Source organism: Bradyrhizobium sp. BRP56 (assembly GCF_020194035.1).
GTDB classification, from domain to species: Bacteria; Pseudomonadota; Alphaproteobacteria; order Rhizobiales; family Xanthobacteraceae; genus Bradyrhizobium; species Bradyrhizobium australafricanum.
The window spans coordinates 55,716-113,386 of the sequence record NZ_JADYVV010000020.1 but is presented as its reverse complement, the minus strand read 5'-3'; the positions used below and the strand labels follow the sequence as shown (position 1 = coordinate 113,386).

Sequence of the window (57,671 nt, the reverse complement as noted above, 5' to 3'; positions counted from 1 at the left end):
TGCTCAGGGGTCTCGAGGTGCTGCCGCGGAAGCGGCTGACCTATCGCGACCAGACGCTCGAGGAAATGGACCTCGATGCATTGATCGCGCGGCGGCCGCAGCTCGCGCTGGTCGACGAGCTCGCTCATACCAATGCACCAGGCAGCCGGCATCCGAAGCGCTATCTCGACGTCGAGGAACTGCTGTCGAACGGCATCGACGTCTACACCGCGATCAACATCCAGCACATCGAGAGCCTCAACGACGTCGTCGCGCAGATCACCCATGTGCGGGTGCGCGAGACGGTGCCGGACTCGGTGGTCGATCGTGCCGATGCAATCGAGCTGATCGACCTGACGCCCGACGATCTGATCCAGCGGCTGAAGGAGGGCAAGGTCTACGTGCCCAAGCAGGCTGAGCGGGCGCTGGAACACTATTTCTCGCCCGGCAATCTGACCGCGCTGCGCGAGCTGGCGCTGCGCCGGACCGCCGAGCGGGTCGACGAGCAGCTGCTCAACCACATGCAGGCCAATGCGATTGCCGGACCCTGGGCCGCCGGCGAGCGCATCCTGGTGTGCCTGAGCGAGGATCCGCGCGCGGCCGGGCTCGTGCGCTACACCAAGCGCCTCGCCGACCGGCTGCATGCGCAATGGACCGCGGTCAGCATCGAGACGCGGCGCAGCCTGCAACTTTCCGACGAGCAGCGCGATCGGCTGGCCGACACCATGCGGCTCGCGGAAGCGCTCGGCGGCGAGGCGCTGACGCTGCCAGGCGTCGGCCGCCGCATCGCCGACGACGTCATCAATTTCGCCCAGGCCAACAACGTCACCCAGATCATCATCGGCAAGTCGACGCGCTCGCGCTGGTTCGAGCTGACGCATGGATCCGTGGTGCACGACCTGGTGCGCCGCGCCGGCAATATCAGCGTCAACGTGATCGCCGGCGACGAGCTGCCGGTCGGCAAGGCGGCGGTGCAGACCGCGCAGCGGCAGGAACCGTTCAATCCGCGGCCCTATCTGATGGCGCTTCTGCTGGCGGCGCTCGGGCTCGGCGCGGCCAAGCTGATCCAGCCGTTCTTCGGCATCGAGAATGTCGACCTCGTCTTTCTCACCGCCGTGGTCGGCGCCGCGGCGCGCTACGGCCTCGGGCCGTCGCTGCTGGCGAGCGTCGCGGCCTCGCTGTGCTACAATTTCTTCTTCCTGCCGCCGGTCTATACCTTCACCATCACTGACCCGACCAATGTCGCGGCGTTCTTCTTCTTCATGCTGATCGCGCTGCTGGTCTCCAACGTCGCGGCGCGGGTGCGCACCCAGGCTGACACCGCGATCAGCCGCGTCCGCACCACCGAATCGCTCTACGCCTTCAGCCGCAAGCTTGCCGGCACCGCGACACTGGACGACGTGCTGTGGGCGACCGCCTACCAGATCGCGCTGATGCTCAAGGTGCGCGTGGTGCTGCTGCTGCCGGAGGACGGGATGCTGACCGTCAAGAGCGGCTATCCGCCGGAGGATCAGCTCGACCAGGCCGATCTTGCCGCCGCCAACTGGGCCTGGGGCAACGACCGCCCGGCCGGCCGCGGCTCCGACACGCTGCCGGGGGGCAAACGGCTGTTCCTGCCGATGCGCACCGGCCGCGGCCCGATCGGGGTGATCGGCATCGACGACGACCGCACCGGGCCCTTGCTGACGCCGGACCAGCGCCGGCTGCTCGACGCGCTGGTCGACCAGGGCGCGCTCGCGATCGAGCGCGTGCTGCTGGTCGAGGACATGGATCGCGTCAAGCGCACGGTGGAATCCGACCGGCTGCGCGGCGCGCTCCTGACCTCGATCTCGCACGATCTCAAGACGCCGCTGGCCTCGGTGCTCGGCTCGGCCTCGGCGCTGCGCGACCTCGGCGCCAACCTGAGCGATGCGCAGAAGCACGATCTGCTCGCCACCGTGATCGACGAGTCCGAGCGGCTGAATCGGTTCATCGCCAATCTGCTCGACATGACCAAGCTGGAATCCGGCGCGATCGTGCCGAACACGGCGCGCCATGATGTCGGCGAGATCGTCGGCAGCGCGCTGCGGCGGGCGAGCAAGATCCTGGTGCATCACCGGGTATCGCTGGAGCTCGCGGCCGACCTGCCGATGCTGGAGCTCGACGCCGTGCTGTTCGAGCAGGTGTTGTTCAATCTGCTCGACAACGCTGCCAAATACGCCCCGTCGGACACCACGATCTCGATCCGCGGCGCCCGCGATCGCGACACCATCGCGCTGCAGATCCTCGATGAAGGCAACGGGATTCCCGCGGCCGAGCTCGAAAGCGTGTTCGACAAATTCTATCGCGCCGAGAAGGGCGACCATGTCCGTCCCGGCACCGGCCTCGGGCTTGCGATCTCGCGCGGCTTCGTCGAGGCGATGCGCGGCACGATCGCGGCGGCCAACCGCGCCGACCGCAGCGGCGCCATCATCACCATCCGCCTGCCGATCCCCGCCGACACCAACGCGCTGGACACTGCTGCATGAACGCCACGCCGATCAAGGTCCTGGTCATCGACGACGAGCCGCCGATCCGCAAGTTGCTGCGGATGGGGCTGAGCACGCAGGGCTATGACATCCTCGAGGCATCCAACGGCAAGCTGGCGCTGGAGATGCTGGGTGAGGGACCGGCGCTGATCATCCTCGACCTCGGATTGCCCGACATTCAGGGCCATGACCTCTTGCGCATGATCCGCGGCCGCAACGAGAGCGTGCCGATCGTGGTGCTGTCGAGCCGCGGCGACGAGGCCGGCAAGGTGCAGGCGCTCGATCTCGGCGCCGACGACTACCTGACCAAGCCGTTCGGCATGGACGAATTGCTGGCGCGGCTGCGCGCGGCGCTGCGGCACCAGTTGCAGGTGCAGGGCGAGCGGCCGGTGTTCCGCTCCGGCGATCTTTCGGTCGACCTGGTGCGCCGGATCGTCAAGGTCGGCGACAGGGAGATCAAGCTGTCGCCGAAGGAATATGACCTGTTGCGCGTGCTGGTGCAGCATGCCGGCAAGGTGCTGACCCACCGCTTCCTCTTGAAGGAATTATGGGACGAACTGACCGACGCGCAATATCTGCGGGTCTATGTGCGCCAGCTTCGCCAGAAGATCGAGGCCGACCCGGAGCGTCCGCAATTCGTGCTGACCGAGACCGGCATCGGCTATCGGCTGCGCGCGGCGGACTAACATGTAGCCCGGATGAGCGAAGCGATATCCGGGGCATCTCCCGCATGTCGCTGCGCTCATGCGGGCTACGTTGGTGCCGTCGCCCGACGACACCAAACGGAACTTTCGCTGCCATCGAGGCTTGTTTTCCGTTAGCGGGAGACAAGCCATGGCAAGGAAATATTCGCGGAAGGCATCGGGCGATGTCGAGCGCGCGATGAAGAAACGCAAGGCCGGCACGCTGCGCAGCGGCCGCTCCAAGAAGAAGGTGAAGAGCCGCAAGCAGGCGATCGCGATCGGGCTATCCGAGGCGCGTGCCAAGGGCAGGAAGGTGCCGAAGAAGTCGTCAAAGAAGAAGACGGCGAAGAAGCGCAAGACAGCCAAGAAGCGGAAGAGCTCGAAGAAGAAGTAGGGCCAGGCCGTCTGCTTCGTCATGGCCGGGCTTGACCCGGCCATCCACGTTGTTCTGACCAAGTCGATGGATGCCCGGGTCAAGCCCGGGCATGACGAGTGGAATTTGCCTCACCCCGCCTTGCGTCGCCGCGCGCTTGACCGGTGCGCCTTCTTGGCGGCGCGGCGATGCGGGGTCGGGCGGCGCGCGGTGGAGCGCGAGCGCCTTGCGCCGCTCTTGCCGCCTTTCAGGCTCTGCTGCAGCGCGTCCATCAGGCTCACGACGTTGCTTGGCTTCTCCTCGCGCTCGGCGGCCTTGATCGGCTTGCCGGCCGCCTTGCGGCGGACCAGGGCCTTCAGCGCGGTCTCGTACTCGTCCTTGAATTTCGACGGATCGAAATGCGCGGCCTTGCTGTCGAGGATATGGCCGGCGAGCTCGATCATGTCCTTCGTGACCTTCGGGCTCCTGATGTCGTCGAAATAATCGTCGGCGTCGCGCAGCTCGTAGGGGTAACGCAAGGTGGTGCCGAGCATGCCCTTGTCGAGCGGCTCGATCGCGATCACATGCTCGCGGTTGGTCAGCACGATCCGCGCCAGCGCGACGCGGTCCTGATCCTTCATGGCGTCGCGGATCACCGCGAACGCGTCGACGCCGGCCTTGCCGTCGGGCCTGATGTAATAGGGGTGGTCGAGATAGCGCTTGTCGATCTCGCCCTCGGGCACGAAGCTGTCGATGTCGATGGTATGGTTGCTCTCGATCTGCACCGCTTCGAGCTCGTCCTTCTCGATCTCGACATATTTGCCCTTGCTGACCTCGTAGCCGCGGCCCTTCTGATCGCCCTCGACAACGTCGCCGGTCTCGGTATCGACCATCTGCTGCTTCAGCCGGTTGCCGGTCTCCCGGTTGATCATGTGGAAGCGGGTCTTCTCGACCGCGGTCGAGGCCGGGTAGAGCGCCACCGGGCATGACACCAGCGAGAGCTTGAGCGTGCCTTTCCAGTAGGCGCGGGGAGCGGCCATGATCGCCTCCAAACAGCTTGAGTTTGGAACTTGAACGGATACCGTGGGTTTTGGTTCCTGATGGCCGCACGGAGGCGGCGGCCGTCGTTTGCGCCGAGGGTTTGCCGAGGTTTGTTGTGTCGCTGAGAAACCTGTCCACCTATCGCAAGAAGCGCGACTTCGAGAAGACCAGCGAGCCGTCAGGCGACGTCAAGGTCGCACCCAGCAAGCAGCGGCGCTTCGTCATCCAGAAGCACGACGCGACGCGGTTGCATTACGATTTGCGGCTCGAATTCGACGGCGTCTTCAAGTCCTGGGCGGTGACGCGCGGACCGTCGCTCGATCCGCACGACAAGCGGCTGGCGGTCGAGGTCGAGGATCATCCGCTCGACTATGGCGATTTCGAAGGCACCATTCCCGAAGGCCAATACGGCGGCGGCACCGTGCAACTGTGGGATCGCGGCACCTGGGAATCGGACGATCCCGAGCGTGGCTTCAAGAAGGGCGACCTGAAGTTCACGCTTGAGGGCGACAAGCTGCACGGCAGCTGGGTGCTGGTGCGGATGAAAAGCGACCGCTTTGGCGGCAAGCGCACCAACTGGCTCCTGATCAAGCACCGCGACGAATATGCCGTTGACGGCAACGGCGAGGAGATCCTCGACGAGGACCGTTCGGTCGCCTCCGGACGCTCGATGGCGCAGATCGCGGCCGGCAAGGGCCGGGCGCCGAAGCCGTTCATGCTGGCCAAGGGCAACGGGAAGGCCAAAGCGGACGCGGTCTGGCAGTCCAACCACGGCATGGCTGCGGACGCGCGCGCCAGGACCAAGGCGCCGGCGCCCAAGGAGCGGCTGAAAGTGACGCGGCAGGCGAAACCGAAGCAGGTATCGGAGATGCCCGATTTCGTCGCGCCGCAGCTCTGCGCCGCGGTCGAGTCTCCACCCAATGGCACGGGCTGGTGCCACGAGATCAAGTTCGACGGCTACCGCGTACAGTTGCGTGTCGAAGACGGCGAGGCCGTGCTGAAGACGCGCAAGGGGCTCGACTGGACCGCCAAGTTCGGCGCGATCGTGAAGGAGGCGGAGAAGTTGCCGGACGCGCTGATCGATGGCGAGATCGTAGCGCTCGACAAGAACGGCACGCCGCATTTTTCGACGCTGCAGGCCGCGCTTTCCGACGGCAAGACGGATCGGCTGATCTTCTACGCGTTCGACCTGCTGTTCGCCGGCACCGAGGACCTGCGCCCGCTGCCGCTCGCCGAGCGCAAGACGCGGCTGAAGCAATTGCTCGCGGCGCGCAAGGGCAAGAACCACCTGATCCGCTATGTCGAACATTTCGAGCAGCGCGGCGAGGCGGTGCTGGAATCCGCGCGCAAGCTCGGCCTCGAAGGCATCGTCTCCAAGCGGCTCGACGGTGCCTACCGTTCCAGCCGCTCCGACGACTGGACCAAGGCAAAAATCCGCGCCGGCCATGAAGTGGTGCTCGGCGGCTGGAAGACCACCAATGGCAAATTTCGCTCGCTGATGGCGGGCGTCTATCGCGGCGATCATCTGGCGTTTGTCGGCATCGTCGGCACCGGCTTCGGCCAGGACACGGTCCGCCGCATCATGCCGGCGCTGAAGGCGGCGGAGGCGGACAAGAGCCCGTTCGGCGGCAAGGATGCGCCGAAGAAGACCCGCGACGTGCACTGGCTGAAGCCTGAGCTGGTCGCGGAGATCGAGTTCGCCGGCTGGACCGACGCCGGCAATATCCGCCAGGCCGCCTTCAAGGGCCTGCGCCAGGACAAGCCGGCGCACGAGGTCGAGGCCGAGCGGCCGGTAGTAACCAAAGTGGTGAAGCCGATGGCCAAGGGCGTGGCGAAGAAGGGCGCCGGGAAAGCGTCCAGCGAGGTGATGGGTGTCGTCATCTCGCACCCGGACAAGGCGCTGTGGCCCGATGCGGGCGATGGCGAGCCGGTGACCAAGCTCGACCTCGCGAACTATTTCGCGGCGGTCGGCGAATGGATGATCTCCTATCTCAAGGGCCGGCCGTGCTCGATCGTGCGTGCGCCCGACGGCATCAAGGGCGAGACCTTCTTCCAGCGTCATGCGATGGCCGGCACATCGAAGCTGCTCAAGCTTGCGAAGGTCTCGGGCGACCGTAAACCCTATTTGCAGATCGACCGGATCGAGGGCCTGGCGGCGGTCGCGCAGGCCGGCGGCCTCGAGCTGCATCCCTGGAATTGCGCGCCCGATGCCTATGACACGCCGGGCCGGCTGGTGTTCGATCTCGATCCCGCGCCCGATGTTGCATTCACCGACGTGATCGACGCCGCCAAGGACATGCGGCAACGGCTGACCGCGGTCGGCCTCGAAAGCTTCTGCAAGACCACCGGCGGCAAGGGTCTCCACGTCGTCACACCGCTGCTCGCGGGCAGCAGGGACAAGGTGACGTGGAAGGAGGCCAAGGCGTTCGCGCAGGCGGTCTGCCAGTGGATGGCGCTGGACGATCCCGAGCGCTATCTGATCAACATGTCCAAGGCCAAGCGTACGGGAAAGATCTTCCTCGACTATTTGCGCAACGACAGGATGTCGACGGCGGTCGCGGTGTTGTCGCCGCGGGCGCGGCCGGGGGCGACGGTGTCGATGCCGCTGACCTGGCCGCAACTGCGCGGTGATCTCGATCCGAAGAAATTCACGCTGCGCACCGTGCCGGCCTTGCTCGCGAAGACGAAGGCTTGGGATGGCTACGAGGACGCGGCCTCGTCGATCAAGTCGGCGATGAAGAAGCTCGCGGCCAAGTAAGCGCCGTCCAACGAAGCACCACCCGCTTTCGCGGGTGATGCTGGTCGTCGATATCGGCAGGACGCAACGCTACCAAGGGCTACAGTCGTCCCATCAGGAGCAGGATCAGCAGAATCACGACGACCAGGCCGAGCCCGCCGCCGCCGTAATAGCCGGTGCCGTAAAACGGTCCGCCGCCGATGCCGCTGAAGCCGCCAAGCAGCGCAATGACCAGAATGATGAGAATGATCGTTCCAATTGACATGTAGCGTCTCCTCAGCCCCGCGGGCTCGTCTCGTTTCTGCCCTTCGGGAAGGAAAACAACCCGTAACTGTGAAGGTTCCGGAGTTGGCGCTGTGATAAACCTGTGTGGTTCTTCCGTTTGCCTTGGAACAGAACTACATCAACCAAACCCACGGAGGAGTGCATCGCAATGTCGGCGCCGCTGATCGTTTCGATACCCCATAGCCTCGGCCGCGACGAGGCGATGCGCCGCTTGAAAACGGGCCTGTCGCGCGCGACGGCGAACCTGCCGGTCATAAGCGTCGACGAGGAGCGCTGGGACGACAACCGGATGAGCTTTCGTGTCCGAGCGCTGGGGCAGGTCGCGGCCGGGCATGTCGATGTCGAGGATGCCCATGTGCGCGTCGAGGTGACGCTGCCGTGGCTGCTGCAACGGTTCGCCGAGGTCGCGCAGGTGGCGATCCGCAAGCGCGGGCAATTGCTGCTGACCAAGCGCTGACGCAGGACGTCAGGCGTGCGAGCGCGCCTGCCTTGCGGTGCGTTTCGTCCCCGCGACCCTTGTCTTGAGCACGGCAACCGGCAGATTGCCGAACAGTTCCGGGAGCTGAATCCGGGTTGCGCCATCCCTGAGCGCATACCCCGTCACGTCGATTTCACCTTCAAAAGCCTCGGGGCGCGGCCAGCTGCGGCCGCCCTGCGTGAACGGGGCGAATGACCTTGCCACCGCAACGATGGCCGCCTCGCGGCCATGGCGCCGCGCGAAGGCAATGACGTGATCGCGGTGCGGGCCGCTGACCGCGAGCGGCACGTAGTCGCCGCTGGTGAACACATCGGCCAGCTCGTTGCGGAGCCGTAGCAGATGCCGCGTCCATGCGAATTTGAGACGGCCGTCGCGCCAGTTTTGCGCCAGCGCATCCCAATCCGGCATCTCCAGCGTGGCGAGCATTCCTGCCCGTTCGGTAAAGTCGACCGGGCGGCGGTTGTCCGGATCGACCAGCGAAAGATCCCAGCTTTCGGTGCCCTGGTAGAAATCCGGCACGCCCGGCATGGTTGCCTTCAGCGTGATCTGGCCGAGCGAATTCAGCGCGCCGATCAACGCGGTCCGTTGCGCCAGCGTCCCCAGCGCATCGAGGAATTCCGGCGAGGTCTTGCGATCGAGGATCCGCTCGATGAAGGCTTTCACGCCGGCCTCGTAAGGCTGGTGCGGATTGAGCCAGCTGGTTTCCTGCTTGCCCTCGCGCGCCGCCTTCAGCGCGTAGGCCTGGATGCGGGCGGCGAGCGATGCATCATCGGGATCCCAGGCGCCGAGCAGGGCCTGATACAGCATGTATTCGAACGTCGCCGATGGCGCGCGCATCTCGCCGTCGAGCACCAGATGCGGCGCATTCAGCACTTTCCAGCGCGCCACCGCGCTGGTCCACTCGCCGGGGATTTCCGCAAGCGCCATGATGCGGGTGCGGGCGTCCTCGCCGCGCTTGGTGTCGTGGGTCGCGGTCGCCGTCATGCCGTGCGGCCATTCGCGGGCGCGGGCCTGCATCATGGCATGGAAGGTCTCGGGCGCGATCGCGCTCGCCGCCGGATCGCCGCCGACCTCGTTGAGCGCCAGCAGCCGGTGATAGCGATAGAAGGTGGTGTCCTCCAGCGACTTCGCCATCATCGGCCCGGTGAATTGCTGCACCTTCAGCGCGAAGCGTCGCACCCGCGGCGCGCCATGCGGCGGCCGGCCGGGCTGCAAAAGGTCCATGGTCAAGGCATCGCGCAGGAAATCGAAGATGCCTTCGTCGGCGGCGAACCAGTCGGCGCGGGCACGCTCGATGGTCTTGCTGATCAGCGTGCGGTCATGCGCGGCTGGTCCCGAGGTGGTGAGATAGGTGCGATAGACCGGAAAGTGCAGCACATAGAGCTCGAGCGCCTGCCGCAGACTGTCGCCGGAGAAGTCGCGGGTCGAGTAGTGACCGCTGGCAATGCGCGCGAGCAGCCGCGCCAGCACGGTGAATTCGCTGGTGAGCAGCGTCTCCAGCACGCGCTGCTTGGCCTCGCGCAACACCGGCGTCAGGTTCGGCGACTGGTTGCTGATCTGGCGCCAGATCTCGTTCAGTGGATCGAGGCCGCGACCGTCGACCAGTGCCTGGCTGATCGTATTCATCCATTCATAGCCGGTGGTGCCGTGAACGCCGCTGAATCTCGGCAGCTTCTCGTCCTCGCCGAGGATCTTCTCGATCACCATGTAGAACGGCCTGGCCTTAGCGCCCTGCGCGGAGCGGATCAGGCGGCGCAGCCGCTGGAAGTATTGCGCGGGATCGCGCAGGCCGTCGATATGGTCGAGCCGCAGGCCCTGCAGCCGGTCCTCGGCGATCAGCCGCTTCACGAGGCTATGGCTCGCCTCGAAGGTGGCGGCGTCCTCGACCCTGAGGCCGGCCAGCGTGTTGACGTCGAAGAAGCGGCGATAGTTGATGTCGCTGGACGCCAGCCGCCAGTGGCCGAGCTTGTAGTGCTGGCGTTCCAGCAAATGATGCAGCGCCAGCGTCTGGGTCGGGCGGTCCTCACCGGCGCGATAGGCATCGAGGCCGCGTGCGATGGTTTCGGCGCCGCCCTCGATCGCCTTGATCGCCGCCTTCACCGCCGGCGCTTCGATGCGGTTGGGGTGACGCAGCGCCCGGTATTGCGCGGCGAGCTCGAGCATCGCGCGTCCGGGCGGGTTGTCTTCGGCCGCGGCCTCGCGGACGATGGTGCGCAGCACCTCGCCATAGCGCTCCGGCGCGATCGGCAGGCGGTGCTCGAAATACCAGGCCGAGAAGCTGCCCTCGTTCGCGTCATAGCGCAGCTCGATGTCGCCGCGCTCCAGCGCCTGGCCATAGGACGAGCCGAGGATCGGCAGCAGCACGCCGCCGCGCCCGCGGTAGGGCAGCAGGTCCCAGTCGATGTCGAAGGAGACCGCGTGCGGCGACACCGGTCCCCATTCCAGCACATCGAGCCACCACGGATTGTCGGCGAAGTGAACGCCGACATGGTTCGGCACGAAATCCAGGATCAGGCCGAGATCATGGCGCTTCAATGCGTCGCTCAGCCGCGCAAAGCCCTCTTCGCCGCCGAGCTCCGGATTGAATTTGGTGTGGTCGACGACGTCATAGCCGTGGGTCGAGCCCTTGCGCGCCTTCATGAAGGGCGACGCATAGACATGGCTGATGCCGAGCGCCTTCAGATACGGCGCCACGCCGGCGGCGGCATCGAAGTCGAAATCGGCAGTGAGTTGCAGACGGTAGGTTGCGATCGGGATCGCCGGAGGCATTGTGCTATCCGATGTGCCAGCGCACCGCCCAGCCGGGGAGGTCGCTGGACAACGCTCCGCCCCAGATCGCAGTTCCCTTCGGCTCCGGTCCATCGGGGATGTCGCGAGCGGACAAATTGGCTGTCAGCCGCAGCGTGCTGCCGTCGCCCATCTGCCAATGCGCCGTCAACAGGTCGCCAGCCACGATGGCATCGCCGAAACGGCACCCCTTGAGCCGCGGCATGATCTCCTGCCGGCGCACGGCGAGCAGGTCGCGCACCAGCGCAAGCCGCGCACGCGCCGGATCATGGCCGAGCGCCGCCCAGTCGAGCACGGCCGATCGCACCGTTTCGTCGGCAAGCGGGTCGGGAATGTCGTTGCCATATTTGGCATAGGCCCAGGCGAACTCCTTGCGCCGTCCGGCGCGGACGGCATTGGCGAGATCGCCCTTGAAATCGCAGAAGAACGGGAAGGGCGTCGTCGCGCCCCATTCCTCGCCCATGAACAGCATCGGCGTGGTCGGCGCGATCAGCGTCACCGCCAGCGCCGCCGCGACCGCCTCCGGCCGGGCAATGCTGACGAGACGATCGCCGAGCGGCCGGTTGCCGATCTGGTCGTGGTTCTGCAGGAAGTTGATGAAGCAGGTCGGTGACAGCATGCCGCTCGGCTCGCCGCGGGCCTTGCCGCCCCAGAACTCCGAGACTTCGCCCTGGTAGATGTAGCCGGACGACAGCGCGCGTGCGAGGTCCTGCTTCGGCGCCCGGTAGTCGCCATAATAGCCCTGCGTCTCGCCGGTCAGCAGCACGTGCCAGGCGTGATGATAGTCGTCGTTCCACTGGCCGCGGAATTTGCCGTGCGGCGGATCCTCGGCGGCATCGAGCAGGCTTGCAATGTTGTCGCCGTTTTCGAGCACGAGGTTGATGGAGCGGCCGGTCTCGGTGGCGAGCTTGCCGGCGGCCTTGCTGAAGTCATGGAGCACGGAGACTTCGCCGGCTTCGACGATGGTATTGACCGCATCGAACCGCAGCCCGTCGAAGCGATAGTCGCGCAGCCAGCTCACCACGCTGCCGATCGCAAACGCGCGCACTTCGGGCACGCGATAGTCGATCGCGCTGCCCCACGGCGTGTGCGCGTCACTGAAGAAAGAGGGCGCATAGCGGCCGAGATAATTCCCCTCGGGCCCAAAATGATTATAGACCACGTCGAGCATCACCATCAGCCCGCGCAGATGCGCTTCGTCGATCAGGGTCTTCAGGTCCTCGGGCCGGCCGTAGGCGCTGTCGGGCGCGTACCACAGCACGCCGTCATAGCCCCAGTTGCGCTTCCCGGCGAAATCCGCCAGCGGCATCAGCTCGAGCGCGGTGATGCCGGTCGCCACCAGATGATCGAGCTTGTCGATCATGGCGCGATAGGTGCCCTCGCGGGTGAAGGTGCCGACATGGGCCTCGAGGACGACGGCCTCATGCCAGGGACGGCCGCGCCAGTCCGTCGCGCGCCACTTGAAGGCGGCGTGGTCGATCACCTCGCTCGGGCCGAACACGTCGTCCGGCTGGAATGCGGAGGCGGGATCCGGCACATCGACTTCGTCATCGATGCGGAATTTGTAGCGCGTGCCGGCGCGCGCGCCCGGGATCTCGGCGACGTACCAGCCGGCTGCATCGCGCGTGAGCGGATGCGGTTTGTCGATCAGCAGGTCGACGCGCTTGGCCGCCGGCGCCCAGAGCCGGAAGCGCGTGCCGTCAGGTGTCAGCTCGGCGCCGAAATGTTGTCTGTTCATGTGGAGCCTGCAAATGCCAGCACCGAGCGCGGCGGTGCCCTGGTATCGGCGCCGGATGCGAATTGCTCACCCGTTTGCTCGGCCTTGGTCGTGTTCAGGACCTGCCGCCAGCTCTTGTATTCCGCCATCCTCGGCATCCTGAACACGATCTCCTGCGGTGCCGCATTGAGCACGATAAAGATCGGCGCCTGTCCTGGTTCCATCGGTCCCAGCACATAGGCGAGGAATCGGCTTTCGGGGAATTTCCAGTCGGATTCCTTCATCTCCTCCGCTGCCGGCGTCAGCCAGAGCACGCCGTAGCTGCCGTCGGTGCGGCGGCCGTCGAGCCAGCGCTGGCAGCGGATCTGGCCGAAGCGCTGGCGCAGCGCGGTGAGGTGGCCGATGAAATCGATGGCGTCGTCGTCCGTGCCGAGGTTCTCCCAGCCGATCCAGCCGGTCTCATTGTCCTGGCAATAGGCGTTGTTGTTGCCACCTTGCGTGTTCGCGACCTCGTCGCCGGCGAGAATCAAAGGCGTGCCCTGTGCGAGCAGCAGGCAGGCCAGCGCATTCTTCCTGAGCTGCCGGCGCAGCGCGATGATGGCAGGATCGTCGGTCGGGCCCTCATGGCCGCAATTGTTGCTGTGATTGTCGTTGGAGCCGTCGCGATTGTCCTCGCCATTGGCCTCGTTGTGCTTCTCGTTGTAGCTGAAGAGATCGGCGAGCGTGAAGCCGTCATGCACCGTGATGTGGTTGACGCTGGCGCGGGTCGCACGGTTGTCGTGGTGGAACAGATCGGAGGATGCGGTCATGCGGCCCGAGATGTCGCCGATCAGGCTGCCTTCGCCGCTCCAGTAGCGCCGCATCGCGCTGCGATAGCGGTCATTCCATTCCGACCATTGCGATGGAAACGCGCCGACCTGGTAGCCGCCGAGACCGAGGTCCCAGGGCTCGGCGACCATCTTGGCGGTCGCCAGCACCGGGTCCTGGCGGATCGCGGTGAGGAAGGGGTGGTTGCGATCGAACCCGTTCGCCCCGCGCGCCAGCGTGGTGGCCAGATCGAAGCGGAAGCCGTCGACATGGCAGACCTCGACCCAGTAGCGCAGCGAATCCATCACCATCTGCAGCACGCGCGGATGGGTGAGGTTGACCGAGCTGCCGCAGCCGGTGAAGTCGTCGTAGAAGCGCGGGTTCTCGCGGTTCAGCCAGTAATAGGAGGCATTGTCGATGCCGCGGAAGCACAGCGTCGGGCCCATATGGTTGCCCTCGGCGGTGTGGTTGTAGACGACGTCGAGCAGCACCTCGATGCCGGCATCGTGCAGCCGCGCCACCGTGGTGCGGAAGGAATCGAGCGCATTGTCCTGGGCGTAGCGTGCCTCCGGCGCGAAGAAGGCGATGCTGTTGTAGCCCCAGTAGTTCGCGAGCTTCTTCTCGACCAGGATACGGTCGTCGATCAGGCCGTGGATCGGCAACAGCTCGATGGTGGTGACGCCGAGCCGCTTGAGGTGGTCGATCATCGCAGGCGACGACAATCCGCCATAGGTGCCGCGCAGGTTCGGCGGCACGTCCTCGCGCTTCTGCGTCAGGCCCTTGACGTGGGCCTCGTAGATGATGGTGTCTTCCCAGGGGATATGCGGCCGGATCTCGCGGCGGCCCCAGTTGAAGGTCTCGTCGACCACGACCGCCTTCGGCATGCCGCGGGCATTGTCGCGCCGGTCGAACGAGAGGTCCTCGCGCGCGCTGCCGGTGCGGTAGGCGAAATGCGCGTCGCTCCATACCAGCCGGCCGGCGAGCCGCTTGGCGTAGGGGTCGAGCAGCAGCTTGTTGGCGTTGAAGCGATGGCCGCGCTCCGGCGCGTAAGGCCCGTAGACGCGATAGCCGTAGAGCTGGCCCGGCGAGACGTCGTTGAGATAGCAGTGCCAGACGTCCTCGGTGCGCTCCGGCATCTCGATCCGCTCGAGCTCGCGGCGGCCCTGGCCGTCGAACAGGCACAGCTCCACCTTCTCCGCGTTGGCCGAGAACAGCGCAAAATTGGTGCCTCTGCCGTCCCAGCTTGCACCGAGCCGTGCGGACGTACCCCCGGTCAGTCGCATCAATCAGCTTTCCGGTACGAGGAAGATCGCAGCCAGCGGCGGAATGGTCAGGTTCAGTTCGGGCGTCGCGCCCTCCGATGCGCGCACTTCGCCGACATTGCCGACATTGGTGCCGCCGTAATGCGCGGAATCCGAGTTGAACACCTCGTGCCACTTGCCCGCGAACGGCACCGGGACGCGATAGTTGCGGTAGACGTTGGGTGAGAAGTTCGCGACCACGAGGCAGCGTGCGCGCTCAGCATTGCCCTTGCGGATCCAGGCGAACACATTGTTGTTGGCATCGTCAGTGATGACCCATTCGAAGCCGGCTTGGTCGCAGTCGAGCTCGTGCAGCGCCGGCAGCGCGCGATAGAGCCGGTTGAGGTCGCGGACCAGGTTCTGGATGCCGCTGTGCTTCGGCTGTTGCAGCAGATGCCAATCGATCGAATAGTCGTGATTCCACTCGCGCTCCTGGCCGAACTCGCAGCCCATGAACATCAGCTTCTTGCCGGGGTGACCAAACATGAAGCTGTAATAGGCGCGCAGATTGGCAAAGCGCTGCCAGTCGTCACCGGGCATGCGGCCGAGGATCGAGCGCTTGCCGTGCACGACCTCGTCGTGGGACAGCGGCAGGATGAAGTTCTCCGAGAAGGCGTAGTGCAAGCCGAACAGGATGTCGCCGTGATGGTATTTGCGGTGGATCGGGTCCTTGCCGATGTATTTCAGCGTGTCGTGCATCCAGCCCATGTTCCACTTGTAGCCGAAGCCGAGCCCGCCATATTCGACGGGACGCGACACCTGCGGCCATGCGGTGGATTCTTCCGCCGCCGTCGTCGCCTGCGGAAAATGCGCGAACAATTCGGTGTTGAAGCGGCGCAGGAAGTCGATCGCCTCGATGTTCTCCCGACCGCCATATTTGTTCGGAATCCAGCCGCCGGCGGGACGGCTGTAGTCGAGATAGAGCATGGAGGCGACGGCATCGACGCGCAGCCCGTCGATGCCGTAGCGATCAAGCCAGAACAGCGCGTTCGACACCAGGAAGTTGGTGATCTCGGTGCGCCCGTAATTGTAGATCAGCGTACCCCAATCGAGGTGACGGCCCTGCAGCGGATTGGCGTGCTCGTAGAGCGCGGTGCCGTCGAAATTGCCGAGCCCGTGCGGATCGTCGGGGAAATGCCCGGGCACCCAGTCGAGCAGCACGGCGAGCCCTGCGCCGTGGCAGGCGTCGATCAGCGCGGCGAAATCGTCCGGCGAGCCGAAGCGGCTGGTCGGCGCGAACATGCCCGTCGGCTGGTAGCCCCAGGAGCCGTCGAACGGATGCTCTGATATCGGCAGGAATTCGACATGGGTAAAGCCCATGTCGCTGGCATAGGCCGGCAGCTGCTCCGCCATCTCGCGATAGGTCAGCCACTCGTTGCGGCCCTTGCGCCGCCACGACCCGAGATGGACCTCGTAGATCGACATCGCCGAGCTCAGCGCGTTGACGCGATCCGGCGCCGGGCGCGGATGCGGGATCTTGCGCTCGTCGATCACGATCGAGGCGGTCTTCGGGCGCACCTCGGCGGCGAACGCCAGGGGATCGGACTTCAGCGGCAAATGCTGGCCGTTACGCCCGATGATCTCGAACTTGTAGTGGTCGCCGACCCTTGCACGCGGGATGAACAGTTCCCAGTAGCCCGGGCCGCGCACGCGCATCGGATGCCGCCGTCCGTCCCAGAAATTGAAGTCGCCGACCACGCTGACCCGCCGCGCATTCGGCGCCAGCACCACGAAGCCGATGCCGTCGACGCCGTCGAGCGTCATCGGATGCGCGCCGAGCGTATCGTAGACGCGCTGATGCGTGCCTTCGCCGAGCAGATAGAGATCGAAATCGCTCAGGATCGGCGGAAAGCGGTAGGCATCCTCGAGCTCGACGACGTTGTCACCGAAGCGGGCGCGGAGCTGGTAGCGCGTCGAGCCGTTCGGCAGGGGGCCTGCGAACAGGCCGGCGTCATGGATTCGCGCCAGCTGTGCGGTCTCGCCATGCTCGCCGATCGCCTCGACATTGCTGGCATCGGGCAGGAAGGCGCGCACGACGTTGCGATCCCCCTCGGGGTGAAGCCCGAGATAGTGGAAGGGGTCGGAGTGGCGGCCCTCGATGATGGCATAGGCCTCGGCGGGCAGTTTGCTCATGCAACCTCATGCGGCTGTTGCGCCAGGATCCTCAGCAGGCCGGTGAGCGGCACCCGCAGCCAATCCGGCCGGTTGGCCAGCTCATACTCGATCTCATAGAAGGCTTTCTCAAGCAGGAAAAAATTGAGCAGGCGATCGGCCGTCTTGGCGTCGGCGGGCCACAGCCGCTGGCCTGCCACCGTCTCGCGATAGGCCGCCAGCAGGGTATCCGCGGCCTGGTCGCGCCAGTCGGCCAAGGCGAGGCTCAACCGGCCGCTCTCGTCGGGGGAGACCTTGAGCGTGCGTTCCAGCGCGGCGGTCGCCGCATAGTCGATCGAACGGATCAGGCCGGCGACGTCGCGCGCCGGCGGTGCCTTGCGCCGCCGCTCGGCGATGGTGCGGCCCGGTCCGCCGTCGAAATCGATGATGAAGACGTCGTCCTTGACCACCAGCAACTGACCGAGATGCAGGTCGCCGTGATGCCGGATGTTGAAGCCGTCGGTTTCGCGCGGCAGCAGTGCCTTGAGCCGCTCCGGCAGCGTGTCGTGCTGGGCCTGCAACTGATCGGCCAGCAGCCGGTCGGCCTCCTTCAGGGAGCCGCGCCGCTGCTTCAGCGTATCGAACACACGCTCGGCGCGCGCCATGATCTCGTCGGCCCAGCGCTGCAGGTCGTCGGGCTTGGTCGGCTCGGGCGCGAAGTCCGGCAGGTCGCGGTTGCTGGCGAGCGCCAGATGCAGCTCGGCGAGCCGCTTTCCGCTATGCGACATGTGGCGCAGATAGGTGGCTTGGTCGCCGTTCTCCACGGGGTGCTCGCTCACTGTCAGCAGGCGCTGCCGTTCGACCAGGCGGTCGAGGTGTGCGCCTGCGATGGTCCAGAGGTCGCCCTGGTTGACGACCATGGCATGCAGCACGGCGATGGCGCTGCGCTTGTCGCCCTCGATCAACTCGGCGGTGCCGAGCAAGGCAGGGGTGTTCGGAAAGTTGACCACCTCGGTGAGGAAGCGGCCCATCTCGATCTCCGGATTGATACCGACCTCGAGCTTGCGGTAGATCTTGGTGACATACTCGTTGTCGACCAGCGCGGTCGAATGCGGCTGGTCGTTCTCGAACACCCGGATGCGCTCGGGCTGCCGCACCGGCCGGTCGGAGAAGCGGCTGGTCGGCCGGAATTCGAGCTTGAGGCCCTGCTCGCCTTCGTCGACCGTGAGGTTTTCCCGCAAGTTGCGCAGGAACAGGCCGGTGAAGATCTGGTCGGTGGCGACATCGAGCAAGGTGCCCTCGCGCGCGCCCTGGCGCACGGCGGCGAACGCGCGCGGATTGTAGCGCTCGCGGTCGAAGCGCACCCATTCGATCTGCATCGGCAGCACGTAGCGGCTGGTGGTGCCGCGCTGCGTGGTCTCGAAGAAGGCGAGCCACGGCCGGTTGTCGCCGATGTCGCAGAACGGGATCGCGGAGACCAGCATCGGCTGGATCGCGCTCGCGGATCGTTCCGGATACCAGCGCGTGCGGGCGAGATGGCCGGGCAGCACGTCGTGCTCGAACACGCCGCGGGTGCGCGCCAGCGACATCCAGGTCGAATTCAGCGGCACCACCAGCGTCTCGAATTCCGGGACCGCGCGCGGCGTCACCGGCTCGGACTTGTCGCGCTCCTGCAGCTGGAACCAGTAGAAGCCGTACGGCGCGAGCGTGATCATGTAGGGCAGCTCGCCGATCGCCGGGAAGCGCGTGCGCCCGAGCATCTCGAGCGGAATGCGGTCCTTGAAGGCGGAGAGGTCGAGCTCGGTGGCCTGCGCCGACCGCGACAGATTGGCGACGCACAGGATCGCCTCACCCTGGTACTGGCGCACATAGGCCAGCACCGAGCGGTTCTCCGGGCGGATGAAGGTCATGGTGCCGCGCCCGAAGGCAAGCGTCGACTTGCGCACCGCGATCAGCCGCTTGGTCGCCGAAAGCAGCGACGACAGGCTGCGCGACTGCGCCTCGACATTGACGGATTCATAGCCGTAGACCGGGTCCATGATCATCGGCGCGTAGAGTCGCGCCGGATCGGCGCGCGAGAAACCGCCGTTGCGGTCCGGCGACCACTGCATCGGCGTCCGCACGCCGTTGCGGTCGCCGAGATAGATGTTGTCGCCCATGCCGATCTCGTCGCCGTAATAGATGATCGGCGTGCCCGGGAACGACAGCAGCAGCGAGTTCATCAGCTCGATCTTGCGCCGATCGTTGTCCATCAGCGGCGCAAGGCGGCGGCGGATGCCGACATTGATGCGGGCGCGCGGATCGTTGGCGTAGGTCGACCACAGATAGTCGCGCTCGACGTCGGTGACCATTTCCAGCGTCAGCTCGTCGTGATTGCGCAGGAACAGCGCCCACTGCGCAGCGGCGGGAATGTCGGGCGTCTGCCGCAGGATGTCGGTGATCGGAAAGCGGTCTTCCTGGGCGATCGCCATGTAGATGCGCGGCATCAGCGGGAAGTGATAGGCCATGTGGCATTCGTCGCCATGGCCGAAATATTCCTGCACGTCCTCCGGCCATTGATTGGCTTCGGCCAGCAGGATCTTGCCCTTGGCGTAGGCGTCGAGCTCCTGGCGCAGCCGCTTGATGATGGCATGCGTCTCCGGCAGGTTCTCGTTGTTGGTGCCGTCGCGCTCGCACAGATAGGGAATGGCGTCGAGCCGGAAACCGTCGACGCCGGTGTCGAGCCAGCGCTTCATCACCTGCACGATGGCGCGCACCACGCGCGGATTGTCGAAATTCAGGTCCGGCTGGTGCGAGAAGAAGCGGTGCCAGTAGAACTGGCCGGCCTCCGGATCCCAGGTCCAGTTCGACTTCTCCGTATCGGTAAAGATGATCCTTGTATCGAGGTATTTCTGGTCGGTGTCGCTCCAGACGTACCAGCTGCGCGCGCTCGAATTCGGCGGGCTGCGGCGCGCGCGCTTGAACCACGCATGCTGGTCCGAGGTGTGGTTGACGACCAGCTCGGTGATGACGCGCAGGCCGCGCTTCTTGGCCTCCTGGATGAAGCGCTTGAAGTCCTTCATCGTCCCGAAATCGGGATTGATGTCGCCATAGTCGCCGATGTCGTAGCCGTCGTCGCGGCCGGGCGAGGGATAGAACGGCAACAGCCACAGCGCGGTGACGCCGAGTTCCTGCAGATAGCCGAGTTTCTCCGTCAGCCCCGCGAAGTCGCCGATGCCGTCATTGTTGCTGTCGGCAAATGCCTTGACATGCAGCTGGTAAATGATCGCGTCCTTGTACCACAGCTGGTCCGCAGTCTCGGTTGCGACCTTCTCCTGGGTATTGACGGAGGAGAATACGTTCATGACGGCTCCTTCAGGCGACACAGCGCAGCAGCAACGCGGGATCGCGCGCAGGATCTATACGTAGACGGATGCCTCCCCATTCGAGCGCGTGGCGCTCTCCGGTGACAAGGTCTTCCACTGCCGAGACGGGGCGGCGGGCATCGCCACGGCCGACCATGACGTCGCCGAGCGGCAGCCAGACCTCACGCAGCTCGGCTGACAATGCAATCGCGGCCGCGATCACATTGCCCTGATCGACCGCCTCCTTGATGAAGCCGATCACGCCGCCGTCATCGACACTGATAAAGCGCAAATTGGCGAATTGTTGCAGGGCCGGATTGCCGCGTCTGATCCGGTTGAGAGCTGCGATATAGGGCTTGATGTTCCCCGGCTGCTCCCAGTTGCGAACCCTGATCTCGTACTTCTCGGAGTTGAGATATTCCTCGCGGCCGGGGACCGGCGTGTGCTCGAGCAATTCGAAGCCGCTGCAAATGCCATAGCTGCTTGAAAGCGTCGCGGCCAGCGCGAGACGCGACTTGAACATCCAGGATTCGCCGCTTTGCAGGTGGAAGGGCAGGACGTCCGGTGTGTTGACGAAGAAATTCGGCCGAAAGAAGTCACGCTCGGGATAGGAGGTCAACTCGCCGAGATATTGTTCGAGCTCGAAGCGCTGCGTCCGCCAGGTGAAATAGCTGTAGGACTGTGTGAAGCCGAGCTTGGCGAGGCCCTTCATCAGTTTCGGGCGCGCGAAGGCTTCCGCAAGGAACAGCACGTCCGCGTCGCGGTCCCGCACCTCGCGGATCAGCCACTCCCAGAACGCCAGCGGCTTGGTGTGCGGATTGTCGACCCGGAAGATCCTGACGCCCTGTTCGACCCAGAACAGCGCGACGTCGCGCAGCGCGCGCCACAGGGCGCCGGCGTCTTCGGATCCGAAATCCGGGTTGACGACATCATCCCAGCGCTGCGGGGGATGCTCGGCGGTGCGCATCGATCCGTCCGGGCGCCGCTTGAACCACTCTGGATGTTCGTTCAGCCAGGGATGATCGGGGGAGCACTGCACGGCGAAATCGAGTGCGACCTCGAGGCCATGCGCCTGGCTTGCCGCCACGAAGGCGCGGAAGTCGCCGAGCGTGCCGAGTTCCGGATGCACGGCGTCGTGGCCGCCCTCGGCTGCGCCGATCGCATAGGGGCTGCCGGGATCGCCGACCTGTGCGATCGCGGCATTGTTGCGGCCCTTGCGGTGCTGCCGGCCGATCGGGTGGATCGGCGCGAGCAGGACGACGTCAAAGCCCATCGCGGCGATGTCGGGAAGCCGCGCGATGCAGTCGTTGAAGGTTGCATGCGTGCCCGGTGTCTTGCCCTGGCTGCGCGGAAACATCTGGTACCATGCGCCGCTGCGCGCCCGCGGGCGGTCCGCGGTCAGCGGGTAGAGCTGCGATCGCATCAGATCGCGGCGAAACTGGCTGCCGGCCATCGCCTCCCGCAATTCGGGCGCGAGCAGCGCGCCTGGTTCGCCGGTCTGCAGAAAGATTTCGCACTGCCTGATGATGACGGCCGCCGCCGCCGGGCTGCCGGCCTGCGCCTGGGTCAGCATGCCCGCGCCTTCGAGCGCGTCCAGCGTGCGATCGCTGCCGTCGCGCGGCTTCTGCTCGAAGCGATGCCGCCAGCTGGCGAATTCATCGGTCCAGGCCTCGATCGCGAAGGCGTAGCGGCCGGGCCGGTCGGGCACGAAAGCGCCGCCCCAGCGGTCATCGCTGTGCGCCGTCATCGGCGCGATCTGCCATTCGCTGTCGCCCTCGCGCCGCCACACCAATGCCGCCGATATCACGTCATGTCCGGCACGGTAGATGTCGGCCCACACCTCGACAGGTTCGCCCACAATGCGCTTGACCAGAAAGCGGCCGCCATCAACCGACGGATAGACATCGGTGATATGAAAAGTGCCATGGGCACTCTCGACAGGCCGGAGGGTTTTGTTCACGGTGATGCCGCCATTAAAAATGCAAATGACGTCCCGGCGCCGGGAAGGAGGCGCGCCAGACCCATATAGAAAGCCGCTCGCCGGGCAATGGTTCCCGGTGGGAACGCCGGATAGGGTAGAGCGTTGAACATCAACTATCCCTTTCCCGTATCTGTACAATTTAGCAACGATCCACCAACCGTTGCGAGCAGGCAGCGTGCCGAATGGACCTTTACGCCAAAGCCCAGACCCTGGGAATCCAGACCGAGTATATCGATGGCAGCGGTCACCGCCGTGTGACAACCCCCGAGGCGCTCACGGCGATCCTCGACGCGCTGCCGCCGCAGGCGCCCCGTCGGATCATCGCCGATCCCGTGGTGGTCAGAGGCGGCCAGGCTGCGCAAACGCAGCTCTCGGAAGCTGCCCGGCTTCCGGTGCAATGGAAGCTTGCGGATGGCACCGGGGTGCTCGCGCAGGGCGAGGCGCGTGAGCGCAGTGTGACGTGGCCGTCCGGTCTGCCCGAAGGCGTGCATCGGCTGCAACTGTCGGACGCATCGGGCGCCAGCGAGGAGCTGCCACTGCTGGTGGCGCCGCACGGCGCCTTCGGCGGCGAGTTCGACCGCTGCTGGGTGATCGCGGTGCAACTCTACGGCGTGCGGTCAGCGCGCAACTGGGGCATCGGTGACTTCACCGACCTGCAGCACCTGCTCGAATTCGCCCACCGGCTCGGCGCCGACGGCGTCGGGCTCAATCCGCTGCATGCGCTGTTCGACGATCGGCCCGGCGATTGCAGCCCGTACTCGCCGAACAGCCGGCTGTTCCTCAATGGGCTTTACATCGACGTCGAGCAGATTCCCGAATTCCGCGTCGATGCCGAGACCAAGGCCGCGCTGGCACCGCTCCGCAGCCACGACATGGTCGACTATGTCGGCGTCGCGGCGCAGAAATGGCCCGCGCTGCGCGCGGCGTTCGCGGCCTTCAAGGCCAACCCGGGCCTCGGCCGCTGGCAGGATTTCGAGGCCTATCGCAACGAGCAGGGCACGCTGCTGTCGCGCTTCGCCTGCTTCGAGGTGATGCGGCACAAATTCAACACGCCGTGGTGGGAATGGCCGGACGAATGGCGGCAGCCGAGCGATGCTGCTTGTGCCAAAATGCGCCGCTCGCGCGATTCTGCCGCCGAGGTCGAGTTCGTCGAATTCGTGCAATGGACCGCGGACCGTCAACTCGGCGCCTGCCAGGCGCTGGCGCACAAGCGCGGCATGCGGGTCGGGCTTTATCTCGACGTCGCCGTCGGCGTGCAGTCGGACGGGTTCGACGCCTGGAATGAGCAGATCGCGATCTCGCGCCATCTCGGCGTCGGCGCGCCGCCTGACCCGCTCAACACGGCGGGCCAGGACTGGGGGCTTGCCGGCTTCAATGCCGCGGGTCTTGAACAGCGCTCGTTCGAGCCGTTCAGGCAGATGCTGCGCGCCTCGATGCACCACGCCGGCGCGATCAGGCTCGACCACGCGTTCGGGCTGAAGCGGCTCTATCTGGTACCGCGCGGCTTCGGCCCGGCCAATGGCGCCTATGTGCTGATGCCGTTCGAGGCGCTGCTGGCGGCGACCGCGCAGGAGAGCGTGGCGAGCCGCTGCGTCGTGATCGGCGAGGACCTCGGCACCGTACCTCCCGGGTTCCGCGAGCAGATGAACGGCTGGGGCATCTGGTCCTATCTTGTGATGATGTTCGAGACCGACGACCGGGGCGTCTTCCGCAACGCCGACTACTATTTGCCGGATGCGCTGGTGACCTTCAACACCCACGACCTTTCGACCTATGCGGGCTGGCGCTCGTTCAGCGACCTCAAGACCAAGCGTGCGCTCGGGATCGATCCCGGCGAGACCGACGAGGGCCGCTGGCACGCGCTCGGCCAGCTCGACGACGTGCTGCGCCGGCACGACATCCACGCGAACGATTTCTATTCGGTGGCAAGCTTCCTGGCACAGACGCGGTCGCGGATGATGGCGGTATCGATGGAGGACCTGCTCGGCATTGTCGAGCAACCGAACATTCCCGGCACCGTCTACGAGCATCCGAACTGGAAGCGGCGGCTCCCGGTCTCGATCGAGCATCTCGCGTCGGCGATCGACGTCGACGCGCTCAAGCGCGCGACCCGCGAGCGCTCGCACACCGGGTAACGCGGAGCGCAGCGCGTGGCCTCTCGTATCGAAGACTATGGACTGATCGGAGATTGCGAGACCGCCGCGCTGGTCGGCCGCGACGGCTCGATCGACTGGCTGTGTTGGCCGGCGTTCGATTCCGACCCCTGCTTCGCGGCGCTGCTTGGCACGTCGAGGAACGGTCGCTGGCTGCTGGCGCCCACAGGCGAGATCAAGCAGACCTCGCGGCGCTACTGGGACGATACGCTGATCCTGGAGACCCGGTTCGAGGTGGAAGGCGGCGCGGTCGCGCTGATCGACTTCATGCCGCCGCGCGGCAACGCCTCCGATGTGGTCCGCCTCGTTCGCGGCATCAGCGGCCGCGTCAAGATGCGTATGGAGCTGGTGATCCGCTTCGGCTTCGGTGTCGATGTCCCATGGGTGCGGAAGAATCCGGATGGTGACGGGCTTCTGGCGATCAGCGGGCAGGACATGACCGTGCTGCGCACGCCGGTCGAAACCCGCGGCAAGGATCTGACCACGATCGCCGATTTCGAGATCGGGGAGGGCGATACCGTGCCGTTCGTCCTGACCTATGGACCGTCCTATCACCCGGTGCCGGAGGCGATCGACCCTGAGGCTGCGCTGAAGGACACCGAGGAATATTGGCGGGAATGGTGCAGCCGCTCGACCTATGACGGCAGCTATCAACGCGCCCTCGTGATGCGCTCGCTGATCACGCTGAAGGCGCTGACCTTCAGGCCGACCGGCGGCATCGTCGCGGCACCCACCACGTCGTTGCCGGAAAAGCTCGGTGGCGCGCGCAATTGGGACTACCGGTTCTGCTGGCTGCGCGACGCCACCTTTACGCTGCTGGCCCTGATGAACTCGGGCTACACCGAGGAAGCGGCAGCCTGGCACAACTGGCTGCTGCGGGCCGCCGCCGGCGCGCCGGCCAACATGCAGATCATGTACGGCATCCTGGGCCAGCGACGCCTCCTGGAATGGGAGGCCGGATGGCTGTCCGGCTATGAAGGGGCGCAGCCGGTACGCGCCGGCAACGCCGCGCATGCGCAGCTTCAGCTCGACGTCTATGGCGAGCTGATCGACGCCTTCCATCAGTCCCGCATGGCCAAGCTGAAGCTCGACGAAGAGAACTGGTCGCTCGAGTGCACCGTCGTCACCCATCTCGCCGATGTCTGGGATCAGCCGGATCACGGCATCTGGGAGCGCCGTGGCGCCCCCAGACACTACGTGTTCTCCAAGGTGATGTGTTGGGTCGCCTTCGACCGCGCCATCAAGAGCGCGGAGCGGTTCGGCTTCAAGGGGCCGCTGGTCAAATGGCGGGTGCTGCGCGAGGCCATCCATCGCGACATCTGCCAACGCGGCTTCGATCCCGGCCTCAACAGCTTCGTCGAGAGCTATGGCTCAAAGCTGCTCGACGCTAGCCTGCTGCTGCTGCCGTCGGTCGGCTTCCTGCCGCCGGGCGATCCGCGCATCCGCGGCACGATCGACGCGGTCGAGCGGCACATGATGCGCGACGGGTTCGTGCTGCGGCACGATCCGCGCGAGATGTCCGATGAGGTCCAGCCGATCGAGGGCGCGTTCCTGGCCTGCAGCCTGTGGCTAGCCGACGCCTATGTGCTGGCAGGAGATGTCGACAAGGCGCAGACCATGTTCGACCGCGTGGTGGCGGTCGCCAACGATCTCGGACTGTTGGCCGAGGAGTTCGATTCCGGCGCCGGCCGGCAGACCGGCAATTTCCCGCAGGCGCTGACCCATATCGCGTTGATCAACACCGCGCACAATCTCAGCGCCGCCAGGGCCGACGCCGAGAAGCCCGCGGTGCAGCGGTCGACTTAAACCACCGCGGCGATGCCGCCCTCCGTCTTCCGCTTGCGGCACCGCCGCAGGTCCGCGCTGCCAAAATATCGAAAACAACCCCATGCAAAGGAGCCGGCAGCTGCCGGCATTCGACCAGGCAACTTGACACGTCGGGCAAATCAGGAATATATTTCCAATATTCCGAAATCGTGCGAGTGTGATCGGCCCGCCTCAGGAACCGCGGATTGGTCGGGTGACAGATCTCGCCGTGACAAATGGCTGCGTGATCAGCGTGACGCGATCACATGATCAATTTGACTCGATTGCGATGTAGCGGACTGTAACGGCGATCACGCTGCGCCCCGCGCTCGATCACGGGTGGGGCCATCGTCCGAATGCCTCAGCGAAGCTGCAACACCGTGTCCATCGCGCGTGCGAAACCGTCCTGCTCGTTGGATTCGGTGACATGGGTGGCGCGCGCCTTCACGTCATCGCTGGCATTGCCCATCGCGAAGGAGACGCCGCTTCGCGCGAACATCGGCAGATCGTTCTGCATGTCGCCGATCGTGGCGACGTTCTCCAGCGGCACGCCGAGGCGCTTCGCGATGCCCTCGACGAAGGTGCCCTTGTCGTGGCCCGGCGGGGTGACGTCGAGATAGTAGGTCTGCGAGCGGACAGCGGTGGCATCGCGGCCGACCATCTGCTGCATCTCCGCCTCGCAGCGTTGCAGCAGGGCCGCATCCGAGCTCGCGCCGACGATCTTGCAGGCCTGATCGAGATAGGGCGTGAAATCGCCGACGATGGTCGGATCATGCTTGATCGTGTGCTGCTCGTGGGCGGTGTACTCGCCGTCAGGATTCCGCGTCAGCCAGCGGTCGTTGGTGAACAGCCAGATGTCGACGTCGCGCTCGCGCAGCATGTCGATGCAGCGTTTTGCGACCGCGGCCGGGATCAAATGCTGCTCGAGGGGCTTGAGCTGCGGATCGACGATCGAAGAGCCGTTGAAGGCGCCGATCGGCTGCGTGATCGCAAGCGGCGCAACCAGAAAGCCCATCCCGATCGTCGGCCGGCTGGAGACGATAGTGAAGCCGATGCCGGCTTCGTGCAGCCTGCGCACTGCCGCCCTGGCGCCGTCGGTCAAGGTCTTGTCCTTGGTGAGCAGCGTGCCGTCGACATCGGATACGACAAGGGCGATGCGGGTCATGTGCGGTCCAGCTTCAGTTGATTGACGATGTCTTCGACGATGGTTTCGACCGGACGGTCGATCGCAACCGTGATCGGGCGTTCCTCCGGGGTCGGCGGCTCCAGCGTCCTGAACTGGCTGGCGAGCAGCCCCGGCGGCATGAAATGGCCCTTGCGCGCGCCGAGCCGCGTGGCGATCAGCTCCTGCGAGCCGTCGAGGAAGACGATGCGGATATCGTTGCGGCCATGCACCAGGATGTCGCGATAGGCGCGCTTCAGCGCGGAGCAGGCGATGACGGCGCGTTCGCGGACGCCGCAGGTGCGGTCGATCTCGTCGGCGATCGCGCGCAGCCAGGGCCAGCGATCCTCGTCGGTAAGCGGCTGGCCGGAATGCATTTTGGCGACATTGCTTGGCGGATGAAAACTGTCGCCGTCCTCGAAGCGCCAGCCGATCCTGATCGCCAGGCGGTCAGCGATGGTGCTCTTGCCCGAACCCGATACGCCCATCACGACCAATGCGCAGGGGTTTTGTCCGTCACCCACGAAAGTCCTCCGGCAGCGCGGCCTGATCGATCAGCCAGACGGTCCCGCCCAGCGATCGCGCGCGGTTTGCCGGCAGGTTCTCGCCCGCGAAGAGGCGCGTCAAGATCGCGCGCTTGTTCTCGCCCGCCACCTCGAACAGCATCTCGCGACAGGAGGCGAGGGCGGGCAGGGTCAGCGACACGCGCGGCACGAACGGCTCGACATTGGCCTTCGGCACGCCGACCACCCAGCGCTGGGTTTCCTCGACCGCGGGATAACCCGGAAACAGCGAGGCGGTATGGCCGTCGGGGCCGATGCCCATCAGCACCAGGTCGAACAGCGGCCGCTTCGGATCGAGCTGCTCGGCGCCGTAGAACGCCATCAGCTCGTTCTCGTACAGCGCCGCGCTGACGTCGGGATCCCTGAGATCGGCGGTATCGGTCGCGATCGGATGGACATTCGCGGCCGGTGCACAGCGGTCGAGGAAGGCCTGGCGCGCCATGCTCATGTTGTGCAGCTTGTCCTTGCGCGGGACCAGGCGCTCGTCGCCGATGAACCAGTCGACGCGGTCCCACGGAATCCTCGCGCGATAGTCTGGCGTCGCCAGCAGCTGGTAGAGCGCCTTGGGGCTGGAGCCGCCGGTGAGGCAGACGGCGATCCGGCCGCTGTTCTGGTCGATCCTGGCGATCACCCGCTCGGCGGCCGCCTGCGCCAGTGCCGCCGGATCGGCGACCGTGATGATCTGGCGCTTGCCGGTCGCGGTCATGTCAGCCCAGCTTCCGCCAGCTGCGGCCGTCGCGCGTCAGCAGCGCATTGGCGGCCTCCGGGCCTTCGCTACCGGCCTTGTAGGGTTGCAGGCCACGGCCGCCGGCGCTCTTCCAGGCGTCGATGAAGGGCTGCACCGCCTGCCATCCGGCCTCGACGCTGTCGGCACGCTGAAACAGGATGTTGTCGCCGATCATGCAGTCATAGATCAGCGTCTCGTAGCCGGTCGACGGCTCAGCCTTGAAGTAGTCCTTGTAGCGGAACTTCATCTCGACGCCGTCGATGTTGATGGTCGGGCCGGGTACCTTGGTGTTGAACTGCAGCTCGATGCCCTCGGTCGGCTCAGTGGAGATGACGAGGTAGTTCTGCGACAGGCGATCGACCGACGTGTCGCGGAACATAGCGAACGGCGCCTGCTTGAACTTGATCGCGATCTCGGTGCGCTTGGTGGTCAGCGCCTTGCCGGTGCGCAGGTAGAACGGCACGCCGGCCCAGCGCCAATTGTCGATGGTCAGCTTCAGCGCGGCATAGGTCTCGGTCGAGCTGTCGGGCCTGACGTCGGGCGTCTTGAGGAAGTCCTCGATCTCGGTGTCGCCGATCCGGCCGGCGCGATACTGGCCGCGCACCGAATTGTGCAGCGCCTCCTGTTCGCTCTGGGTCTGGATCGCGCTCAGCACCTCGGCCTTTTCGGAGCGCACCGCGTGGGCGTCGAACCGCGCCGGCGGCTCCATCGTCACCAGCGACAGCAGCTGGAATAGATGGTTCGGCACCATGTCGCGCAGCGCGCCGGTGGCGTCGTAGAAGCTGCCGCGATGACCGACGCCGAGCTTCTCGTCGACGGTGATCTGGATATGGTCGATGTGGTTGCGATTCCAGATCGGCTCGAACATGCCGTTGGCGAAGCGCAGCACCAGGATGTTCTGGACGGTTTCCTTGCCGAGATAGTGATCGATCCGGTAGATCTGGTGCTCGTCCATCAGCTTCAGCAGCGCGGCATTCAACGCCCTGGCCGACGCCAGATCGGTGCCGAACGGCTTTTCGATGATCAGCCGCCGCCAGGCGCCGTTCTCTTCCAGCATGCCGGTGCGCCCGAGCTGCTCACTGATCGGCAGGAAGGCGCTCGGCGGGGTCGCGAGATAGAACAGCCGGTTGCCACCGGTGCCGCGCGCCGTTTCGAGCTTGTCGAGCCGTTCGTTCATGGCATCAAAGGAAGCCGGATCGCGCGGATCGGCCTCGATCGAGGTGACGCATTCGAACAGCCGCTTTGCGATCGCCTCGTCCACCGGGCGAGTGGCGAACTTGCGCAGCCCCTGCATCAGGCTGTCGGTCAGCTGCTCGCTCGACATGCCCTTGCGGACAATGCCGACGACGCAGAATTTGTCCGGCAGCAGATTGCCGGCGGCGAGATTGTAGAGCGCCGGGATGACCAGCCGGTGCGTCAGATCACCGGTGGCGCCGAAGATGATGAAGGAGCAAGGATCGGGTTTCTTCTGCACGTGACCTTCCGCGGTTCTCTTCAAGCTCTTATGCCTTTTTCGGCGGCTCCTTGTGGCCGCCGAAACCTGCGCGCATCGCCGAGAGGATCTTCTCCGCGAAGGTGTGATCCTTGCGCGAGCGGAAGCGCGTGTAGAGCGCGGCCGTCAGCACCTCGGCCGGCACGGCTTCGTCGACCGCGGCATTGACGGTCCAGCGGCCTTCGCCGGAATCCTCGACAAAGCCGGAATAATTGTCGAGCGTGTGGTTCTGCGCCAGCGCCGATGCCGTGAGGTCGAGCAGCCAGGACGGGATCACGCTACCGCGCCGCCAGACTTCGGCGATATCGGCGATGTCGAGGTCGAAGCGATGCTCGGCCGGCAGCGCCTCGATATTGGCGTTCTTCAGGATGTCGAAGCCTTCGGCATAGGCCTGCATCAGGCCGTATTCGATGCCGTTGTGGATCATCTTGACGAAATGCCCGGCGCCGATCGGGCCGGCGTGAATGTAGCCCTGTTCGATGCGCGGATCGCGGCCCTCGCGGCCGGAGGTGCGAGGAATGTCGCCGATGCCGGGCGCCAGCGTCTTGAAGATCGGGTCGAGCCGGTCGACCACTTTCTTGTCGCCGCCGATCATCATGCAGTAGCCGCGCTCGATGCCCCAGATGCCGCCGCTGGTGCCGACATCGACGTAATGCAGCCCGCGCTCCCTGAGCGCCTTGCCGCGGCGGACGTCGTCCTGCCAGAAGGTGTTGCCGCCGTCGATGATGACGTCGCCTGGCTGCATCAGCTTCGACAGCGCCTCGATGGTGGCTTCGGTGATCTTGCCGGCCGGCAGCATCACCCAGGCGGTGCGCGGCGCCTCCAGCTTGAGGACGAAATCCTCCAGCGATGAGGAGCCGGTCGCATTGTCGGCGACGAGCGCCGCGACGGCCTTCGGATCCTTGTCGTAGACCACGGTGGTATGGCCCTGGGTCATCAGGCGGCGGACGATGTTGCCGCCCATCCGCCCGAGGCCGATCATGCCGAGTTGCATCCCTCGCCTCCGTCAGTTCAGTGCAGCCGAGATCGCGGCATCGAGCGCCGCGAGCCCGGAGCTGAGATCGCCCTTGAGATGCACGCGCAGCGCCCGCCGGCCGCGCTCGGTGAGCACGTCGAAATCGCCGCGCGCCTGTGCCGCCTTGATCACGCCGAAGCTCGCCTTCTGGCCGGGCACCGGCAGGTCCGCCGTATCGTCGGTCGTGACCTGCAGGAACACACCGCTGTCGGGCCCGCCCTTGTAGGCCTGCCCGGTCGAATGCAGGAAGCGGGGACCGAACTCGGCGCAGGTCGCAAGGTGCCTTGCGTCGCGCACCTTCAGCCGCATCGCCTGCATGGCGTCGATGGTGTCGCCGTCGCGCTCGATATAGGCGAGCAAGGCGACATAGTCGCCGCGGCCGGAGCGCGCGAGGTGCGCCTTGATCCAGGAGTCGAGATCGCCGTTCGCACCGGCCTTGCGCAGCTCCTCGGCGTTCTGCGCGTCGGTGTAGAGATCGACCCCGTCCGCCGACACCACCGGCTGTTCGGCCGGCAGCGACCCGGTCTTCTCGAACGCTGCGGTCAGTTCGCGGGTCTTGATCTTGGCGGCTTCGACGTCGGGCTGGTTGAACGGGTTGATGCCGAGGATCGACCCGGCGACTGCGGTCGCGATCTCGAAGCGGAAGAACTCCTGACCGATATGGTCGATCGACTTCATCACGATCCGAACCACCGGATGGCCGGCGGCCTCGAGCGCCGCGAGCTTGGCCTCATGCGCTGCATCGTTCTCGCCATCGGTGCGCAGATCGATGAAGAACCGGTCGTGGCCGTAGACCGCGGCGTCGCCAATCGTCTCGCCCTCGATCGGGATCAGGCCCTTGCCGTCCTTGCCGGTCGATTCCGCGATCAGCTGCTCGGCCCAGGCGCCGAAATCGGCAACGTCCGGCGAGGCGAAGATCGTCACCTTGTCGCGGCCTTCGAGCCCCGCGATGCCCATCGCGAGCCCGAGCTGTACGCCCGGGTTCTCCTGCGGCGGCACGTCGGCACCGCAGGAGCGCACCATCGCGAGCGTATGGCCGAGCAGGCTGCGGACGTCGATGCCGGCAGCGGCCGCCGGCACCAGACCGAACGGCGACAGCACCGAATAGCGGCCGCCGATCGCAGGGTCGCCGTAGAAGATCCGGGCAAAGCCCTGCTTGATCGCGACCTTCTGCAGCGACGAGCCCGGATCGGTCACCGCGATGAAGCGGTGGCCGGCCTTGTCCTTGCCGATCGCCTTCGCCACCCGATCGAAGAAATAGTCCTTCATCACGTTCGGCTCGGTGGTGCCGCCGGATTTGGAGGAGACGATGAACAGCGTCCTTGCGATGTCGACATACTCCTCCATCGCGCGCACCTGGGCCGGATCGGTGGAATCGAGCACGTGCAGCCGCGGGAAACCGGACCGGTGCGGGAAGGTCTGGGCCAGGACCTCCGGCCCGAGGCTCGACCCGCCCATGCCGAGCACGACGGCATCGGTGAAGTTCTGCCCCTTCACGCGCTGGGCAAAGTCCTCGTAGTCGGCGACGTTCGCGGTGGCCGCGCTGGTGAGCCAGCCCAGCCATTTGTCCTCGTCGTCGCCGGTCCAGACCGATTTGTCCTTGTGCCAGAGCCTTCGGATCCGGGCGGAGGCTCGCCATTCCTCGGTGCTCTTCTCGACCGCCTTCTCGATGGTGGCGCCGAGCGCGAGCTTCTGGCGGTCGATGCCGCCGCCGAGCGAGGTGGCGCGCTTGTGGGCGACCGCGCCGTAGAGCTTGTCGGCCGCGTCGGCGAACAGCTTGACGCCGTCCTTGACCAGCTCCTCGGTGATCGCATCGAGCGAGATGCCGGACTTCTCCAGCTCTTCCAGCACGTGGCGGGCGTCCTCGACATTCTCCTCGAGGCTGTCGCGGACCTTGCCGTGGTCGCGGAAGGCATCGAGCGTCGCCGGCGGCACGGTGTTGACGGTGTCGGGGCCGATCAGCTCCTCGACATAGAGCACGTCGCTATAGTCCTTGTTCTTGGTGCCGGTCGAGGCCCACAGCAGCCGCTGCGGCTTGGCGCCCTTGGCCGTCAGCTTGTCCCAGCGGTTGCCCGCGAACAGGTGCTTGTAGTCCTGATAGGCGAGCTTGGCATTGGCGATCGCGACCTTGCCCTTCAAGGCCGCGAGCCGCTCCTTTTCGTGCGGATCGTTGGCCTTGGCGATCTTCTCGTCGAGCTGCTTGTCGACGGCGGTGTCGATGCGGCTGACGAAGAAGCTCGCGACGCTCGCGACATGGGAGGGATCGCCGCCCTTGCCGACGTATTTCTCCAGGCCCTTGAGATAGGCCTCGGCGACCTGGCGATAGACCTTCTGCGAGAACAGCAGCGTGATGTTGATGCTGATGCCTTCGCCGGTCAGGTACTCGATCGCCGGCAGGCCCTCGGGCGTCGCCGGCACCTTGACCATCAGGTTCTTGCGGTGGACGTCCTTCCAGAGCCGTTCGGCTTCCGCGATCGTGCCCTTGGTGTCCATCGCGAGATAGGGCGACACCTCGAGGCTGACGAAGCCGTCGCCGCCGTGGCTCTGGTCGTAGACCGGGCGCAGCACGTCGGCGGCGTGCTGGATGTCCTCGACCGCGAGGTGCTCGAACAGGTCGGCGACCGAGCGGTCGCCGTTCTTGAGGGCCTTGCCGATCGCCCCGTCATATTCGTCCGAGCTGCCGATCGCCTTCTCGAAGATCGAGGGGTTGGACGTCACGCCTTTGACGCCGTCGGTCTCGATCAGCCGCTTCAGGTCGCCGTCGGCGACGAAGCCGCGGGCGAGGAAGTCCAGCCAGACGGCCTGGCGGTGATTTTCGAGTGCTTTGACGGGGTTCATGGGTGCCTGTTCTCGTTCGATCGAGGGTCGATTTTTGGGTTCCCGGGCAGCTTTCGGGGGCGGAGGGGGATTGTCAACATGGCGGGAGCCCCGGGCGGAATATCAGCATTTCCAAGGGATAACGCCATTCACAACCGTTCGATCCCCTCGGACGCGGTGCGAGCAGACCCCCATCTCAGCACATTTTTATGACGCGTTGCGGCGCAGGACCGCGCGTCAGGGGCGCAGGTAGAGGTAACCTTGGGATTGCAGCTCGGCGAGGCGGACCACCCCGCCGCGCTCGGCGGCGACGAAGCCGGGGAGCAAGTCGGCGAGGCCGATGTTCTGCGATTTCATGGTGTTGCCGCAGGCGGCGAACTCGATCCCATCCTTGGTGAACCGCGCGACATGTTTTGACAGCTCGGGATTGGCGGCTGCTGAATGAAACGCCTTCAGCGCCCGGCCGTGCACCACCAGCGCAATCGTCACATTGCCGGGGCCGCCGACGCCGTCGAGATGGTTCTGGATGTTGCCGATCACGAAATTGACCTTGTCGAGGTCATCGAGGTGATAGACCACCTTCAGCTTTTGCGGCGGTGCTTCGGTGGCGGCGCCGGCCTGGGACGCTGCCAAGGCGGCGCCGATCGCCGAGACGGTGCCCCAGAGGATGCTGCGTCGGCGCATGGCGTCTCTCGCGCAATTATTGTTGATCCAGTGTTGTCCCTTTGGGCAAACCTATCATTTGTGGCGGAGCGCAGCGAGTTCCTTGCGGTCGGTCACAAGTTCGGCGCATTCGCCCAAGTCCGCGCGATCGACGCGAAAGATCTTGTCGTCGGCGCCGGCGAACAGCGCTTCGCCCGCATCGTCGTCGGGCTTGTTGCGATTCCACACCATGATGCGGCCAAGGCGCGCAATCGCGGATTTATTGTCCTTGGACAACGCCACGGTGATACCACCGCCCTCGCAATCCACGCCGCATTCGAAGCGTATTTCGTGGCCGGATTCGGCCGCGATGGCATGATTGCAGTAGCCGCTGGAGTCGAAATTGCCAGCGCGGTGGCGGTACGCGACGCCGAGCCGGAATGAATAGTTGGTGGCCTTGTCCTCCGGAGCGTCTTCCGCTGACACCAGCAGCTTCATCGCGCTGACCTTCTGCTTCGGATGCTGCGCCAGATGATTTGCATCGTAGCGCCGCACGAAGCAGGCATAGGCTTTCGCGCCGGGCGGCCCCGCGAACATCCTGTTGTCGAAGGCGGCCGCCGCGGCCTTGGCGACGCCTTCCTGCGCCTGAACGGCTAACGGCGCGCCGGCATAGGCGGCGGCTGCGAGTGCGACAACAAGGAGCGCCTGCTTCATGACCGGCTCGGGAATAGCCAGCGCCTCCAAGGTGTCATCTTTAAAGCGCGGCAATGGTGCCGCGCGGAACTGCGCGGGCTCGTTGCCTTAGTCGCGGCGACAAGGAGGCACGTTCAACGGCGGCTGAACGTTTGTTCATGAGAGTCTATGACGCGTGCATCTTGACGCCACGGCTGAACGGTCACACTTTTTCAGGGAAGCCCAACGTCCATCGCCGGACGGGAAGTCGCCCGCTCGGATGTCCGCTTCGGAGGCCTGGGCCCCGGTAAACCACGGATGTGGCGAGGGGGTTACAGCCACCAAAAACAAGGGGATATTGATGAACCATTAAGCTTCCTGCCTGTTGATAAGGCAGAGGCTGCACGCGCCGTGCATTGCCGAACTGAGTCGGTCGAGTGTCCAATAGACCCAGCGTGCCGACGCTGATTCGATCCTAGGACGCTCTTGTTACGACTCGTGTCAGTCGTGCGGCGATACATATCGTGGAGAGAGGGATCATGTACAACGATTCTTTGTTCAACGCCTTCGCAAGGTCGTTTGAAGCGCGAAGCCAGACCGACATGTCGATGGCCGAGTATTTGGAGTCGTGTCGAAGTGATCCGATGCGATATGCAAATGCGGCCGAGCGGTTATTGGCGGCAATCGGTGAGCCCCAGATGATCGACACGGCCAAGGACCCACGCCTTGGCCGTATCTTTTTGAACCGTACGATCAGGTCGTATCCAGCCTTCGCCGGCTTCTACGGCATGGAGGACACGATCGAGCGCCTCGTCGGCTTCTTCCGTCACGCCGCGCAGGGCCTCGAAGAGCGCAAGCAGATCCTCTATCTGCTCGGGCCGGTCGGCGGCGGCAAGTCATCGCTCGCCGAGCGCATCAAGGCGCTGATGGAGATTCATCCGATCTACGTGCTGAAGGCGGGCGACGAGCTGTCGCCGGTGTTCGAGAGCCCGCTTGGGCTGTTTGATCCCGAGACGCTTGGCCCGATGATCGAGGAGAAGTACGGCATTCCGCGCCGCCGGCTGAGCGGGCTGATGTCGCCCTGGGCCTACAAGCGGCTCGAAGCCTTCGGTGGCGACATCTCGCAATTCCGCGTCGCGCGCATCCAGCCCTCGAGGCTGCGCCAGATCGCGGTTGCCAAGACCGAGCCCGGTGACGAGAACAACCAGGACATCTCCTCGCTGGTCGGCAAGGTCGACATCCGCAAGCTCGAGACCTACGCCCAGAACGATCCCGACGCCTACAGCTATTCCGGCGGCCTCAACCGCGCCAACCAGGGCGTGCTCGAGTTCGTCGAAATGTTCAAGGCACCGATCAAGATGCTGCACCCGCTGCTGACCGCGACGCAGGAGGGTAACTACATCGGCACCGAGAACATCGGCGCGATTCCGTTCACCGGCATCATCCTCGCGCACTCCAACGAGGCGGAGTGGCAGAGCTTCAAGACCAACAAGAACAACGAGGCCTTCATCGACCGCATCTGCGTCATCAAGGTCCCGTACGTCCTGCGGGTCACCGAGGAGCAGAAGATCTACGAGAAGCTGATCCAGGGCTCCGAGCTTGCCGCAGCACCTTGCGCTCCGGCGACGCTGGAGACGATGGCGCGCTTCTCGGTGATGTCGCGGCTGCGCAAGCACGAGAACTCGACGCTGTTTGGCAAGATGCGGGTCTATGACGGCGAGAGCCTCAAGGAATCCGATCCGAAGGCGCGCAGCGTTCAGGAGTACAAGGACGCGGCCGGCGTCGACGAGGGCATGGACGGCGTCTCCACCCGCTTTGCCTTCAAGGTGCTCGCCTCGACCTTCAACCATGACACCACCGAAGTCGGCGCCGATGCGGTGCACCTGATGTATGTGCTGGAGCAGGCGATCCGCCGCGAGCAGCTGCCTGACGAGACCGAGAAGCGCTATCTCGAATTCATCAAGGCCGACCTCGCGCCGCGTTATGCCGAGTTCATCGGCAACGAGATCCAGAAGGCCTATCTGGAATCCTACGCCGATTACGGTCAGAACCTGTTCGACCGCTATGTCGACTATGCCGACGCCTGGATCGAGGATCAGGACTTCAAGGATCCCGACACCGGTCAGCTGATGAACCGCGAGCTCCTGAACCAGGAGCTGACCAAGATCGAGAAGCCGGCCGGCATCGCCAACCCGAAGGACTTCCGCAACGAGGTCGTCAAGTTCTCGCTGCGCTCGCGGGCGCATAACGGCGGCAAGAACCCGAGCTGGACCTCCTACGAAAAGGTTCGCGACGTGATCGAGAAGCGGATATTCTCGCAGGTCGAGGATCTGCTTCCGGTCATCTCGTTCGGCTCCAAGAAGGACGGCGAGACCGAGAAGAAGCACGGCGAGTTCGTCGAGCGGATGGTGGAGCGCGGCTATACCGAGCGCCAGGTCCGCCGGCTCGTCGAGTGGTACATGCGGGTGAAGCAGGCCGGCTAATGCGCGATCCGGAAAGCCGGCAGCGGCTTTCCGTTTCGTCTCGTCCTGTCCAATAAAATGCGATGCGACTGTCATGATCGCATCCGGTGAGGCAGATGCAACGTGGTCATGCATATCGTCGATCGACGGTTGAATCCGGGTAGCAAGAGCCTGGAGAACCGCCAGCGCTTCCTGCGGCGCGCCAAGGCGCTGGTGCAGGGGGCCGTCAAGAAGTCGTCACAGGACCGGGACATCAAGGATGTCCTGGAAGGCGGCGAAGTGACAATCCCGCTGGACGGCATGGATGAGCCGCGGTTCCGGCGCGAGGGCGGCACGCGTGACATGGTGCTGCCCGGCAACAAGAAGTTCGTCGAGGGCGACTGGCTGCAGCGCCCGAACCAAAGCGGCGCCAAGGGCTCCGGCGCAGGCGAGGGCGACAGCGAGGACGCCTTCCGCTTCGTGCTCAGCCGCGACGAATTCGTCGATCTCTTCCTCGACGACCTCGAACTGCCCGATCTTGCCAAGCGCAAGCTCGCGGAAACCGAAAGCGAAGGTATTCAACGCGCCGGCTATGCGACCTCCGGCTCGCCCGCCAACATCTCGATCAGCCGCACGGTGAGCCGGGCGCTGGCGCGGCGCGTGGCACTGCGCCGGCCGCGCAAGGACGACATCGAGGCGCTCGAGGCGGAGCTTGCGGAATGCGATGACGATGCGCGGCGCCGCGAGCTGCTGGCGCTGCTCGAAGCGCTGAAGGCCAAGGCCAAGCGGATCCCGTTCATCGATCCGATCGACATCCGCTACCGTCGCTTCGAGACGGTGCCGAAGCCGGTGGCGCAGGCCGTGATGTTCTGCCTGATGGACGTATCGGGCTCGATGTCCGAGCACATGAAGGATCTGGCGAAGCGGTTCTATATGCTGCTCTACGTGTTCCTGAAACGGCGCTACAAGCACGTCGAGATCGTGTTCATCCGTCATACCGACCGGGCCGAGGAGGTCGACGAGGACACCTTCTTCCACGGACCGGCTTCCGGCGGCACGCTGGTGTCGAGCGCGCTGGTCGCGATGAACGATATCGTCCGCACCCGCTTCCGTCCGGCCGACTGGAACATCTACGCCGCCCAGGCCTCGGACGGCGACAACATGACCTCCGACAGCGCGCTGACCGGTCACCTCCTGACCGACAAGATCCTGCCGGTCTGCCAGTTCTTCGCCTATCTCGAGGTCGGCGAAGCCGCCAACTACACCTTCGACATGCCGGACTCCTCGCTCTGGACGCTCTATGAGCGTCTGCGCAACGAGGGCGCGCCGCTGTCGATGCGCAAGGTGAGCGAGCGCGGCGAGATCTTCCCGGTGTTCCAGGACCTGTTCAAGCGCCGCAGCAAGCAGGAAAGGGTGTAGCGTGATGGGTTCTTCCGGGGAGCGGCTGTTCGAGGGCGCCGATTGGGATTTCCAGATCTTGCAGCGGGTTCACGACGCCTGCGAGAAAATCGCGCGCACCGAGCTCGGGCTCGACGTCTATCCCAACCAGATCGAGGTGATCACCGCCGAGCAGATGCTCGACGCCTATTCCTCGGTCGGCATGCCGCTGTTCTACAAGCACTGGTCGTTCGGCAAGCAGTTCGCGTTCCAGGAAGCGTCCTATCGCAAGGGCCTGATGGGCCTCGCCTATGAGATCGTGATCAATTCCTCGCCGTGCATCTCCTATCTGATGGAGGAGAACACGGCGACGATGCAGACGCTGGTGATCGCGCACGCGGCGTTCGGGCACAATCACTTCTTCAAGAACAACTATCTGTTCAAGCAGTGGACCGACGCCGACGGCATTCTCGACTATCTGGAATTCGCCAAGGGCTATATCGCGGTCTGCGAGGACCGCCATGGCCGCGAGACGGTGGAGCGGACGCTCGATGCCGCGCATGCGCTGATGTCGCATGGCGTCGACCGCTATCCCGGAAAGAAGACGCTCGATTTGCGTGCCGAGGAGAAGCGGGCCGGCGAGCGCCGGCAGCACGAGGAAAGCGTGTTCAACGATTTGTGGCGGACGGTGCCGAACACCAAGGCCAAGAGCAAGGCTACGCTCACGGCCGAGCGCCGCCGCGCGCTGCTCGGCTTGCCGCAGGAGAACATCCTCTATTTCCTCGAGAAGACCGCGCCGCGCCTTGCACCCTGGCAGCGCGAGCTGATCCGGATCGTTCGCCACATCGCGCAGTATTTCTACCCGCAGGGCCAGACCAAGGTGATGAACGAGGGCACCGCGACCTACGTCCATTACCGCATCATGAGCCGGCTGCATCAGCAGGGCCGGCTCACCGACGGCAATTTCCTCGAATTCCTGCAGTCGCACACCAATGTGGTGTTCCAGCCCGAATTCGACGACCGCCGCTATTCCGGCTTCAATCCTTACGCGCTCGGCTTCGCCATGATGCAGGACATCGAGCGGATCGTGAAAAATCCGGAGGACGAGGACCGCGAGTGGTTCCCCGACATCGCCGGCAAGGGCGACGTCGAGGGCGTGCTGCGCGAGATCTGGAGCAACTACCGCGACGAGAGCTTCATCAACCAGTTCCTCAGCCCGGCGCTGATCCGGCGCTTCCGCATGTTCCATTTGCACGACGACCCCGCGGAAAGCCAGGGTATCAAGGTCGGCGCGATCCACGATGAGCGCGGCTACCGCCGGGTCCGCCGCGAGCTGGCGCGGCAATACGACGTCGGCTTCGTCGACGCCAATATCGAGGTCGTGGATGTCGATCTCGACGGCGATCGCCGCCTGATGCTGCGTCACACCACCGTGAAGGGCGCGCAACTCAACGAGACCGACGCGCGGCGCGTGCTGCAACACCTCGCCGATCTGTGGTCCTACGACGTCGCACTGACCGAAATCGACGGCACCGACAAGGTGCTGAAGGAATACGTCGTCAGCCCGCGCGCGGCCGCGGTCGCGGCGTGAGGATCACGCTCTCGCTGACATGAGCGCGGCGCGCACCGCCGCGCGGAATGCGAGTCTTGCTCGGTGAACCTTCGTGACTATCGAAGGCTCACATCATGAACATGCCGGCAACATTCCGACTTTGAAAGCGCATGGCGTTCTATGCGCGAACGCGATTGCCGGCATGCGGAAATCTTGCGAGACGTTCTTGGTGATTGCCTGCGCGGACGCGATGGATAATGTGCGCCGCGTCAAGAAAACCAAGAAAAGGATATGCTCTTGTCAACTCGCTCCCGCCTGGCGGGCCTTCTCGCCTTCACCGCACTCACGGCCTCCTCGATCTCGCCGTCCGTGGCAGCCGACACCGCGATCAAGATAGGAAACACCGCGCCCTATAGCGGCCCGGCGTCGGCCTACGGCACGATCGCGCGTGCCGAAGCCGCATATTTCCAGATGCTCAACGATCAGGGCGGCATCAACGGCCGCAAGATCGACTTCGAGAGTCTCGACGACGCCTATTCGCCGTCGAAGACCGTCGAGCAGACCCGCAAGCTCGTCGAGCAGGACGAGGTGCTCGCGGTCTTCAGCGCGGTCGGCACCGCGCCGAACATCTCGGTGCAGAAGTACCTCAACATCAAGCGCGTGCCGCAGCTGTTCGTGTCCTCCGGCGCGACGCGCTGGAACGATCCAAAGCAGTTCCCGTGGACGGTCGGTTTCAATCCGACCTACGAGCTCGAAGGCCGGCTCTATGCAAAATACATCCTGAAGACCAAGCCGGATGCGAAGATCGCCGTCATCACGCCGAACGAGGACGCCGGCAAGGACTATCTGAGGGGTTTCAAGGACGGGCTCGGCGAGCATGTCGGCCAGATCGTCGCCGAGACCACGTATCTCACGACCGATCCCACGATCGATTCCCAGATGGTGACGATGCGCGAGTCCGGCGCGGACGTCTTCTTCGCGGAGGCGACGCCGAAATTCGCGGCCCAGGCGCTGCGCAAGGCGGCGAGCATGGGCTGGAAGCCGCTGACCATCCTGCCGACCGTCTCGAACTCGGTCTCCGCGGTGCTTGAACCGGCCGGTCTTGAGAACGTCATCGGCGTCGTGACCGGCCTCTATCTGAAGGATCCGACCGATCCGCGCTGGGCCGACGATCCCGCGCAGAAGGAGTTTGCGGCCTGGATGAAGAAGTACCAGCCGAATGCGAGCCCGGGCGACCTCTTCAACGTGCAGGGCTACACGGTGGCTCAAGTCATGACGGCGGTGCTGAAGAACTGCAACGGCGATTACAGCCGCGCCAACATCATCAAGCAGGCGACCAATCTGAAGGCGCTCGAGCTGCCGATGCTGTTGCCCGGCATCAAGGTGCAGACCGAGCCCGACAATGTGACGCCGATCCGGCAAATCCAGATGGCGCGGTTCGACGGCAAGTCCTGGGCGCTGTTCGGCGACGTCTTGAGCGACAAGTAGCCGTCACCAACTCCGCTGTCGTCCCTGCCTAGTGCGCAATTGCGCACGGGGGCAGGGACGACACGGAGTGTGCTGCCACTGCTCAGCGCAGGCTGGCGTTGATCTTGTCCAGCACGGCTGAACCCGGGCACAGCGCTTGTTCGTCGAGCGTGTTGAGCGGCGTCTCGACGGTGTCGAGATGGGTGTGCAGATCCTCGGCATCCGGATCGACATAGAGCAGGCCAGTGACGATCTGGCCCTTGGCCGCGTGCTTCTGCAGGAAGGTCATCGCGCCCAGACGATCATGCGGATCGTAGTCGGCGTCGAGCTTGCGCAGCGCCAGCCTGGAGCCGTCATGCTGCTCGACCACCTGCACGGTGCCCGGCGCATAGTCGACGCTGATCGGATCGCGGCCGACCAGCACGTCGAGGCGGTTCACCGCGTCATTGTGCTCGCGGACATAGTCGAAACTCTTGGTCGAGCCGGCGTGGTTGTTGAAGGCGATGCAGGGGCTGATCACGTCGATGAAGGACGCCCCCTTGTGGCGGATTGCAGCCGCGATCAGCGGCACCAGCTGGGTCTTGTCGCCGGAGAAGCTGCGCGCCACGAAGGTGGCGCCGAGTTGCAGCGCGATCGCGACCAGGTCGATCGCATTGTCGGTGTTGGTGACCCCCTTTTTCGACTTCGAGCCGCGGTCCGCGGTGGCCGAGAACTGGCCCTTGGTCAGGCCGTACACGCCGTTGTTCTCGACGATGTAGGTCATGTTGACGGCGCGCCGGATCGAATGCGCGAACTGGCCGAAGCCGATCGAGGCGGAATCGCCGTCGCCGGAGACGCCGAGATAGATCAGGTCGCGGTTGGCGAGGTTGGCGCCGGTCAGCACCGACGGCATGCGGCCGTGCACCGAGTTGAAGCCGTGCGAATTGCCGAGGAAATAGTCCGGCGTCTTCGACGAGCAGCCGATGCCGGAAATCTTCGCCACCCGGTGCGGCTCGATCGAGAGCTCGTAGCAGGCCTCGATGATCGATGCGGTGATCGAATCGTGGCCGCAGCCGGCGCACAGCGTCGAGATCTTCCCCTCGTAGTCGCGGTGGGTATAGCCCAGCTCGTTCTTCTTCAGGCCGGGATGATGAAACTTCGGCTTTGCAATGTAGGTCATGTCACGGCCTTGCGGAGAGGGGTCACCTTGAGATGATCCTGGTGGTCGCCGATCGCGCCCGCGATGAAGCGCGCGGTGATCGGCGTGCCGTCATAGTGCAGGATCGGCACCAGCCTGACGGGGTCGATGCCGTTCTCGTTGACGATCAGCTGGCGGAGCTGCGCGTCGCGGTTCTGCTCGACCACGTAGACGAAGTCGTGGTCGGCGATGAAGCTCGCGACGCTGGAGTGGAACGGGAAGGCGCGGATGCGCATGCGGTCGAGCTGATGGCCGCGCGCCTCCAGGATCCCGATCGCCTCGTCCATCGCGGGTGAGGTCGAGCCGAAATAGATCACGCCGTATTTGGTGGGCTTCGCCGCATTGGCCTGCAGCGGCCGCGGCACCATGTCCTGCGCGGTCTCGAACTTGCGCACCAGGCGCTGCATGTTGTCGGCGTAGACCGCGCCTTCCTCGGAATAGCGCGCGTAGCGGTCGCGCGAGGTGCCGCGGGTGAAATAGGAGCCCTTGGTCGGATGCGTGCCGGGATAGGTGCGATAGGGGATGCCGTCGCCGTCGACGTCGAGATAGCGGCCGAAGTCGCGGCCTTCCTCGAGCATCTCCGCCGTCATCACCTTGCCGCGGTCGTATTGCTTCGCGTCGTCCCACTTCAGCGGCCGGCACAGCCGGTGGTTCATGCCGATGTCGAGATCGAGCATCAGGAAGATCGTGGTCTGCAGCCGCTCGGCGAGGTCGAAGGCGGCTGCGGCGAACTCGAACGCCTCCGCCGGATCCTCCGGGAACAGCAGCACGTGCTTGGTGTCGCCGTGCGAGGCATAGGCGCAGGCGATCACGTCGCATTGCTGGGTGCGGGTCGGCATGCCCGTCGAGGGGCCGGCGCGCTGGATGTTCATGATCACGGCCGGGATCTCGGCGAAATAGGACAGGCCGATGAACTCGGTCATCAGCGAGATGCCGGGACCCGAGGTCGCGGTGAAGGCCCGTGCGCCGTTCCAGGAGGCGCCGATCACGATGCCGATCGAGGCGAGTTCGTCCTCGCCCTGCACGATGGCGTATTTCGCCTTGCCGGTCTCGGGATCGTGGCGGTACTTCTTGCAGTGGCTGGTGAAGGCTTCCGCCACCGACGATGACGGCGTGATCGGATACCACGCGCACACGGTGGCACCGCCATAGACGGCGCCGAGCGCGGCCGCACTGTTGCCTTCGACGAAGATGCGGTCGCCGACCTTGTCGGACTTCTTCACCCGCAGCCCGACCGGGCATTTCAGGTTCTGCAGCGCCCAGTCGCGGCCGAGATGCAGCGCATGGACGTTCGAGGAGAGCAGCTTCTCCTTGCCCTTGTACTGCTCGCCGATCAGCTGCTCGACCAGCTTGGGATCGAGGTCGAGCAGGGCACAGAGCGCGCCGAGATAGATGATGTTCTTGAACAGCTGGCGCTGCCTGGGATCGGTGTAGGTCGAGTTGGTGATCGCGGTCAGCGGCACGCCGATGACGGTGATGTCCTCGCGGAATTTCGACGACGGCATCGGCTTGGTCGAATCGTAGAACAGATAGCCGCCGGGCTCGATCGAGGCGACGTCCTTGTCCCAGGTCTGCGGGTTCATCGCCACCATCAAGTCGACCCCGCCGCGGGCGCCGAGATGGCCGTCCTCGGTGACGCGCACCTCATACCAGGTCGGCAAGCCCTGGATGTTGGACGGGAAGATGTTGCGTGGCGAGACCGGAACGCCGTGGCGCAGAATCGAGCGCGCGAACAGTTCGTTGGCGGAAGCCGAGCCCGAACCGTTGACGTTGGCGAAGCGGACGACGAAGTCGTTTACGCTGCTGATCGGGCTTTGGACTGACATGTTGATCCCGCTTGAACCATATCGATGAGGTACTTCTGCATGTCCCAGGCGCCGGTCGGGCAGCGCTCGGCACACAGCCCGCAATGCAGGCAGACGTCTTCGTCCTTCACCATGACGCGGCCGGTCTTGAGGTCGCCGGAGACGTAGAGCGCCTGGTCGTGATGCGGCGAGGGCGCTTTCAGCCGCTGCCGCAAATCATCCTCCTCACCGTTCTCGGTGAAGCTGATGCAGTCCATCGGACAGATGTCGACGCAGGCGTCGCACTCGATGCAGAGCGGCGCGGAAAACACCGTCTGCACGTCGCAATTCAGGCAGCGCTGCGCCTCGCCGAGCGCGAGCTTGAGGTCGTAACCGAGCTCGACCTCGGCGCGGATGTCCTTCAGCGCGACCACCTTGTCGCGATGCGGCACCTTGAAGCGTTTGTCGGCGGAGATGTCGTTGTCGTAGCTCCACTCGTGGATGCCCATCTTCTGCGAGGAGACGTTCACCTCGGGCAGCGGGCGCTCGTTGATGTCCTCGCCGGACAGCAATCGGTGAATGGAAAGCGCGGCGTCGTGGCCATGCGCCACCGCCCAGATGATGTTCTTCGGCCCGAACGCCGCATCGCCGCCGAAGAACACCTTCGGATTGGTCGAGACGAACGTCTTGGGATCGACCTTCGGCATGTGCCACTTGTCGAATTCGATGCCGCAATCGGCTTCGATCCAGGGGAACGCGTTCTCCTGGCCGACCGCAACGAGCACATCGTCGCAGGGCACGGTCTCGTCAGGCTCGCCCGAGGGCACCAGATTGCGGCGGCCCGTGGCGTCGTACTCCGCCTTCACCTTCTGGAAGGTAACGCCGATCAGCTTGCCGGCCACATGCTTGAACGCCACCGGCACCATGTAGTTCAGGATCGGGATGTCCTCGTGAAGCGCGTCTTCCTTCTCCCACGGCGAGGCCTTCATTTCCTCGAAGCCGGAGCGGACAATCACCTTGACGCTTTCGCCGCCAAGGCGGCGCGCGGTGCGGCAGCAATCCATCGCCGTGTTGCCGCCGCCGAGCACGATGACGCGGCGGCCGATCTTGTCGACGTGGCCGAACGACACGTTGGCCAGCCACTCGATGCCGATATGGATGTTGGCGGCGCCCTCCTTGCGGCCGGGGATGTCGAGCTCGCGGCCCCGCGGCGCGCCAGAGCCGACAAAGATCGCGTCATAGTTCTCGGCGAGCAACTGCTTCAGGCTGTCGACGCGCTGACCACCCCTGAACTCGACACCGAGGTTCAGGATGTAGTCGGTCTCCTCGTCGATCACGCTGTCGGGCAGGCGGAATTTCGGAATCTGGCTGCGCATCATGCCGCCGGCCTTGGGATCGCCGTCGAACACGGTGCAGTGATAGCCGAGCGGCGCGAGATCGCGCGCCACGGTGAGCGAGGCAGGGCCGCCACCGACCAGCGCGATGCGCTTGCCGTTCTTCGGCCCGGGCTTCGGCAGCCGATGCTTGATGTCGTCCTTGAAGTCGGCGGCAACGCGCTTCAGGCGGCAGATCGCGACCGGATTGTCCTCAACCCGGCCGCGGCGGCATGCCGGCTCGCATGGACGGTCGCAGGTGCGCCCGAGAATGCCGGGGAACACGTTGGACTTCCAATTGATCATGTAGGCGTCGCTGTAACGCCCCTCAGCAATCAACCGGATGTACTCGGGAACAGGGGTGTGTGCGGGACAGGCCCATTGGCAATCGACTACTTTGTGGAAGTAATCAGGCGCCGAGATATCAGTCGGTTTCATTCCTACCTTTGACCCGCGCGAAAATGCCAGACCCGCGCGGCCTTATCGTTGACGACGAACGCTCACGTGGCGTTGTTCTGGTTTTTGAATTGGATCATAGGCTTATCTTATTAGAGCCGTTCCAGAGAAGGCAAAGGCTAAATTGTCCGATCATCAGCTTTCGCGCGGCTGATGCGCGTGTAGCGTTAATCTCGATTGCGTTATGTGGCGGTGCAGCATGATCTGCACTGCCACGTTTGCTTGAGAAGATGTTTTTCGGGAAAGCGCTTCGCACGCTTCCGGATCAGGCTTACTCGCGCGGAAGGTCGCTCTTCGCGATATCCCACAACAGCCTGTAGACGCCGCTGGTGACCACGAGCGGCTTCAAGGCTGCATTGCCGGTGATGCCTGCGGCCGCTGCGGGGATCGCGCCGACGTCGGTGGCGTCGATCAGCACGAACCAGTCGCCGGCCCCGGGATCGGGTTTCGCCGCATCCGGCGTGAGCGGTTTCGACAGATCAGGGTCGTTCTCCAGAAGGTGCATCGAGATGATGCCGTCGCGCGAAGCTGGATCGAGTTGCTCCCGCAATGCAGCGCGAAGTTTGTCCGCGCCTTCGGCGGGCGGGCGCAGGCGGATGATGCCGAGCGCTGCACCTCTGCCGACGCCGCGGCTGATCGTGATGCGCGCGATCCCGCGGATCATGTTCTGAAAGCGCGCGATATTGGCCTTCGACCAGTCGGTCTGGTTGGCGAGCGCCTTGCGATAGGCCGGGCTCTCGAGCACATCGAAGGTCGCGGTCGAGTAGAGGCTGAGATATTTCGGCTTGCCGTCATGGGCGACGTAGCGGCGGGCTTCCAGGAAGCCGTCGATGGCGACCCGTTCCTCGAGATGCTCACGGTCGTACCAGCGATTGAATTCAGCTTCGTGCAAGCTGTCGATATCCATCGAGGTCAGCAGCATGCCTTGTCCGGCGATTGGCATCGAGTGCTCCTTTTTTGCCTGTTTTATCCGCGCAATATCGCCTGATCGCGCAAACCAGGGAAGCCGGTTCCCGTCACCACAGACCAAGGATTGCCACAATTGCTGCAATGCTGTTCAGCACCGGTTCACAGAGGTAGCATTTCATTCGTTACGCCAACTCTCGAGAAGAAAAGGGACGACCACCATGGCACGCATTCTGTGGGCATTGATCGTCGGTCTGGTGTCGCTCGCCTCGCTTCCCGTGCATGCGCAGGATCAGGAAAAGCGTCTCGCACTTGTCGTCGGCAACGGCGCCTATGAGGCCGGCGCGTTGCAAACCGCCGCGAACGACGCCGGCCTGATCGCGCAGACCTTGCAGGCCGCCGGATTCGACGTGATCGGCGCGCGCGATCTCGACGGCGAGACGCTGCGCAAATCGTTCCGCGATTTCATCCAGAAGGTGCAGGAGGCAGGGCCCAACACCGTCGCTTTCGTGTATCTCGCCGGCTACGGCGTGCAGCTCACCGGCGAGAACTATTTCGTGCCGGTCGACGCCAAGATTGCCCGCGACACCGACGTGCCGGTCGAGGCGATCCGCATCTCCGACTACAGCCATCAGCTCTCGGCGCTGCCGATCAAGGCCGGCGTGATCGTGCTCGATGCGGCGCGCAGCAATCCCTTCGCCAAGGAAGGCCAGCCGCTGGCCGGCGGTCTTGCGCTGGTCGATCCCGATCCAAAGATGCTGATCGGCTTCAACTCGGCGCCCGGCACCGTCGCCCCTGACGGTGCGCCGCCCTACGGGCCTTATGCGCAAGCGCTGGCGGAAATGATCCGCACCGGCGGCCTGACCTTGCCCGAGGTGTTCGACCGCGTTCGCCTGCGCGTCAACGAGATGACCAAGGGCGCCGAGATCCCGTGGGATGCGCACAAGGTCGACGCGCCCTTCATGTTCTTCGAGCGCAAGCCGGACGCGCCGCCGCAGCAGGTCGATGCCGGGCTGCGCACCAAGCCGATCCGCGATTTCTCGGCGCAGGATGCCTACGCCGCGGCGCTGGAGCGCGACACGCTGCAGGGCTACGAGGATTACCTGCAGGCCTATCCGAGCGATCCGCTGGCCAAGCGCGTGCGCGCGATCGTGGCGGCGCGGCGCGAGGCCATCACCTGGCGGCGCACCTACAATGCCGACACGCCTGATGCGTACTGGTCGTACCTGCGGCGTTATTCACGCGGGCCGCATGCCTACGACGCAAGGCGCCGGCTCACCTATCTGTCGGCCGCGCTCGAGCCGCCGCCGCAGTTCACGGCGCTCGACTACGACGTGCCGCCGCCGCCGCCCGACGAGGTCGTCTATGTAGACCGTCCGGTGCTGTACTACAGCGATCCGGTGTTCGACTTCGCGCCGCCTCCGCCGCCGCCGGTGGTCTTCCTGCCGCCGCCGCCGCCGGACTTCGTCGTGCTGCCGCCACCGCCGCCGCCGATCGGCCTGTACGTGCTGCCGACGCCGATGTTCGTGGCGATGCCGGCCTATGTCGCCGCACCGGCCTATGTCGCGCCGCCGCAGAACAACATCGTGTTCAACAACATCCACAACACCACTGTCATCAACACCGTCATCAACAATCCCAACCCGACGCCGGCGCAGCTGCATGCGGCCGGGGTGACGGCGGCGATGAGCGGCGCGCCGGTGACGGCGGCACCGCGACTGCCGGCCGCGGCGATGCAACGCGCCAATCTGCCGGGCGCTCCGCAAGGCGTGACGCCCGCGCAAGGTGCGGCGATGGGAGCTCCGCGCGCCGCACCAAACGCTGCCGCGGCACCGAACGCTGCTGCCACTCCCAATGCCGCCGCCGCTCCGAATGCGATGGGCGCGCCGGGCACACCGGGTGCGCATACCCTGCCGGGCGCGAAAAATGGACCCCCGCTGCCGCAGTCGGCGACCGCACCGGCCAACGCCATGCAGCATGGCGCTGTGCCGCCGGGAGCCGCACAACCCGGCGCCGCGCAACCGGGGGCAAAGCCGAATACGGTGGTGCCGGGCAAGCCGGCGACTGCCATGGCGCCTGCCAATGCGCAGCCTGCTCCTCCGGCCAAGCCCGGTGTCGCGCCGGCGACAAACGCGCCCGCCTCACCCGCGGCCGCCGGCAAGCCAGGTGCTCAACCGCTCCCGCATGCGGCGACCGCTCCGACCGCAAACGTCAAGCCCTCGGCGGCGCCGTCACCGGCGAACCGCGCGATGTCGACACGGCCGACGCCGGCCGCGCGCCCGGCACCCGCGCGCGCGGCGGTGTCGCCGGCGCCGGTCTCCCGGCCCGCGCCGGCGCATGCGGCAGCTCCGCCAGTCCATGCCGTAGCTCCGCCAGTGCGGGCTGCGGCTCCGCCGCCGCGGCCGGTTGCCCCGCCACCTCGTGCTGCGGCTTTGCCGCCGCGTCCGGCGCCGGCGCCGGCACCGGCTCCGCGCGCCGCGCCGCCGCCACGGCCGGCGATGCAGGTGCAACACGCGGCGCCGCCACCGCGGATGGCGGCGCCGCCAAGGCCCGCGGCCGCGCCACGCGCAGCGCCGGCATGTCCTCCCGGCAAGTGCAAACATTGAGGGAAGCAAGGGAGCCGGTCGAACTCTTCACCGGCTCCTGATGTCGAGGGTATTCCGCGGCGGCCTAGAGCATTTTCGGTTCTGATTGAATCAGAACCGAAGCTCTAGATTCTTGTTTTGACGCGTTTTCTTCACGCGAACCGGTGCCCACTTCGCTCGAAAACGCTCTAGCGCTTGGCCGCGAGGTCAGCGATCGCCTTCATCACGGCGTTGCGGATGCCGGGATCGTAGAGGATATGGCCGGCGCCATCGATGATGCGGACCTCGCTGCCCGGCCAGCGCGCGGCGAGCGCGTGCGATGTTGCGGGCGGGCACAACAGATCGTAACGGCCCTGCACCAGGATGCCGGGAATGCCGGCGAGCCTGCCGGCCTCACTCATCAACTGGTGCGGCCGCATGAAGCAATTGTTGGCGAAGTAGTGCGCCTCCATGAACGGCGTCGAGGGCAGGGCGCCCGAGGCCTTGAGGTCGAGCCGCGTCTGCTTCGGCGTGTGCTCCGACAACGCGCGTTCGGTGTCGTGCCAGGCGCGCGCGGCCGGCGCATGCACGGCGGCGTCGGGATCGAGGATACGGCGATAATAGGCCGCAAGCGGTGCTGCGCGCTCGCTCTCGGGCAGGAAGTTGAGGAAGTCCTCATGGAGGGCGGGATAGAAGCGCGGCAAGGCGCGCAGGAAAACGTCGTCCAATTCCTCCGCTGTGCCGAGAAACGTCGCGCGGAGCACCAGCCCGCTGACCCGCTCAGGGTGGGCCTGCGCATAAGCCAGCGCCAGCGTCGCGCCCCAGGAGCCGCCGACCACCATCCAGCGCGCGAAGCCGAAGCGCTCGCGGATCTTCTCCATGTCCGCGATCAGGTGCTGCGTCGTGTTGTTGTCGCGGCTGCCCTTCGGCCGGCTGCGGCCGCAGCCGCGCTGGTCGAACAGCACGGCGTGAAAGCGCTCGGGATCGAACAGCCGGCGATGATCGGGCTGACAGCCGCTGCCGGGGCCGCCATGCAGATAGACCGCGGGAATGCCGCCCTCGCGCCCGACGCTCTCGACATGGAGATCGTGGCCATCGCCGACGTCGAGCCATTCCGACGTCAGCGGCGCAAAGGGATCGGCACGCCTCGCGGCCTTGCCGACGTCGGCGTCAGGCGCCATTGCGCTTGTCCTGGGATTCGTTCCGGGGGGCGTCCGTCTCCAACGTGCCGCCGGCGAAGTTGCGATACAGGAAGCGGTTCTGCGTGCCGGCGGATTCCCGCTCGGCCTGCTTGAAGATCTCCTCGTGTCGCGGCGACAGCGCGCAGGCCGGGTCGGTGTTGCCGGCATCGCCGGTCAACGCAAAGGCCTGGCAGCGGCAGCCGCCGTAATCGACCTCGCGGAATTCGCAACTCTTGCACGGCTCCGGCATCCAGCCGGTGCCGCGATAGCGGTTGAAGGCCTCCGAGTTCTGCCAGATCCAGGCGATCGAATGATTCGAGCGCACCGATTCGAATTCGAGCCCGGTGATGCTCTCGGCGGCGTGGCACGGCAGCACCTTGCCGGCCGGCGAGATGTTGAAGAACTGGCGGCCCCAGCCACCCATGCATTTCTTCGGCCGCAGCGCGTAGTAGTCGGGAACAACATAGTCGATCGCGAGCGTGCCCTTCAGGCGCATTTGGGCTTCCTCGACGATGCGACTGGTCTCCTCGATTTGCTCGATCGTCGGCATCAGCGCGGCGCGGTTCTTCAGCGCCCAGCCGTAATACTGCACGTTGGCGACCTCGAGCCGGTCGGCGTCGAGGTCGACCGCCATCTGGATGATGTCGGGCAGCTGATGCAGGTTCTGCCGGTGCATCACCGCATTCACCGTGAGCGGCAATTCGAGCTCGCGCGTCCATTTCGCGACCTCGAGCTTCTTTCTGTGCGCGTCCTTCAGCCCGGCCACGCGGTCGGCGACGTTGGGCTCGTTGCCCTGAAAACTGATCTGCACATGGCTGAGGCCGGCGTCGGCCAGCGCCGAAAGCTTGTCCCTGGTCAGCAGCACGGCCGAAGTGATCAGGTTGGAATAGAGCCCGACATCGGTCGCGTGCTGCACCAGCTCGACGATGTCCTTGCGCGCGGTCGGCTCGCCGCCGGAGAAATGGATCTGCAGCACGCCGAGCTCGGCAAGCTCGCTCAGCACCTTCTTCCATTCCTCGGTGGTGAGCTCGGTCGAGCCGCGGTCGAGCTCGACCGGGTTCGAGCAGTAGGGGCATTGCAGCGGGCAGCGGTGGGTGATCTCGAGCAGCACCGCAAGGGGAATGCCGTGGGTCTCGGCCGCCGAGCGGCGGCTCTCCAGCACGGCGAGCCCATCACTTGGGGCTGCGCTCGGGCCCGGCGCTGTCGTCTTGTTGTCGGCGAGCGTGTCACTCATGCTGTGCTCTCGCGCGCTTCGGTGAGAAAACCCTTGTCGGCCAGATCCTGCAGCATCGCGACCACATCGGTCGCGATCGCCTCGCGTGGGGCGGCGTATTTTTCCGCGAGCTGGTCCACCATCTCGGCGACGCTGCGCATGCCGTCACACAGCTGCAGCACCTCGACCGCGATGTCGTCCGGTGCCAGCACGCGCTCCGGCGCCAGGATCACCCAGACCTGCCGCGTCTCGTCGAATTTCAGCTTGGTGTGGCGCGGCAGATTCGGCCGGCTGGTCTCGCTGACACTGATGTTGCGGCTGGCCATGATGTTGTCTCTAACCTGTTTTCGGCACGAAGGCGCCGGGCGGAATCTGGCCGTCGACATAGGCATGATACAGCGCGTCGAGCTGCACCCACAGCACGTTGGTCTTGAAGATCAGCGCATTGCACACCGCCTCGCGCTCCGCCGGCGTCCTGGCGTGCTGCTTGACATAATCAAGCGCAAAGCCGGCGTCGCGCGGTGCCTGGGTCAGGCGGCGGCTGAAATAGCTCATGATGTCGGGGTTGACGAAGTCGTAGTGCTTCAGCATCCCCGAGATGCGCTCCTCGTGCAGGTTCGGTGCGAACAATTCGGTGAGCGAGGAGGCGATCGCCTCCAGCGGCGTGCGATCGCGGCAGAAATGCACATAGGCTTCGACCGCAAAGCGCGTCGCCGGCAGAATGCCTTCGGTTGACTCCACGTAAGCCGTATCGAGGCCGAGGCCTTCGGTCAGCTTCAGCCAGCGCTCGATGCCGCCTTCATTGCCGAGATCGCCGTCGTGATCCTCGATGCGGTGACGCCATTCGATCCTTGTGTTGCGGTCGCGGAAGCGCGAGATCACCATCGCGTCCTTCAGCGGGATCGTGCTCTGGTAGTAATAGCGGTTCAGCGCCCAAGCCTGGACCTGGCCCTTGTTGAGCTTGCCGCCGTGCAGCAAGCGGTGGAACGGGTGCAGGCTGTGATAGCGCGTGGCACCGATCGTGCGCAGCGTCGCCTCCATCTCCTCGGCACTGTCGAGCGTGATGCCCTTGCCGATCGAGAGCGCGGTCATTCCGGTGGTAGGCACGACATTCACAGTACGATCTCCGTTCCGTCGGAGGGAATCTGCCAGCCCGCCTGTTCGGCCGCCTTGCGTTCGGCCGAGGTCCCAAGCAGCGCCGGGTTGGAATTGTTGATATGCAAAAACACTTTTCGTCCGATGTCGAGCCCGGCGAGGCTTTCGATCGCACCCTGATCGCCCGACATCGCGATATGGCCCATGCCCTGGCCGGTCTTGTTGCCAAGGCCCGCCGCGATCAGTTCGTCGTCGCGCCACACCGTGCCGTCGAAAAACACCAGCGGGGCGCCCTTGAGCCGCGATTTCAGGTCGTCAGTCACCCGTGCGCAGGCGGCCAGGAAATAGAAATATTTGCCGCTGCGCCGGTCCGCAATACGCAGGCCGAGCGTATCGCCGACGCCGTCGGCGCCCGCCGGATGCGCCTTGCCCTCAAGATACCACGCGCCCTTGCCGGGAACCTCAAACGGCAGCACCTCAAGCCCGGACGGCGATCCGTCGGGCAGGGCCGGTTCGAAGGCCTGATCGACCGCGATCGGCCGGCGGTCGACGTTCTTGTCGCTGAGCACGTTGAAGATGCTGTTCGCGCGCAGGATCGCGAGCACCCGCTCATGCGCGTAGATCGCAAATGGCGAACCTTCGCGCATCGACAGCAGCCCGGCGACCGCGTCGATCTCGCCATTGGTGAGGATGACGCCCGCGATCGGGCTGTGGCGCAGTGCGCCGTGCTTCGGATGCAGCTGTGGCGTGGCAATCAACTGCTGGCGCAGATCCGGGGATGCATTGACCAGGAACCAGTGCACGCCATCGCCGCTGACGGCGATCGAGGCTTGCGTGCTCCGCAACTCGGGATGGTCGCTTCGCGCCGTCCTGCAGACGGCACAGCCGCAGTTCCACTGCGGAACGCCGCCACCGGCCGCGGCACCCAGGACGACGACACGAAGCATGATCCGTCCCCTGGAGAAGCTTGGCCTGGAGAAGTTTGTTGGACCCAGAAACGTTACGAGGTGGACTCCGGATTTGAAACACACTCCCTTGCTCGGGAGCGCGTTACGCCCGGATGTCCACCTGCGCTAAAACGCTAAACGTGTATGGGGCGCTGCCGCTTACTTGCGGGTTGCGCACATATACATGTTGATTTCCATGCCGACCGACACTTCCACGATCTTCGGTGCTTTCCAGGCCATTTGGCTCTCCTTGTTGCAACCGGACGAACTTTCCGCCCTGCAGAGTAAACTACTGTGGTTGGAAAAGTTCGCCAGTTAAATTTTCTGTAAGGTGCCGCCTCGAAGGGCATGCTGCACTGCGGCAAGCAAATCTTACCCACTCACAAATTTGTGCGCGCGTTTCCCGTCAAAAGCCCGTGGCATCAGACCTTTTTCCTGTTGTTCGCCACACGGTGAATGGTGATGTTGGAATAAGTAAACAGCAGCCCGCGGTCCTCCGAAGGTCCCGGTGGCGATCCATGCTTCCCCGTGACGGGAGGCGACTAACCGAGCCGAGTTCAGCCGATGCCACGCTATTTCTTCAACACCCGTATCGGCGACGAGCTGATCTCCGATCCCGACGGCGAAATCCTGCGGGACCCGGATCGTGCGTGGGAAATGGCGCGCGCGATGATTCGCGAACTGCTCAAGACCGAGGGCGCCGATGGCGCACTGCTCAGCGCCGTGATCGAGGTGACCGACGACGAGGGCGAGGTCGTGCTGGAATTTCCATTCACCGAGGCGATTCTCGATCGCCCGGACCGTTCGATGACACGGCACTGACACGCGCTGGCCCGCCGCGCGGCCACAACCATGCGTTGGCCGATGCCAGCATGTTTCCGATTGCAATTGTCCGGACAAATTCGCAAGACTATGAACGGAAAGCCGAACCGCGCCGGGCGACGTCAATGGCGCAACCAACAACGGCTTCCACCCAGGGGAGATCTTCATGAAAAAACACTCGTTCGCACCGCGCAGCTTGCTGCTCGCGGGGGCCATGCTCGGGGCGTTCACGCTCTCTGCTGCGGCGCAACAGCCGGCCGCGCCAGCGGCAGGTGCCGCCCCCGCCGCCCAGCCGCTGCCGCCTGGCTCGCCCTTGATCGGGCGTCCGGACAATGAGGCCGCCGCCAAGCTCGCGCCGGTGGCGCCGCCGCCGCTGCCGTCCGCGCCCGACAAGCTGCCGCTCGCCAAGCTCAAGGTGCCGGCCGGCTTCAATGTCGAGGTCTATGCGGCCGGCATGGCCAATGCGCGCTCGCTGGCGCTCGGCGACAAGGGCACGGTGTTCGTCGGCAGCCGGCTGGTCGACAAGGTCTATGCGATCATCAACAAGGACGGCAAGCGCTCGGTCAAGGTGATCGCCTCCGGTCTCTATCGTCCGAACGGCGTCGCCTTCAAGGACGGCACGCTCTACATCGCCGAGCTCTCGAAGGTCTCCAAGATCGACAAGATCGAGGACAATCTGGACAACCCGCCGAAGCCCACCGTCATCTACGACAAGCTGCCGAAGGACGAGGCGCATGGCTGGAAGTTCATCGCCGTCGGTCCCGACAACAAGCTTTATGTTCCGGTCGGACAGCCCGGCAACAACGTGCTGCATGACGCCGACCACGGCCAGATCCGCCGCATGAATCTCGATGGCTCCGGCGCCGAGGTCTACGCGCTCGGCGTGCGCAACACGGTCGGCTTCGACTGGAATCCCGAGAACAAGCAGATGTACTTCACCGACAACGGCCGCGACTGGCTGTCGGAGACGGTGCCGGAAGACGAGCTCAACCGCATCACCAAGGCGGGCGAGGATTTCGGCGCGCCGTACTGCTACCAGGGCAACATCATCGACCAGGAGCTCGGCTGGGGCAAGACCTGCAAGGACTACACCGCGCCGGCCGGCCTGATGGGCCCGCATACCGCGTCGCTCGGCATGCGCTTCTACACCGGCAGCATGTTCCCGAAGACCTACAAGAACGTGATCTTCGTCGCGCGTCACGGCTCCTGGAACAAGTCGCAGAAGCAGGGTGGTGACGTGGTCGCCGTCAGGCTGAACAAGGACGGCACCGTGAAGTCGATGGAGCCGTTCCTGACCGGCTTCCTCGAGGACAACAAGTATGTCGGCCGCCCGGTCGACGTGATGCTGCTGAAGGACGGCTCGCTGCTGGTCTCCGACGACTGGAACGGCGCGGTCTATCGCGTCAGTTACGGCAAGCCGAAGGTCGCCAATCAGTAAGTTGAAGTAGCTCAGTCACCGTCATTGCGAGCGAAGCAATCCATTCTGCCCTCGCGGCGATATGGATTGCTTCGTCGCTTCAGCGCAAAATTGCCTTGCAATTTTGTCGCGAGCTCCTCGCAATGACGGAACATGCCAGGAGAGGCCAATGCACAAAACGATCATTGCGGTCCTGGCACTCGCCTCCGTCGCCGTGTCCGCAAATGCCGAGACCATCCAGGAGCGTGCCGCGGCGTGCTTTGCCTGCCATGGCGAGCATGGCACGTCGGAAACCGAGAACACGCCGTCGCTCGGCGGCCAGACAGCGCCCTATGCGCTGATCCAGCTTTTCATGTTCCGCGAGAAGCTGCGGGTGTTCGACCCCATGAACGAGATGGCGAAGCCGCTGACCGACGACGATTTGCGCAGCTTCTCGGATTTCATCGCGACCCTGCCGAAGCCCACGCCGCCCGCTGACGCCGGCGATCCCGCGCGGATGGCGCGGGGCCAGGCGCTGGCGCAGCAGAACCGCTGCAACAGCTGCCACAACACCGATTTCTCCGGCAAGGAGAATGTCCCGCGCATCGCCAACCAGCGCGAGGACTACCTCGCCAAGACGCTGGCCGAATACAAGGACAACAGCCGCCACGGCTATGACGCCACCATGGCCGACGTGATGCAGACGGTCACCAAGGAGCAGATCGGCGACCTTGCCTATTACATTGCGCACGTCCGCTGAAACATCAGGCGGCGGACCGCT

The 57,671-nt window shown here is 65.1% G+C and carries 41 protein-coding genes (1 of these 41 only partly in view); 15 read left to right on the top strand and 26 right to left on the bottom strand.

The annotated features are described in order from the left end of the window. The 3 genes from I6F38_RS16665 to I6F38_RS16655 form a co-directional block, all read left to right on the top strand. Window positions 1-2,486: the 3' portion of a sensor histidine kinase KdpD gene (locus I6F38_RS16665; protein ID WP_225161095.1), read on the top strand. Its footprint begins 226 nt before the window's first position; only the last 2,486 of its 2,712 coding nucleotides appear in the window; the start codon falls outside the window, past its left edge; the stop codon is at window positions 2,484-2,486. Beyond that, entirely contained in the window at window positions 2,483-3,172 is a 690-nt protein-coding gene (locus I6F38_RS16660) for a response regulator transcription factor (protein WP_028332698.1), read from the top strand. The genes I6F38_RS16665 and I6F38_RS16660 overlap by 4 nt, the downstream gene beginning before the upstream one ends. 148 nt (window positions 3,173-3,320) lie before the next feature. After that, window positions 3,321-3,563 (top strand): DUF6496 domain-containing protein, encoded by a 243-nt coding sequence (locus tag I6F38_RS16655; RefSeq protein WP_225161094.1) that lies wholly within the window; start codon window positions 3,321-3,323, stop codon window positions 3,561-3,563. Window positions 3,564-3,673: 110 nt separating this feature from the next. Here the strand turns inward: I6F38_RS16655 and I6F38_RS16650 are convergent, their stop codons facing one another. Continuing rightward, entirely contained in the window at window positions 3,674-4,561 is an 888-nt protein-coding gene (locus I6F38_RS16650) for a Ku protein (protein ID WP_057015087.1), read from the bottom strand. Window positions 4,562-4,677: 116 nt separating this feature from the next. Here I6F38_RS16650 and ligD point away from each other — a divergent pair, with 116 nt between their 5' ends. Beyond that, window positions 4,678-7,320, top strand: a complete 2,643-nt coding sequence (gene ligD / locus I6F38_RS16645; protein WP_225161093.1) for a DNA ligase D — start codon at window positions 4,678-4,680, stop codon at window positions 7,318-7,320. A 79-nt stretch (window positions 7,321-7,399) separates the two neighbouring features. Here ligD and I6F38_RS16640 read toward each other — a convergent pair whose 3' ends face one another. Next, a complete protein-coding gene (locus I6F38_RS16640; RefSeq protein WP_076823921.1) occupies window positions 7,400-7,564 on the bottom strand; it encodes a DUF3309 family protein in 165 nt (54 codons plus the stop codon). Between the two features lie 168 nt (window positions 7,565-7,732). Between I6F38_RS16640 and I6F38_RS16635 the strand changes: the two genes are divergently transcribed. After that, window positions 7,733-8,041, top strand: coding sequence for a polyhydroxyalkanoic acid system family protein (locus I6F38_RS16635; protein ID WP_225161092.1), 309 nt, complete (start codon window positions 7,733-7,735; stop codon window positions 8,039-8,041). Between the two features lie 9 nt (window positions 8,042-8,050). On the opposite strand, the gene treY is transcribed toward I6F38_RS16635, so the two are convergent. The 6 genes from treY to I6F38_RS16605 are packed head-to-tail and all read right to left on the bottom strand — an operon-like array spanning window position 8,051 to window position 22,069. Next, the gene (treY, locus tag I6F38_RS16630) at window positions 8,051-10,831 is read right to left on the bottom strand and encodes a malto-oligosyltrehalose synthase (RefSeq protein WP_225161091.1); all 2,781 of its coding nucleotides are present in this window, start codon (window positions 10,829-10,831) and stop codon (window positions 8,051-8,053) included. A gap of 4 nt (window positions 10,832-10,835) precedes the next feature. Then, the gene (gene treZ, locus I6F38_RS16625; RefSeq protein WP_225161090.1) at window positions 10,836-12,587 is read right to left on the bottom strand and encodes a malto-oligosyltrehalose trehalohydrolase; all 1,752 of its coding nucleotides are present in this window, start codon (window positions 12,585-12,587) and stop codon (window positions 10,836-10,838) included. Continuing rightward, window positions 12,584-14,656, bottom strand: a complete 2,073-nt coding sequence (glgX, locus tag I6F38_RS16620) for a glycogen debranching protein GlgX (RefSeq protein ID WP_225161089.1) — start codon at window positions 14,654-14,656, stop codon at window positions 12,584-12,586. The genes treZ and glgX overlap by 4 nt, the downstream gene beginning before the upstream one ends. 3 nt (window positions 14,657-14,659) lie before the next feature. Further along, window positions 14,660-16,807, bottom strand: coding sequence for a 1,4-alpha-glucan branching protein GlgB (gene glgB / locus I6F38_RS16615; RefSeq protein WP_225161088.1), 2,148 nt, complete (start codon window positions 16,805-16,807; stop codon window positions 14,660-14,662). Continuing rightward, a complete protein-coding gene (treS, locus tag I6F38_RS16610; RefSeq protein ID WP_225161087.1) occupies window positions 16,804-20,109 on the bottom strand; it encodes a maltose alpha-D-glucosyltransferase in 3,306 nt (1,101 codons plus the stop codon). The genes glgB and treS overlap by 4 nt, the downstream gene beginning before the upstream one ends. Window positions 20,110-20,119: 10 nt before the next feature. After that, a complete protein-coding gene (locus I6F38_RS16605; protein WP_225161086.1) occupies window positions 20,120-22,069 on the bottom strand; it encodes an alpha-1,4-glucan--maltose-1-phosphate maltosyltransferase in 1,950 nt (649 codons plus the stop codon). A gap of 203 nt (window positions 22,070-22,272) precedes the next feature. Here I6F38_RS16605 and malQ point away from each other — a divergent pair, with 203 nt between their 5' ends. Together malQ and I6F38_RS16595 are read left to right on the top strand one after the other, a co-directional pair. After that, window positions 22,273-24,225, top strand: a complete 1,953-nt coding sequence (gene malQ / locus I6F38_RS16600; protein ID WP_225161085.1) for a 4-alpha-glucanotransferase — start codon at window positions 22,273-22,275, stop codon at window positions 24,223-24,225. 15 nt (window positions 24,226-24,240) lie between these two features. After that, entirely contained in the window at window positions 24,241-26,049 is a 1,809-nt protein-coding gene (locus I6F38_RS16595; RefSeq protein ID WP_225161084.1) for a glycoside hydrolase family 15 protein, read from the top strand. A gap of 361 nt (window positions 26,050-26,410) precedes the next feature. Here the strand turns inward: I6F38_RS16595 and I6F38_RS16590 are convergent, their stop codons facing one another. The 8 genes from I6F38_RS16590 to I6F38_RS16555 all read right to left on the bottom strand — a co-directional run bounded on the left by I6F38_RS16590 (window position 26,411) and on the right by I6F38_RS16555 (window position 35,181). Further along, a complete protein-coding gene (locus I6F38_RS16590; protein WP_092085690.1) occupies window positions 26,411-27,214 on the bottom strand; it encodes an HAD family hydrolase in 804 nt (267 codons plus the stop codon). After that, entirely contained in the window at window positions 27,211-27,735 is a 525-nt protein-coding gene (locus I6F38_RS16585; protein ID WP_225161083.1) for a gluconokinase, read from the bottom strand. The genes I6F38_RS16590 and I6F38_RS16585 overlap by 4 nt, the downstream gene beginning before the upstream one ends. Then, window positions 27,728-28,480 carry a 6-phosphogluconolactonase gene (gene pgl / locus I6F38_RS16580; RefSeq protein ID WP_225161082.1) on the bottom strand — a complete coding sequence of 251 codons (753 nt, stop codon included), beginning with the start codon at window positions 28,478-28,480 and terminating at the stop codon, window positions 27,728-27,730. Before pgl ends, I6F38_RS16585 begins: the two co-directional genes overlap by 8 nt. Before the next feature lies 1 nt (window position 28,481). Further along, entirely contained in the window at window positions 28,482-29,975 is a 1,494-nt protein-coding gene (gene zwf / locus I6F38_RS16575; protein WP_225161081.1) for a glucose-6-phosphate dehydrogenase, read from the bottom strand. 28 nt (window positions 29,976-30,003) lie between these two features. Continuing rightward, entirely contained in the window at window positions 30,004-30,987 is a 984-nt protein-coding gene (gene gnd, locus I6F38_RS16570; protein ID WP_018273091.1) for a phosphogluconate dehydrogenase (NAD(+)-dependent, decarboxylating), read from the bottom strand. A 12-nt stretch (window positions 30,988-30,999) separates the two neighbouring features. Then, window positions 31,000-33,846 (bottom strand): bifunctional transaldolase/phosoglucose isomerase, encoded by a 2,847-nt coding sequence (locus I6F38_RS16565; RefSeq protein WP_225161080.1) that lies wholly within the window; start codon window positions 33,844-33,846, stop codon window positions 31,000-31,002. Window positions 33,847-34,062: 216 nt separating this feature from the next. Then, a complete protein-coding gene (locus I6F38_RS16560) occupies window positions 34,063-34,509 on the bottom strand; it encodes a DsrE family protein (protein WP_225161079.1) in 447 nt (148 codons plus the stop codon). Between the two features lie 54 nt (window positions 34,510-34,563). Further along, window positions 34,564-35,181: a hypothetical protein gene (locus I6F38_RS16555; protein WP_225161078.1), complete on the bottom strand. Its 618-nt coding sequence runs from the start codon at window positions 35,179-35,181 to the stop codon at window positions 34,564-34,566. A 497-nt stretch (window positions 35,182-35,678) separates the two neighbouring features. Here I6F38_RS16555 and I6F38_RS16550 point away from each other — a divergent pair, with 497 nt between their 5' ends. The 4 genes from I6F38_RS16550 to I6F38_RS16535 all read left to right on the top strand — a co-directional run bounded on the left by I6F38_RS16550 (window position 35,679) and on the right by I6F38_RS16535 (window position 41,997). Next, window positions 35,679-37,622 (top strand): PrkA family serine protein kinase, encoded by a 1,944-nt coding sequence (locus I6F38_RS16550; RefSeq protein WP_038382967.1) that lies wholly within the window; start codon window positions 35,679-35,681, stop codon window positions 37,620-37,622. Window positions 37,623-37,730: 108 nt separating this feature from the next. Continuing rightward, window positions 37,731-38,999, top strand: a complete 1,269-nt coding sequence (locus I6F38_RS16545; RefSeq protein WP_076823957.1) for a YeaH/YhbH family protein — start codon at window positions 37,731-37,733, stop codon at window positions 38,997-38,999. A gap of 4 nt (window positions 39,000-39,003) precedes the next feature. Further along, window positions 39,004-40,548 (top strand): SpoVR family protein, encoded by a 1,545-nt coding sequence (locus I6F38_RS16540; RefSeq protein WP_225161106.1) that lies wholly within the window; start codon window positions 39,004-39,006, stop codon window positions 40,546-40,548. Window positions 40,549-40,806: 258 nt separating this feature from the next. Next, window positions 40,807-41,997, top strand: coding sequence for an ABC transporter substrate-binding protein (locus I6F38_RS16535; protein WP_225161077.1), 1,191 nt, complete (start codon window positions 40,807-40,809; stop codon window positions 41,995-41,997). A gap of 82 nt (window positions 41,998-42,079) precedes the next feature. Here I6F38_RS16535 and I6F38_RS16530 read toward each other — a convergent pair whose 3' ends face one another. The 4 genes from I6F38_RS16530 to I6F38_RS16515 all read right to left on the bottom strand — a co-directional run bounded on the left by I6F38_RS16530 (window position 42,080) and on the right by I6F38_RS16515 (window position 47,709). After that, on the bottom strand, window positions 42,080-43,135 hold the full coding sequence (locus I6F38_RS16530) for a 2-oxoacid:ferredoxin oxidoreductase subunit beta (protein WP_028332672.1): 1,056 nt from the start codon (window positions 43,133-43,135) through the stop codon (window positions 42,080-42,082). After that, window positions 43,132-44,979, bottom strand: a complete 1,848-nt coding sequence (locus I6F38_RS16525) for a 2-oxoacid:acceptor oxidoreductase subunit alpha (protein WP_176937027.1) — start codon at window positions 44,977-44,979, stop codon at window positions 43,132-43,134. The genes I6F38_RS16530 and I6F38_RS16525 overlap by 4 nt, the downstream gene beginning before the upstream one ends. After that, on the bottom strand, window positions 44,949-46,748 hold the full coding sequence (locus I6F38_RS16520; RefSeq protein ID WP_225161076.1) for an FAD-dependent oxidoreductase: 1,800 nt from the start codon (window positions 46,746-46,748) through the stop codon (window positions 44,949-44,951). The genes I6F38_RS16525 and I6F38_RS16520 overlap by 31 nt, the downstream gene beginning before the upstream one ends. Before the next feature lie 289 nt (window positions 46,749-47,037). After that, entirely contained in the window at window positions 47,038-47,709 is a 672-nt protein-coding gene (locus tag I6F38_RS16515) for a DUF4286 family protein (RefSeq protein WP_225161075.1), read from the bottom strand. 184 nt (window positions 47,710-47,893) lie between these two features. Between I6F38_RS16515 and I6F38_RS16510 the strand changes: the two genes are divergently transcribed. After that, window positions 47,894-50,278 carry a caspase family protein gene (locus tag I6F38_RS16510; RefSeq protein ID WP_225161074.1) on the top strand — a complete coding sequence of 795 codons (2,385 nt, stop codon included), beginning with the start codon at window positions 47,894-47,896 and terminating at the stop codon, window positions 50,276-50,278. 167 nt (window positions 50,279-50,445) lie between these two features. On the opposite strand, the gene pip is transcribed toward I6F38_RS16510, so the two are convergent. The 6 genes from pip to pqqA form a co-directional block, all read right to left on the bottom strand. Continuing rightward, a complete protein-coding gene (pip, locus tag I6F38_RS16505; RefSeq protein ID WP_225161073.1) occupies window positions 50,446-51,417 on the bottom strand; it encodes a prolyl aminopeptidase in 972 nt (323 codons plus the stop codon). Continuing rightward, the gene (pqqE, locus tag I6F38_RS16500; RefSeq protein ID WP_225161072.1) at window positions 51,407-52,651 is read right to left on the bottom strand and encodes a pyrroloquinoline quinone biosynthesis protein PqqE; all 1,245 of its coding nucleotides are present in this window, start codon (window positions 52,649-52,651) and stop codon (window positions 51,407-51,409) included. Before pqqE ends, pip begins: the two co-directional genes overlap by 11 nt. Then, window positions 52,648-52,956: a pyrroloquinoline quinone biosynthesis peptide chaperone PqqD gene (gene pqqD / locus I6F38_RS16495; protein ID WP_225161071.1), complete on the bottom strand. Its 309-nt coding sequence runs from the start codon at window positions 52,954-52,956 to the stop codon at window positions 52,648-52,650. The genes pqqE and pqqD overlap by 4 nt, the downstream gene beginning before the upstream one ends. A gap of 10 nt (window positions 52,957-52,966) precedes the next feature. Then, entirely contained in the window at window positions 52,967-53,722 is a 756-nt protein-coding gene (gene pqqC / locus I6F38_RS16490) for a pyrroloquinoline-quinone synthase PqqC (protein ID WP_028342422.1), read from the bottom strand. 20 nt (window positions 53,723-53,742) lie between these two features. Beyond that, window positions 53,743-54,672, bottom strand: coding sequence for a pyrroloquinoline quinone biosynthesis protein PqqB (pqqB, locus tag I6F38_RS16485; protein ID WP_225161070.1), 930 nt, complete (start codon window positions 54,670-54,672; stop codon window positions 53,743-53,745). A 159-nt stretch (window positions 54,673-54,831) separates the two neighbouring features. Further along, on the bottom strand, window positions 54,832-54,912 hold the full coding sequence (gene pqqA / locus I6F38_RS16480; protein ID WP_035635412.1) for a pyrroloquinoline quinone precursor peptide PqqA: 81 nt from the start codon (window positions 54,910-54,912) through the stop codon (window positions 54,832-54,834). 324 nt (window positions 54,913-55,236) lie between these two features. Between pqqA and I6F38_RS16475 the strand changes: the two genes are divergently transcribed. The 3 genes from I6F38_RS16475 to I6F38_RS16465 all read left to right on the top strand — a co-directional run bounded on the left by I6F38_RS16475 (window position 55,237) and on the right by I6F38_RS16465 (window position 57,650). Next, window positions 55,237-55,494, top strand: a complete 258-nt coding sequence (locus I6F38_RS16475; RefSeq protein WP_028332662.1) for a hypothetical protein — start codon at window positions 55,237-55,239, stop codon at window positions 55,492-55,494. 166 nt (window positions 55,495-55,660) lie between these two features. Further along, window positions 55,661-56,932: a PQQ-dependent sugar dehydrogenase gene (locus I6F38_RS16470; protein WP_225161069.1), complete on the top strand. Its 1,272-nt coding sequence runs from the start codon at window positions 55,661-55,663 to the stop codon at window positions 56,930-56,932. A gap of 148 nt (window positions 56,933-57,080) precedes the next feature. Beyond that, the gene (locus I6F38_RS16465) at window positions 57,081-57,650 is read left to right on the top strand and encodes a c-type cytochrome (protein ID WP_225161068.1); all 570 of its coding nucleotides are present in this window, start codon (window positions 57,081-57,083) and stop codon (window positions 57,648-57,650) included. The last annotated feature ends 21 nt before the right edge of the window (window positions 57,651-57,671 follow it).

What these genes read in the sequence shown, in the direction of transcription:
- I6F38_RS16660 (WP_028332698.1), top strand. Translation starts at nt 2,483, where the DNA reads ATGAACGCCACGCCGATCAAGGTCCTGGTCATCGACGACGAGCCGCCG.
- I6F38_RS16655 (WP_225161094.1), top strand. Translation starts at nt 3,321, where the DNA reads ATGGCAAGGAAATATTCGCGGAAGGCATCGGGCGATGTCGAGCGCGCG.
- I6F38_RS16650 (WP_057015087.1), bottom strand. Translation starts at nt 4,561, where the DNA reads ATGGCCGCTCCCCGCGCCTACTGGAAAGGCACGCTCAAGCTCTCGCTG.
- I6F38_RS16640 (WP_076823921.1), bottom strand. Translation starts at nt 7,564, where the DNA reads ATGTCAATTGGAACGATCATTCTCATCATTCTGGTCATTGCGCTGCTT.
- I6F38_RS16635 (WP_225161092.1), top strand. Translation starts at nt 7,733, where the DNA reads ATGTCGGCGCCGCTGATCGTTTCGATACCCCATAGCCTCGGCCGCGAC.
- treY (WP_225161091.1), bottom strand. Translation starts at nt 10,831, where the DNA reads ATGCCTCCGGCGATCCCGATCGCAACCTACCGTCTGCAACTCACTGCC.
- treZ (WP_225161090.1), bottom strand. Translation starts at nt 12,587, where the DNA reads ATGAACAGACAACATTTCGGCGCCGAGCTGACACCTGACGGCACGCGC.
- glgX (WP_225161089.1), bottom strand. Translation starts at nt 14,656, where the DNA reads ATGCGACTGACCGGGGGTACGTCCGCACGGCTCGGTGCAAGCTGGGAC.
- glgB (WP_225161088.1), bottom strand. Translation starts at nt 16,807, where the DNA reads ATGAGCAAACTGCCCGCCGAGGCCTATGCCATCATCGAGGGCCGCCAC.
- treS (WP_225161087.1), bottom strand. Translation starts at nt 20,109, where the DNA reads ATGAACGTATTCTCCTCCGTCAATACCCAGGAGAAGGTCGCAACCGAG.
- malQ (WP_225161085.1), top strand. Translation starts at nt 22,273, where the DNA reads ATGGACCTTTACGCCAAAGCCCAGACCCTGGGAATCCAGACCGAGTAT.
- I6F38_RS16590 (WP_092085690.1), bottom strand. Translation starts at nt 27,214, where the DNA reads ATGACCCGCATCGCCCTTGTCGTATCCGATGTCGACGGCACGCTGCTC.
- pgl (WP_225161082.1), bottom strand. Translation starts at nt 28,480, where the DNA reads ATGACCGCGACCGGCAAGCGCCAGATCATCACGGTCGCCGATCCGGCG.
- gnd (WP_018273091.1), bottom strand. Translation starts at nt 30,987, where the DNA reads ATGCAACTCGGCATGATCGGCCTCGGGCGGATGGGCGGCAACATCGTC.
- I6F38_RS16565 (WP_225161080.1), bottom strand. Translation starts at nt 33,846, where the DNA reads ATGAACCCCGTCAAAGCACTCGAAAATCACCGCCAGGCCGTCTGGCTG.
- I6F38_RS16560 (WP_225161079.1), bottom strand. Translation starts at nt 34,509, where the DNA reads ATGCGCCGACGCAGCATCCTCTGGGGCACCGTCTCGGCGATCGGCGCC.
- I6F38_RS16555 (WP_225161078.1), bottom strand. Translation starts at nt 35,181, where the DNA reads ATGAAGCAGGCGCTCCTTGTTGTCGCACTCGCAGCCGCCGCCTATGCC.
- I6F38_RS16550 (WP_038382967.1), top strand. Translation starts at nt 35,679, where the DNA reads ATGTACAACGATTCTTTGTTCAACGCCTTCGCAAGGTCGTTTGAAGCG.
- I6F38_RS16545 (WP_076823957.1), top strand. Translation starts at nt 37,731, where the DNA reads ATGCATATCGTCGATCGACGGTTGAATCCGGGTAGCAAGAGCCTGGAG.
- I6F38_RS16540 (WP_225161106.1), top strand. Translation starts at nt 39,004, where the DNA reads ATGGGTTCTTCCGGGGAGCGGCTGTTCGAGGGCGCCGATTGGGATTTC.
- I6F38_RS16530 (WP_028332672.1), bottom strand. Translation starts at nt 43,135, where the DNA reads ATGACCTACATTGCAAAGCCGAAGTTTCATCATCCCGGCCTGAAGAAG.
- I6F38_RS16525 (WP_176937027.1), bottom strand. Translation starts at nt 44,979, where the DNA reads ATGTCAGTCCAAAGCCCGATCAGCAGCGTAAACGACTTCGTCGTCCGC.
- I6F38_RS16520 (WP_225161076.1), bottom strand. Translation starts at nt 46,748, where the DNA reads ATGAAACCGACTGATATCTCGGCGCCTGATTACTTCCACAAAGTAGTC.
- I6F38_RS16515 (WP_225161075.1), bottom strand. Translation starts at nt 47,709, where the DNA reads ATGCCAATCGCCGGACAAGGCATGCTGCTGACCTCGATGGATATCGAC.
- I6F38_RS16510 (WP_225161074.1), top strand. Translation starts at nt 47,894, where the DNA reads ATGGCACGCATTCTGTGGGCATTGATCGTCGGTCTGGTGTCGCTCGCC.
- pip (WP_225161073.1), bottom strand. Translation starts at nt 51,417, where the DNA reads ATGGCGCCTGACGCCGACGTCGGCAAGGCCGCGAGGCGTGCCGATCCC.
- pqqE (WP_225161072.1), bottom strand. Translation starts at nt 52,651, where the DNA reads ATGAGTGACACGCTCGCCGACAACAAGACGACAGCGCCGGGCCCGAGC.
- pqqD (WP_225161071.1), bottom strand. Translation starts at nt 52,956, where the DNA reads ATGGCCAGCCGCAACATCAGTGTCAGCGAGACCAGCCGGCCGAATCTG.
- pqqC (WP_028342422.1), bottom strand. Translation starts at nt 53,722, where the DNA reads ATGACCGCGCTCTCGATCGGCAAGGGCATCACGCTCGACAGTGCCGAG.
- pqqB (WP_225161070.1), bottom strand. Translation starts at nt 54,672, where the DNA reads ATGCTTCGTGTCGTCGTCCTGGGTGCCGCGGCCGGTGGCGGCGTTCCG.
- pqqA (WP_035635412.1), bottom strand. Translation starts at nt 54,912, where the DNA reads ATGGCCTGGAAAGCACCGAAGATCGTGGAAGTGTCGGTCGGCATGGAA.
- I6F38_RS16475 (WP_028332662.1), top strand. Translation starts at nt 55,237, where the DNA reads ATGCCACGCTATTTCTTCAACACCCGTATCGGCGACGAGCTGATCTCC.
- I6F38_RS16470 (WP_225161069.1), top strand. Translation starts at nt 55,661, where the DNA reads ATGAAAAAACACTCGTTCGCACCGCGCAGCTTGCTGCTCGCGGGGGCC.
- I6F38_RS16465 (WP_225161068.1), top strand. Translation starts at nt 57,081, where the DNA reads ATGCACAAAACGATCATTGCGGTCCTGGCACTCGCCTCCGTCGCCGTG.